The sequence below is a fragment of the Tsuneonella rigui genome (genome assembly GCF_003958625.1).
Classification (GTDB): Bacteria; Pseudomonadota; Alphaproteobacteria; order Sphingomonadales; family Sphingomonadaceae; genus Tsuneonella; species Tsuneonella rigui.
In genome coordinates this window covers 110,580-166,978 of record NZ_RSEL01000013.1, presented here as the reverse complement: position 1 = coordinate 166,978, position 56,399 = coordinate 110,580, and the positions used below count along the sequence as shown (strand labels likewise).

Annotated in this window: 56 protein-coding genes and 1 tRNA gene (2 of these 57 cut by a window edge); 13 read left to right on the top strand and 44 right to left on the bottom strand. The window is 68.1% G+C overall.

The window, feature by feature from the left end; all coding sequences use genetic code 11:
- On the top strand, positions 1–844 hold the 3' portion of the coding sequence (locus ELY12_RS05270; RefSeq protein WP_277600239.1) for a glycosyltransferase family 2 protein. It extends 881 nt beyond the left edge of the window; only the last 844 of its 1,725 coding nucleotides appear in the window; the start codon falls outside the window, past its left edge; its stop codon occupies positions 842–844.
- Between the two features lie 35 nt (positions 845–879).
- Here the strand turns inward: ELY12_RS05270 and ELY12_RS05265 are convergent.
- The 26 genes from ELY12_RS05265 to ELY12_RS05140 all read right to left on the bottom strand — a co-directional run bounded on the left by ELY12_RS05265 (position 880) and on the right by ELY12_RS05140 (position 27,861).
- A tRNA-Ala gene (locus ELY12_RS05265) sits at positions 880–955 on the bottom strand.
- A gap of 91 nt (positions 956–1,046) precedes the next feature.
- Positions 1,047–1,940 (bottom strand): hypothetical protein, encoded by an 894-nt coding sequence (locus tag ELY12_RS05260; protein WP_126175650.1) that lies wholly within the window; start codon positions 1,938–1,940, stop codon positions 1,047–1,049.
- A 150-nt stretch (positions 1,941–2,090) separates the two neighbouring features.
- Positions 2,091–2,867: a Bax inhibitor-1/YccA family protein gene (locus ELY12_RS05255; RefSeq protein ID WP_126175649.1), complete on the bottom strand. Its 777-nt coding sequence runs from the start codon at positions 2,865–2,867 to the stop codon at positions 2,091–2,093.
- 95 nt (positions 2,868–2,962) lie between these two features.
- Positions 2,963–3,772: a pyrroline-5-carboxylate reductase family protein gene (locus ELY12_RS05250; RefSeq protein ID WP_126175648.1), complete on the bottom strand. Its 810-nt coding sequence runs from the start codon at positions 3,770–3,772 to the stop codon at positions 2,963–2,965.
- 34 nt (positions 3,773–3,806) lie between these two features.
- Positions 3,807–4,316, bottom strand: coding sequence for a type III secretion system chaperone family protein (locus ELY12_RS05245; RefSeq protein ID WP_126175647.1), 510 nt, complete (start codon positions 4,314–4,316; stop codon positions 3,807–3,809).
- Positions 4,317–4,444: 128 nt separating this feature from the next.
- Entirely contained in the window at positions 4,445–6,190 is a 1,746-nt protein-coding gene (locus ELY12_RS05240; protein WP_126175646.1) for a tetratricopeptide repeat protein, read from the bottom strand.
- Between the two features lie 73 nt (positions 6,191–6,263).
- On the bottom strand, positions 6,264–7,952 hold the full coding sequence (ftsZ, locus tag ELY12_RS05235; protein ID WP_126175645.1) for a cell division protein FtsZ: 1,689 nt from the start codon (positions 7,950–7,952) through the stop codon (positions 6,264–6,266).
- A 136-nt stretch (positions 7,953–8,088) separates the two neighbouring features.
- Entirely contained in the window at positions 8,089–9,369 is a 1,281-nt protein-coding gene (gene ftsA / locus ELY12_RS05230) for a cell division protein FtsA (RefSeq protein ID WP_126175644.1), read from the bottom strand.
- Entirely contained in the window at positions 9,369–10,289 is a 921-nt protein-coding gene (locus tag ELY12_RS05225; protein WP_126175643.1) for a cell division protein FtsQ/DivIB, read from the bottom strand. Before ELY12_RS05225 ends, ftsA begins: the two co-directional genes overlap by 1 nt.
- Positions 10,282–11,256, bottom strand: a complete 975-nt coding sequence (locus ELY12_RS05220) for a D-alanine--D-alanine ligase (RefSeq protein WP_126175642.1) — start codon at positions 11,254–11,256, stop codon at positions 10,282–10,284. Before ELY12_RS05220 ends, ELY12_RS05225 begins: the two co-directional genes overlap by 8 nt.
- Positions 11,226–12,194, bottom strand: coding sequence for a UDP-N-acetylmuramate dehydrogenase (murB, locus tag ELY12_RS05215; RefSeq protein WP_126175641.1), 969 nt, complete (start codon positions 12,192–12,194; stop codon positions 11,226–11,228). Before murB ends, ELY12_RS05220 begins: the two co-directional genes overlap by 31 nt.
- Positions 12,191–13,606 (bottom strand): UDP-N-acetylmuramate--L-alanine ligase, encoded by a 1,416-nt coding sequence (gene murC / locus ELY12_RS05210; protein WP_126175640.1) that lies wholly within the window; start codon positions 13,604–13,606, stop codon positions 12,191–12,193. Before murC ends, murB begins: the two co-directional genes overlap by 4 nt.
- Positions 13,603–14,766: an undecaprenyldiphospho-muramoylpentapeptide beta-N-acetylglucosaminyltransferase gene (gene murG, locus ELY12_RS05205; protein ID WP_126175639.1), complete on the bottom strand. Its 1,164-nt coding sequence runs from the start codon at positions 14,764–14,766 to the stop codon at positions 13,603–13,605. The genes murC and murG overlap by 4 nt, the downstream gene beginning before the upstream one ends.
- A complete protein-coding gene (locus ELY12_RS05200; protein WP_241229732.1) occupies positions 14,763–15,986 on the bottom strand; it encodes an FtsW/RodA/SpoVE family cell cycle protein in 1,224 nt (407 codons plus the stop codon). Before ELY12_RS05200 ends, murG begins: the two co-directional genes overlap by 4 nt.
- On the bottom strand, positions 15,983–17,374 hold the full coding sequence (murD, locus tag ELY12_RS05195; RefSeq protein ID WP_126175638.1) for a UDP-N-acetylmuramoyl-L-alanine--D-glutamate ligase: 1,392 nt from the start codon (positions 17,372–17,374) through the stop codon (positions 15,983–15,985). Before murD ends, ELY12_RS05200 begins: the two co-directional genes overlap by 4 nt.
- Entirely contained in the window at positions 17,371–18,441 is a 1,071-nt protein-coding gene (mraY, locus tag ELY12_RS05190) for a phospho-N-acetylmuramoyl-pentapeptide-transferase (protein WP_126175637.1), read from the bottom strand. Before mraY ends, murD begins: the two co-directional genes overlap by 4 nt.
- A gap of 7 nt (positions 18,442–18,448) precedes the next feature.
- Positions 18,449–19,906, bottom strand: a complete 1,458-nt coding sequence (locus ELY12_RS05185; RefSeq protein WP_126175636.1) for a UDP-N-acetylmuramoyl-tripeptide--D-alanyl-D-alanine ligase — start codon at positions 19,904–19,906, stop codon at positions 18,449–18,451.
- A complete protein-coding gene (locus ELY12_RS05180) occupies positions 19,903–21,372 on the bottom strand; it encodes a UDP-N-acetylmuramoyl-L-alanyl-D-glutamate--2,6-diaminopimelate ligase (RefSeq protein WP_126175635.1) in 1,470 nt (489 codons plus the stop codon). The genes ELY12_RS05185 and ELY12_RS05180 overlap by 4 nt, the downstream gene beginning before the upstream one ends.
- The gene (locus ELY12_RS05175; RefSeq protein ID WP_126175634.1) at positions 21,369–23,090 is read right to left on the bottom strand and encodes a peptidoglycan D,D-transpeptidase FtsI family protein; all 1,722 of its coding nucleotides are present in this window, start codon (positions 23,088–23,090) and stop codon (positions 21,369–21,371) included. Before ELY12_RS05175 ends, ELY12_RS05180 begins: the two co-directional genes overlap by 4 nt.
- Entirely contained in the window at positions 23,087–23,566 is a 480-nt protein-coding gene (locus ELY12_RS05170) for a hypothetical protein (RefSeq protein ID WP_206435769.1), read from the bottom strand. Before ELY12_RS05170 ends, ELY12_RS05175 begins: the two co-directional genes overlap by 4 nt.
- Positions 23,563–24,498 (bottom strand): 16S rRNA (cytosine(1402)-N(4))-methyltransferase RsmH, encoded by a 936-nt coding sequence (rsmH, locus tag ELY12_RS05165; protein ID WP_126175633.1) that lies wholly within the window; start codon positions 24,496–24,498, stop codon positions 23,563–23,565. Before rsmH ends, ELY12_RS05170 begins: the two co-directional genes overlap by 4 nt.
- Positions 24,495–24,974: a division/cell wall cluster transcriptional repressor MraZ gene (locus tag ELY12_RS05160; RefSeq protein WP_126175632.1), complete on the bottom strand. Its 480-nt coding sequence runs from the start codon at positions 24,972–24,974 to the stop codon at positions 24,495–24,497. Before ELY12_RS05160 ends, rsmH begins: the two co-directional genes overlap by 4 nt.
- A 354-nt stretch (positions 24,975–25,328) precedes the next feature.
- Complete coding sequence (locus ELY12_RS05155) at positions 25,329–26,072, bottom strand: DUF4350 domain-containing protein (protein ID WP_164549411.1); 744 nt, start codon at positions 26,070–26,072, stop codon at positions 25,329–25,331.
- Complete coding sequence (locus ELY12_RS05150; RefSeq protein ID WP_126175630.1) at positions 26,059–26,403, bottom strand: hypothetical protein; 345 nt, start codon at positions 26,401–26,403, stop codon at positions 26,059–26,061. The genes ELY12_RS05155 and ELY12_RS05150 overlap by 14 nt, the downstream gene beginning before the upstream one ends.
- A 59-nt stretch (positions 26,404–26,462) precedes the next feature.
- Positions 26,463–27,485, bottom strand: a complete 1,023-nt coding sequence (locus tag ELY12_RS05145) for a cysteine synthase A (RefSeq protein WP_126175629.1) — start codon at positions 27,483–27,485, stop codon at positions 26,463–26,465.
- A gap of 58 nt (positions 27,486–27,543) precedes the next feature.
- A complete protein-coding gene (locus ELY12_RS05140; protein WP_126175628.1) occupies positions 27,544–27,861 on the bottom strand; it encodes a 2Fe-2S iron-sulfur cluster-binding protein in 318 nt (105 codons plus the stop codon).
- Positions 27,862–27,955: 94 nt separating this feature from the next.
- On the opposite strand from ELY12_RS05140, the gene ELY12_RS05135 reads away from it, so the two are divergent.
- Positions 27,956–28,573 carry a DNA-3-methyladenine glycosylase family protein gene (locus tag ELY12_RS05135; protein ID WP_126175627.1) on the top strand — a complete coding sequence of 206 codons (618 nt, stop codon included), beginning with the start codon at positions 27,956–27,958 and terminating at the stop codon, positions 28,571–28,573.
- A gap of 6 nt (positions 28,574–28,579) precedes the next feature.
- Here the strand turns inward: ELY12_RS05135 and ELY12_RS05130 are convergent, their stop codons facing one another.
- Positions 28,580–28,804, bottom strand: coding sequence for a hypothetical protein (locus ELY12_RS05130; protein WP_241229731.1), 225 nt, complete (start codon positions 28,802–28,804; stop codon positions 28,580–28,582).
- A 203-nt stretch (positions 28,805–29,007) separates the two neighbouring features.
- Between ELY12_RS05130 and ELY12_RS05125 the strand changes: the two genes are divergently transcribed.
- Positions 29,008–29,814, top strand: a complete 807-nt coding sequence (locus ELY12_RS05125) for an SDR family oxidoreductase (RefSeq protein WP_126175625.1) — start codon at positions 29,008–29,010, stop codon at positions 29,812–29,814.
- On the opposite strand, the gene ELY12_RS05120 is transcribed toward ELY12_RS05125, so the two are convergent.
- Entirely contained in the window at positions 29,803–30,096 is a 294-nt protein-coding gene (locus ELY12_RS05120) for a 4a-hydroxytetrahydrobiopterin dehydratase (RefSeq protein WP_126175624.1), read from the bottom strand. The genes ELY12_RS05125 and ELY12_RS05120 overlap by 12 nt on opposite strands.
- Positions 30,078–31,424: an APC family permease gene (locus ELY12_RS05115; RefSeq protein ID WP_126175623.1), complete on the bottom strand. Its 1,347-nt coding sequence runs from the start codon at positions 31,422–31,424 to the stop codon at positions 30,078–30,080. Before ELY12_RS05115 ends, ELY12_RS05120 begins: the two co-directional genes overlap by 19 nt.
- Before the next feature lie 103 nt (positions 31,425–31,527).
- On the opposite strand from ELY12_RS05115, the gene ccmA reads away from it, so the two are divergent.
- The gene (gene ccmA / locus ELY12_RS05110) at positions 31,528–32,097 is read left to right on the top strand and encodes a heme ABC exporter ATP-binding protein CcmA (RefSeq protein ID WP_126175622.1); all 570 of its coding nucleotides are present in this window, start codon (positions 31,528–31,530) and stop codon (positions 32,095–32,097) included.
- Positions 32,094–32,747 carry a heme exporter protein CcmB gene (locus ELY12_RS05105; protein ID WP_126175621.1) on the top strand — a complete coding sequence of 218 codons (654 nt, stop codon included), beginning with the start codon at positions 32,094–32,096 and terminating at the stop codon, positions 32,745–32,747. Before ccmA ends, ELY12_RS05105 begins: the two co-directional genes overlap by 4 nt.
- On the opposite strand, the gene map is transcribed toward ELY12_RS05105, so the two are convergent.
- The gene (map, locus tag ELY12_RS05100) at positions 32,744–33,571 is read right to left on the bottom strand and encodes a type I methionyl aminopeptidase (protein ID WP_126175620.1); all 828 of its coding nucleotides are present in this window, start codon (positions 33,569–33,571) and stop codon (positions 32,744–32,746) included. The genes ELY12_RS05105 and map overlap by 4 nt on opposite strands.
- Positions 33,572–33,602: 31 nt before the next feature.
- Positions 33,603–34,430: a DUF4163 domain-containing protein gene (locus ELY12_RS05095; RefSeq protein ID WP_164549410.1), complete on the bottom strand. Its 828-nt coding sequence runs from the start codon at positions 34,428–34,430 to the stop codon at positions 33,603–33,605.
- A 34-nt stretch (positions 34,431–34,464) separates the two neighbouring features.
- Here ELY12_RS05095 and ELY12_RS05090 point away from each other — a divergent pair, with 34 nt between their 5' ends.
- From ELY12_RS05090 to glnA, 5 genes are all read left to right on the top strand, one after another.
- Positions 34,465–35,847, top strand: coding sequence for a leucyl aminopeptidase family protein (locus ELY12_RS05090; RefSeq protein ID WP_126175618.1), 1,383 nt, complete (start codon positions 34,465–34,467; stop codon positions 35,845–35,847).
- Positions 35,848–35,925: 78 nt separating this feature from the next.
- Positions 35,926–36,273, top strand: a complete 348-nt coding sequence (locus ELY12_RS05085; RefSeq protein ID WP_126175617.1) for a hypothetical protein — start codon at positions 35,926–35,928, stop codon at positions 36,271–36,273.
- 4 nt (positions 36,274–36,277) lie between these two features.
- Entirely contained in the window at positions 36,278–37,204 is a 927-nt protein-coding gene (gene argC / locus ELY12_RS05080; RefSeq protein ID WP_126175616.1) for an N-acetyl-gamma-glutamyl-phosphate reductase, read from the top strand.
- Between the two features lie 191 nt (positions 37,205–37,395).
- The gene (locus ELY12_RS05075) at positions 37,396–37,734 is read left to right on the top strand and encodes a P-II family nitrogen regulator (RefSeq protein WP_126175615.1); all 339 of its coding nucleotides are present in this window, start codon (positions 37,396–37,398) and stop codon (positions 37,732–37,734) included.
- A gap of 45 nt (positions 37,735–37,779) precedes the next feature.
- Positions 37,780–39,189 carry a type I glutamate--ammonia ligase gene (gene glnA, locus ELY12_RS05070; RefSeq protein WP_126175614.1) on the top strand — a complete coding sequence of 470 codons (1,410 nt, stop codon included), beginning with the start codon at positions 37,780–37,782 and terminating at the stop codon, positions 39,187–39,189.
- Between the two features lie 63 nt (positions 39,190–39,252).
- On the opposite strand, the gene ELY12_RS05065 is transcribed toward glnA, so the two are convergent.
- Positions 39,253–39,906, bottom strand: coding sequence for a hypothetical protein (locus ELY12_RS05065; RefSeq protein WP_126175613.1), 654 nt, complete (start codon positions 39,904–39,906; stop codon positions 39,253–39,255).
- A gap of 1 nt (position 39,907) precedes the next feature.
- Positions 39,908–40,117 (bottom strand): helix-turn-helix transcriptional regulator, encoded by a 210-nt coding sequence (locus tag ELY12_RS05060; RefSeq protein ID WP_126175612.1) that lies wholly within the window; start codon positions 40,115–40,117, stop codon positions 39,908–39,910.
- A gap of 152 nt (positions 40,118–40,269) precedes the next feature.
- On the opposite strand from ELY12_RS05060, the gene ELY12_RS05055 reads away from it, so the two are divergent.
- From ELY12_RS05055 to ELY12_RS05045, 3 genes are all read left to right on the top strand, one after another.
- Complete coding sequence (locus ELY12_RS05055; protein ID WP_126175611.1) at positions 40,270–40,842, top strand: lysozyme; 573 nt, start codon at positions 40,270–40,272, stop codon at positions 40,840–40,842.
- A 104-nt stretch (positions 40,843–40,946) separates the two neighbouring features.
- Positions 40,947–41,993 (top strand): hypothetical protein, encoded by a 1,047-nt coding sequence (locus tag ELY12_RS05050; protein ID WP_164549401.1) that lies wholly within the window; start codon positions 40,947–40,949, stop codon positions 41,991–41,993.
- Positions 41,994–42,003: 10 nt separating this feature from the next.
- Positions 42,004–42,582 (top strand): fasciclin domain-containing protein, encoded by a 579-nt coding sequence (locus tag ELY12_RS05045; protein WP_164549409.1) that lies wholly within the window; start codon positions 42,004–42,006, stop codon positions 42,580–42,582.
- A 158-nt stretch (positions 42,583–42,740) separates the two neighbouring features.
- Here the strand turns inward: ELY12_RS05045 and ELY12_RS05040 are convergent, their stop codons facing one another.
- From ELY12_RS05040 to ELY12_RS04990, 11 genes are all read right to left on the bottom strand, one after another.
- The gene (locus tag ELY12_RS05040) at positions 42,741–46,922 is read right to left on the bottom strand and encodes a translocation/assembly module TamB domain-containing protein (protein WP_126175608.1); all 4,182 of its coding nucleotides are present in this window, start codon (positions 46,920–46,922) and stop codon (positions 42,741–42,743) included.
- Positions 46,922–49,054: an autotransporter assembly complex protein TamA gene (locus ELY12_RS05035; protein WP_241229730.1), complete on the bottom strand. Its 2,133-nt coding sequence runs from the start codon at positions 49,052–49,054 to the stop codon at positions 46,922–46,924. The genes ELY12_RS05040 and ELY12_RS05035 overlap by 1 nt, the downstream gene beginning before the upstream one ends.
- Before the next feature lie 61 nt (positions 49,055–49,115).
- Entirely contained in the window at positions 49,116–49,958 is an 843-nt protein-coding gene (locus ELY12_RS05030; protein ID WP_126175607.1) for an arginyltransferase, read from the bottom strand.
- A gap of 515 nt (positions 49,959–50,473) precedes the next feature.
- The gene (locus ELY12_RS05025) at positions 50,474–51,382 is read right to left on the bottom strand and encodes a glycoside hydrolase family protein (protein ID WP_126175606.1); all 909 of its coding nucleotides are present in this window, start codon (positions 51,380–51,382) and stop codon (positions 50,474–50,476) included.
- Positions 51,383–51,386: 4 nt separating this feature from the next.
- Entirely contained in the window at positions 51,387–52,160 is a 774-nt protein-coding gene (locus ELY12_RS05020) for an SDR family NAD(P)-dependent oxidoreductase (protein WP_126175605.1), read from the bottom strand.
- A gap of 40 nt (positions 52,161–52,200) precedes the next feature.
- Positions 52,201–53,457 carry a threonine ammonia-lyase gene (locus ELY12_RS05015; protein WP_126175604.1) on the bottom strand — a complete coding sequence of 419 codons (1,257 nt, stop codon included), beginning with the start codon at positions 53,455–53,457 and terminating at the stop codon, positions 52,201–52,203.
- Positions 53,458–53,515: 58 nt separating this feature from the next.
- Positions 53,516–54,142, bottom strand: a complete 627-nt coding sequence (locus tag ELY12_RS05010; protein WP_126175603.1) for a glutathione S-transferase family protein — start codon at positions 54,140–54,142, stop codon at positions 53,516–53,518.
- A gap of 1 nt (position 54,143) precedes the next feature.
- Positions 54,144–54,623 carry a GFA family protein gene (locus tag ELY12_RS05005; protein WP_126175602.1) on the bottom strand — a complete coding sequence of 160 codons (480 nt, stop codon included), beginning with the start codon at positions 54,621–54,623 and terminating at the stop codon, positions 54,144–54,146.
- A 56-nt stretch (positions 54,624–54,679) separates the two neighbouring features.
- Positions 54,680–55,333: a glutathione S-transferase family protein gene (locus ELY12_RS05000; RefSeq protein ID WP_338142048.1), complete on the bottom strand. Its 654-nt coding sequence runs from the start codon at positions 55,331–55,333 to the stop codon at positions 54,680–54,682.
- On the bottom strand, positions 55,333–56,010 hold the full coding sequence (locus ELY12_RS04995; protein WP_126175600.1) for a dihydrofolate reductase family protein: 678 nt from the start codon (positions 56,008–56,010) through the stop codon (positions 55,333–55,335). The genes ELY12_RS05000 and ELY12_RS04995 overlap by 1 nt, the downstream gene beginning before the upstream one ends.
- 2 nt (positions 56,011–56,012) lie before the next feature.
- Positions 56,013–56,399 carry the 3' portion of a VOC family protein gene (locus tag ELY12_RS04990; protein ID WP_126175599.1) on the bottom strand. It continues 93 nt past the right edge of the window, so only the last 387 of its 480 coding nucleotides appear in the window; its start codon lies off the right edge, out of view — the gene reads right to left on this strand; the stop codon is at positions 56,013–56,015.

The following is a 56,399-nucleotide window of genomic DNA, read 5'->3' as shown; positions in this document are numbered from 1 at the left end:
AGCGAGAGACGACCGCGTGACGCTCCTCTTCAACGACGCCAACTCGGGCAGTCCATTCCACCAGTGGCAGAAGGGCGCACGCTGGGCGCAGGGAAAATACCTTTGGATCGCCGAGAGCGACGATGTCGCCGAGCTCGACATGCTGGCGACACACGTGGCGGCCCTCGAGAGCAACGAGCGCGCGGTCCTCGCCTATAGCCAGAGCGAGATTATCGACGAAGAGGGCCAGCCGGTTTCCAGCTGGAACGAGCAATATCGCGTGATCTTCGGCAGCACCGTGCATTGGGAATCGCGCTTCACCGCGCAAGGCAAGGATGAAGTCGCGAACCGCATCGTGTTTTCGAACACAATCCCCAATGCCAGCGGTGTCCTGTTTCGCAAATCCGCCTTCGACGAGGCGGGGGTTCCAGAGACGACGTGGAAGCTCAACGGGGACTGGCTGTTCTACGCTCGCTTGTTGCAGCTGGGCGAGGTCGAATTCTTCCCCGAAGCGCGTAACAAGTTCCGCCTCCATCGGCAAACGCAGCGCATGCGCTCCACCAAGGCGATGGCCACCTTCTTCGAGGTGCTCGCGCTCCTGAAGATTTTCGAGACCGAGCAGTGGGCCGACAGTAAGATGGTACAGGCCGCCCGCAGAGAGGTGTCGGGCTGGTGGGCACGCTCGATGTTCCATGCGCCGCCGACCACGGGAAACCTCAAGGCGAACGCGAAACTCTACCGGGAATTCGCGCGGTACAATCCGCGCATCAATCGGATGATCCTGAGAGTTCTGCTGAGCAAGGCCTGGCGCTTCGCCAAGCGAAGCGTCGGCATTCCGTCAGCTCCCTTCTCTGCGGGAAGCTGACGCCGACCTTGCCGCGGCAGATATCGGGAACTGGATGGTGGAGCCGAGGGGGATCGAACCCCTGACCTCGTCATTGCGAACGACGCGCTCTCCCAGCTGAGCTACGGCCCCGTTCCAGTTCCAACTCGCCGGTCGCCCGGCGAAGAGCGCGGCCCTTAGCGAACCGATACCGGCAAGAAAAGCCCTTTGTGCGGGCCTTTCACTATGGCTTGCGCGGAGTCTGCGGCACCGGCTGCACGACCGGTACGCCCTGTTCCTGCGGCGGCAGCGTGATCACCGGAATCGAAGCGCCGGTTTCCGGATCGGTCACCGCTCCCGCGACCGTCACCGGCTGGGTGGTGGTCGTTGCCGGATCGCTGACGCCCGCTTGGGGAACTGCCGCCAGCCGCGCCTGCTGCACCGCGACGTAGCCCGGCTGCGACGCGCCGTAGCGGGCACCGTATTGCGCGTCCCACGCCGCGGAATCGCGCTGGTACTGCTCGTACTGGTTGAAGAAGTTCTCGAACGGCATTTCGAACTGGACGAAGTTCGCCGCCGCCAGCGCTGCCGCGTCCGGCTTCGCCATCGCTGACTGCGCCAGCGCAACGTTGCGCGCCGCTGCGCAGAACTCTGCCCGGGCGGGGGGCAATGCGAAGTAGTTGTAGACGATCGTCATCAGCCGCTCGCGCGCGGCGATGCCTTCGTTACGGCTCGAATACCCCTTCTGGTACGTCTTCTCGATCCGCTGGTTGGTGGCCGCCAGGGTCTTGGCGTTCCCGGTCAAGAACGCCTTGTATCCGTCCAGGATGGGCTGGTCTTCCGGCCCGATGCAATTGAGCGCCGCCACGTTCCACGCTGAGCGGAAATACCACAGCCGCTGGTCGTCGGTCAGGCCCTTGAGCACGGTCTGGCGCTGCCCGGCAGCGTCGCGGCCCGGGATGTTCATGATGTAGGTCGCGCCCGACGGCGGCAGCGGGCGGTAGGGAATGACTTCAACCGGGGGCGGCGGAGGCGGCGGAGGAGGCGGTGGCGGCGGCGTGGTCTTGCACGCGCCCAGCGCGGCCAATCCCACCGCGAGAGTGATCAATCGAATGGGTGCGGAATTGATCGGATGCATGCGGCGCGGCCCTCCTAGCCCGCATAGGTGATGACAGCCCGCGCCTTTCGCGCGGCTGAAGGATACGGGCCCTAACGGCTTAATCGGGCAAAGAAAATGCCCGGGGTGCGGTGGGCACCCCGGGCACGATGAAGCGATTCTCAGTTGCGATCAGTTGCGGTTGCCCATGAAGCTCAACAGGAACTGGAACATGTTGATGAAGTCCAGGTACAGGCTGAGCGCGCCGAGGATCACCACCTTGCCGACCGGGAAGGCAGCCGCGGCCTGCGGATTGGCCGCGGTCATCTGCTGAATGGCGACATACTCGTTTTTGAGCCGCTGCGTGTCGTAGGCCGTCAGACCCGCGAAAAGCAGAACGCCGATGAAGCTGATCGCGAGGCTCAAACCCGGCATCGGGAAGAACATGTTGATCAGCGTCGCGACAACCAGGCCCACCACGCCCATGATCAGGAACGTGCCGAAGCCCGACAGGTCCTTATTGGTCGTGTAGCCGAACAGGCTAAGCCCGGCGAACGCGGCGGCGGTGGCGAAGAACGCGGTTGCGACCGAGCTGCCGGTATAGACCAGCAGGACCGTCGACAGCGACAGGCCCATCAGGACCGCGAAACCCCAGAACATCGCCTGCAGCGCGCCGGTCGAGAATTTGCGCTGGCCGAAGCTCATCGCCATCACGATCGCGAGCGGCGACAGGATGATGATCCAGGCGAGGATGCCGCCGTTGACGAACACCTGAGCAGCCGGGGATTCGGCCCCGCCGCGCGAAAACAGCAGCGCGACGATGCCGGTAAGCAGCACGCCGCTGGTCATGTAGTTGTAGATCGACAGCATGTGCTTGCGCAGCCCTGCGTCGAATACGACCTGCCCGCCGGTACGCGGAACCGAGCCGAAGCCGGTCGCCGTCGGGCGGGGATCGTTGTAATCAGCCATCACAATCTCCATTCCGGCGCCGAGCGACGACAAGCCGGTATGAGCAATATCGGGGGTTTACGCCGGTTGTTCAAGGAAAACCGGTCCCGGCGCGATTAACCCTGATCGCGCGCCGCCTGGGCCATTTCGCGGCCCCGATCGCGCGCCGCGCGCAAGGTTTCGGTGACGAGGCGGACCAGCGCCTGATCCTCGTCGAGCACGTCTAGGCCCTTCTGGGTCATTCCGCCGGGGCTGGCGACCTGCCGCGCCAGCTCCGCCGGCGAATGCGGCGAGGCGGAGGCAAGCGCGGCGGCACCCTCCACCACCTGCACCGCGAGGCGTTGCGCCTGCGCTGCTTCGAGCCCGAGACGGGTCGCGCCCACAGTCAGTGCGTCGATGAAGCGGAAGAGGAACCCCGGCCCCGAACCGGCGAGCGCGGCGATCAGCTCGAACTGGCTCTCGTCGGCGAGCCATTCGGCGCTGCCCAGCATGGCCGCCAAGGCGGTGATCCTTTGCCTCTGCTCGTCGTCTAGATCCTGGGCGACCAGCGCTACCGGCGACTTGCCGAGCGCGGCGGCGAGGTTGGGCATCAGCCGCACCACCGCGGAGGCGCGCGGGAAGTGCCGGGTGAGACTCTCGACCTCGATCCCAGCTAGGACCGACACGAGGACCGTGCCGGGGCCGACCACCGGTTCGATGCCCGGCGCGGCTTCGGCGAGCTTCTGCGGCTTCATCCCCAACAACACGAGCTCGAACTCGCCCACCGGCACACCCGTGACGAAGCGCATCCCATCGGGCACCGCCTTGGGATTGGGCCCGCACGCGGTCATCGCCGACGGCGGCACGCCCGCACGCAGCCAGCCTTCGACCATCGCGCCGGTCATCGCGCCGTAGCCGGCGATGAGAATGCGGTTAGCTCGCTCCATCCGCGCCAGCCTTACGGCCCGCGCCGCGCGTGCGCTAGGCCTCGCCCGCGGCGTCGACCATCGCGCTGGCGAGCGCGTCCTTGGGACTCTTGTCGCCCCACAGCACGAACTGGAACGCGGGATAGAAGCGGTCGCACTCGTCGACCGCGGTTTCCACCAGTCCCTGCGCTTGGCTCAGGCTAAGCAGGCCCTCGTCGCCGAGCAGCAGGCCGTGGCGATAGACCAGCACCCCACCCTGCGACCAGACGTCGAAGTGGCCGAGCCAGAGTTGTTCGTTGACCAGCGCCAGCAGTTCGTGCGCCGCGCGCCGCTTGCCGTCGGTCACGCGGATATCGGGCAGGCACAGCAATTGAAGGACATTGTCCTCGGTCCGCCAGATCGCGCGCAGCTGATAGTTCGCCCACGCGCCCTGCACCTCGCCCGAAATCTCCTCGGCGGAGACGATCTCGTGGGTCCAGCCGCGCGCTTCGAACAGCGCCGCGAGCATGTCGACCGGGGCGGCATCTTCGGCCGCACGGGCATAATCTTCGTGCTCGGTTCTCATCGCTGCGGTCCCGTCATTCTCATTGACCGGGTGATTGGAGGGTGGGCGAAAGCGGCGCAATCGAAGCGTGGTTAACGGTTGGGGACAACGCGATAACCCTGTTCACAGCCTGTGCAAAAGCGGTGGACCTACTTGAGCGGGGCGACCTCTTCGCCCGCGTCGCTCGTGAAGGTGAACGCGTCGATCCCGGCCTTCTTGAGGTCGGCAACGAACTTGTTCGCCTCCTTCGCCGAATCGAACGGGCCGGTCACCAGCCGCCGCGTTTCGCCCCACTTGGCGGTGTAGGCATCGCGCTTGCCGAGCAGCGCGGGTGCCTTCTTGCCGTACTTGCGCCAGTCGAAGGCGAGCGCCTTCACGTCCTTGCCGGTCGCGACCTGCACCCACATGCGGCTCGGCACCTTGGGCTTGGGGGGCGGTGGCGGCGGAGCCTTTGGTTTGGCGACCGGAGGCGGAGGCGGCTCGGCCACTTCGCGCTTGGGCTTGATCGCGGTGATGTCGACCGCGCCCGCCGCCGGCGCGCGCGCGCCGCTGGCGTTGGTGAGATCGGCGAAGGCATCGGCCACGCTCACGTCCGCGTCCGGAGTCGGCGTGGGGACGATCACGACCGGTGGCGCAGCCTGGACCTCAGGGAGCGAGATCGAAGGCGCGGCGATCGACGGCGGCAATTGCGCGACCACCACCGGCTGCTGCTGCATAGGTAGCTGGGTCGCCGGCGCACTCGGCGGCGACGGGGGTGGTGGCGGCGGAGGAGGTGGCGGCGCGGGCAGCGTCACTTGCTGCACGACTGCCGGTGGTGGCGATGGCGGCGGCGCAGCGGGCCGCACAGCCTGCGTCGGCGGCAGTTCTGCGCGCGCAATCGTTACCGGCGGTTTCTTCGCGGCGGCGAGCGCGGCCTTGCGCTGCTGTTCGGCCACTGCGGCGAGGCGCTTCTCCTCCTCACGCTGGCGCTTGCGGTCGGCAGCCGTCGGCTTGCGCGGCGTAGCCGCTTGCGCCTTGGGTCCGAGCGGCTGGCCTGCGGGTGCGAGGCGGTCCGCGCTGCCGAGCGGCACGGCGCTGCCGGCACCGGCGTACTGCGCGAAGCGCGGATCATCGCGCCCGATCTGCGCCGCGCGCGGAAACGCGCCGAGGTTCCCCGCCGCTGCTTGTTGTGCGCGGGTGAGCTTGGGCATGTAGCTGAGGTAAGGCGTGATCCGGCTGGCGAGATCGCGCGGCATGACGGCTTCGACGATCGACACCGCCTCGTCCTGCTGGCCGAGTATCGCCAGACCGAAGGCGCGCGCGCGGTAGGCGGCGAAATCGCGCCGCTGGAGCAGCGGCAGCAGCGTCGCCTCGAACCCCTTCTTGTCGCCCGAGATCGCCTGGCTTAGACCGAGCCGCCGGCTGATCTCCGCGTCCGGCCCCTGGGTCAGCGCGAGCCGGTATTGCGCCTGTGCGGAGGCGTTGTCGCCGACCAGGTCGAACGCGAGGCCGCGGTCGGCGGCCAGCGTAACCGGCGCCGCGCCTGCGGCCTGCGCCTGGTCGAACAGCTGCAGCGCCTCGATCGGCCGGTCGGACTTGAGGTTGGCGCTGGCAAGACCCGCCTTGACCCGCGCATCGCCCGGCCGGACCGCGTCGGCGCGACCAAAGAATCCGGTCGCCGCATCGACATCGCCCATCGCCAGCGAGGCACGCCCGGCGGCGATCAGCGCATCGAAATCGGCGGGACTACGCGCGAGCCGCTGCAAGGCTTCGCTGAGATCAGCGGAGGCCGGCGGCGGCAGCGGCTGCACCACCGCATAACTTTGTGCTGAGGCCGCTCCACCCAGCACCCACGGCAATGCCACCAGCAGCGGCGCGGCGGCGCGGGACAGGGCGGAGATCTTGCGGACGGCCATATCTCTTAACGCACTACCGGCACGCGGCTGAACCCCTGCGGAACGGCAGGCGAGCCTGCCGTCGCATTAGCGGTTACTGGTTGTTCTGGCGCCCGAGGAAGCGCGGGATCGACAGCGAGGCCGAGCCGGAATCGCCGTCGTCGTCGCCTTCGTCCTCTTCGTCGTCGGACGCCTTGCTGCCGCCGCGCGAGAGGTTGGCCATGCGCTCGAACAGCGTGCTGCCCGCACCGCCGCCGCCACCTGCGCCGCCCGCACCGCCGCCGTCGCCGGTTACGAGGCCACGGCGACGACCGCCGCCGAGCATCGGCCGGACCGGCTCATCTTGCGCGGCCAGCCTGTCGGCATCGAGCAGCAGCTCATCCTGCCCGCCCGACGCGCCTGCGCCCTGCGGTTCCTCTTCTGCGCCGCCATCGCTGAGCCACAGATCCTCATCCGAGGGTTCCTCCTCGGCCGGCTCGGCGCCGTAACCCTGTGGCGCCGGTTGGTATTCCTCGGGCTCTTCGTTGCGCAGGCCGGCGAGCGGATCGACGATGCCGTCGACATCGTCGTCGTATTCCTCGCCGCCCTCTTCTTCGTCGTCGCCATAGGCGCTCGGCATCGCGCCGAGATCGAGCGTGTCTTCCGCTTCGCCGGCCGCACCGCCGAAGCCGTCGGCGGCCTGCGGCTCATCGGCGACTTCTGCCTCGGCCGGCAGTTCGAATTCGTCCTCGGCCGGAAGCTCGAGCACCGGACGCTTGGGCGCGCGGCTGCCGCCGAGCGCATACGAAGACCGCGGCGCGGCCTGCTGCACTTCGCCGGTCCCGTCGATGCCGGTGGCGACCACCGAGACGCGGATCTTGCCCTGGAGGTCGGGGTTGAATGCCGAGCCCCAGATGATGTTCGCGTCCTCGTCGACCAACTCGCGGATATGGTTCGCGGCCTCGTCGACTTCGAGCAGCTTCATGTCCTCGCCGCCTATGATCGAGATGATCACGCCCTTGGCGCCGGCCATGCTGACACCGTCGAGCAGCGGGTTGGCGATCGCGCGTTCGGCCGCTTCGAGCGCGCGGTTCTCGCCCTCGCCCTCGCCGGTGCCCATCATCGCCTTGCCCATCTCCTGCATCACCGAACGCACGTCGGCGAAGTCGAGGTTGATGAGGCCCGGCATGACCATCAGGTCGGTGATCGAGCGGACGCCCTGCTGGAGCACTTCGTCGGCCAGCCCGAACGCTTCCTTGAAGGTGGTTTCCGCCTTGGCGACCAGGAACAGGTTCTGGTTGGGAATGACGATCAGCGTATCGACGTGCCGCTGAAGCTCGTCGATACCGGCCTCGGCCGCGCGCATGCGGCGGGTGCCTTCGAACAGGAACGGCTTGGTCACCACGCCCACCGTCAGCACGCCCTTGCGGCGCGCGGCTTCGGCGATGACCGGCGCGGCGCCGGTGCCGGTGCCGCCGCCCATGCCCGCGGCGATGAAGCACATGTTGACGCCCTCGAGCGCGTCCTCGAGCTCAGCCACGGTCTCTTCCGCCGCGGCCTTGCCCACTTCAGGCCGCGCGCCCGCGCCCAGGCCGCCGGTGATGTCGGGCCCGAGCTGGATGCGCTTGCTCGCCGCCGAATTGCCGAGCGCCTGCGCGTCGGTGTTGGCGACGATAAAGTCTACGCCCTCGATCTGCGCGTTGATCATATTGGCGATCGCGTTGCCGCCGGCCCCGCCGACGCCGATCACCATGATCTTGGGGCGCAGGTCGTCCGAAGCGGCGGGACCGATATTGATGCTCATGTGACTTCCCTCGGAAGAACGAGTTGAGTGTGACAATTTCGCGACGCAGCTTGGCACAAGTCGCTGCTGGCGGGGATGGTTTTCCCGTCCTTATCCACAACGGTTAACACGCGATAGCGCAAGGGAGAATCCCTTCTCAAAAGTATTCCCGCATCGCGCGCCACACCCGGCTCGCCAGGCCGATGCCCGAAATGCTGGTAGTCGGGGTGTGCGCCTTACCGATCGCGCGGATATCTACCGGGTCGTCGGCGGCATAAAGGCACAGGCCGGTCAGGGTCACGAAGCTGGGGCTGGCATTCGCCTCGCCTAACCCGCGCAGCGCCGGCGGCTTGCCGATCCGCACAGGGCGGCCGAGCGCACTCTGAAGGAAATCGGCGATCCCGGCGAGTTCCGCCCCCCCGCCGGTTACGACCACCTGCCCGCCTTTAGCGCCGGAAAAGCCCATGCCTTTCAATGCTCGCCCGATCTCGTCGGTCAGCCGTGAGAGCTGCTCGGTGATGATCGAGATAAGCTCCGCGCGCGCGACGCGGTTCTTGTCGTCGGCACCGCGGGCGGATGGATCGCTGGCCTCTTCGCCGGGTCCGTTGACCGGGACCATGTCCTTGTAATCGCTCGGACTGGCGACCGCTGAGCCGTAGCGGCTCTTGAGCCGCTGGGCCTGGAAGCGGCGGATGCCGAATGCGCTCGCCACCGCGTCAGTGATGTCGGACGATCCGAACGGGATCGCCGTGAGGCCGAGCAGCATGCCCCCGGCATAGAGCGAGACGTTGGTCACCTCGCCGCCGATCTCGACCAATGCGGTGCCGAGCTCGCGTTCCTCCGGGCTGAGGCAGGCGTGGCCTGCGGCGATCGGCGCGGCGACCACTGCCTCGACGTCGAGGTGAGCGTTTTGGACCGCTTCGATCAGGTTGCGGATTGGTGCCCCGTCGGCGAGCATGACGTGGATATCGACGCCGAGCCGCTCGGCATGAAGCCCGCGCGGGTTGGCGACGCCATGCGCGCCGTCGAGCGTGTAGTGCGCCGGCTGCGCGTGCAGCACCATCCGCCCGTCGGGCTGGATGGAATCGCGCGCTGCGACCAGCAGGTGCTCGATGTCATCTTCCTCGATCCGGCGGCCACCGATGTCGATCTCGACCTTCGCCACCCGGCTCGCGAGCCCGGCGCCCGAGCATCCCACCCACACGCTCGAGATCGAGGTGCCGGCGTTCTTTTCCGCCCGCTCGACCGCGTCGCGGATGGCGTAGGTCGCGGCCGCCATGTCGGTGACATAGCCGCGCTTGATCCCCTGGCTCTGCCGGTTGCCCGACCCGAGCACGATCATCTCGCCCGTCTCCGACAGGCCCATGATCATCGCCGAGATGCGGAAGCTCCCGACGTTGACGGCGCCGAAGACCTTGGCGATGCGCGGCAGACCCATCACTCGGTCTCCGCCGGCTTGCTGGCGTCGAGGGCCTTTTGCCCCGAGAAGCCGGGTATCCGCATGTAGATGCGGTCGGGGGCGCGCATGTCGAAGGCGGCGACCTTGCCGCCGAGCAGGCGGTTAACCCCGTCGAGCTTTGCGAACTGGATCAGCGCGCTTGCCGGCGCATCGTCGCCGTGCGGCAGCGCGAGCACCTGACCGGTCTTGAAGGTCAGGTTCCAACGCCGGTTACCGACCCATTCGGCCTCGGTCACCTGCGGCTTCAAGGCGGGTGCGGAGTCGAGCAGGGTATCGAGCGCGGCGATCTGCCGCGCCGCGCCGGGTCCCGTGACCGTGAGCATGCCCTTGGCGTTCGCCGGTGAGATCGGTTCGAGCTCGTGCCCGGTGCCGTCGATCAGGACCATGCGGTTGGGCTTCTTCAGCACTGCGCGCGGGGTGCGCTCGACCACGTCGACCACCAGCGTATCGGGAAGCTGGCGGCTGACTCGCGCATCCTCCACCCACGACAGCGCGAGCAGGTCATTGCGGACGGTGTCGAGATCGACCAGCGGCATCGGCCGGTCGCGTTCGGCGAGCACGCGCTCATAGACCTTGAGCTCGTTCATCCGCTCGACGCCGGTGACTTGGACCCGGCGCACCTCGAACCCGGCGTCTGATGCGAGCGAAGCGATCTGGGCCTGCGCCAGCGCGGGCACCCCGGCAAGGCTGGCGACGAACCACGCCAGCGCCACCGCGCCGCCCAGGATGATCGCCAGGAACACCTTGTGGAGCTGCTCTTCGGTGAACGGCAACAGCGCCATCACCCCGCCGACCGCGCCGGTGGTCTTGGCCTTGGCCTTGCGCGCGGTATCCGCACGGCTGCGCGCGGCGGCGGCGCGGCGCACGCCCTTGCCCTTGCGGTTGATCGTTTCAGCCATACTTCGCCCCCCGGCTGAGCGCCTCGGCCACCAGCGCCTCGACCAGATCCTCGTAGCTCATCCCGCAGTATTTCGCCTGCTCAGGCACCAGCGAAAGCGGAGTCATCCCCGGTTGCGTGTTGGTTTCGAGCACGAACAGGCCCGCCTCGCCCTGTTCGTCGTCCCAGCGGAAGTCGGTGCGGCTGCAGCCGCGGCAGCCGAGCAACTTGTGCGCCTGGACCGCGTAGCCCTTGCATAGATCCTCGATCCGCTCGGGCAGCTCAGCGGGACAGACGTGCTCGGTCATGCCTTCGGTGTACTTGGCGTCGAAATCGTAGAAGCCGGACTTCGGCACCAGTTCGGTCACCGCCAGCGCACGGGGGCCGGTGGCCTCATCGAGCACCGCACAGGTCAATTCGCGCCCGCGGATGTAGGGCTCGGCGAGGAGCTGCGCGAACTCCTGCCACGGGCCGGTCACGTCGCGCCGGATCGGGTTGCCGTAGTTGCTCTCGTCCGTGACGATCGCCACCCCGACCGAGCTGCCCTCGTTGACCGGCTTCAGGACATAGGGCCGCGCCAGCGGATCCTTCTCGTAGAGCCCTTCGCTGTCGACGATCCGCCCGCCCGGCATCGGCACCCCGTGCGGCACCAGCGCGTTCTTGGTCAGCTCCTTGTCGATCGCGATCACCGAGGTCGCGAGGCCGGAGTGCGTGTAAGGCACGCCCATCAGGTCGAGCATGCCCTGCACCGTCCCGTCCTCGCCCGGCACGCCGTGGAGGGCGTTGAACACGACGTCGGGCGCGGCTTCGGCGATGCGCGCCGCGACTGCGCGGTCCATATCGATCCGCGTCACCCGGTGCCCACGCGCCTCGAGCGCCTTGGCGACACCCTCGCCGCTCATGAGGCTGACCGGCCGTTCGTTAGCCCAGCCGCCCATCAGGACTGCAACGTGGTAGCTCACGGCCTGCCCACCCGCTGGATTTCCCATTCGAGGGTCACGCCGCTGTTCTCGTACACGCGCCGCCGCACTTCTTCGCCCAGTCCTTCGATGTCGGCGCTCGTCGCGTCGCCGGTGTTGATCAGGAAGTTGGTGTGTTTTTCGCTCACCTGAGCGCCGCCCATGGTCAGGCCGCGACAGCCTGCCTCGTCGACGAGCAGCCACGCATTGTGGCCGGGCGGGTTCTTGAATGTCGAGCCGCCGGTCTTGGTGCGCAGCGGCTGGCTCGCCTCGCGCGCGGCGGCGATCTTGTCCATCTCCTCGCCGATCTCGGCTGGAATGCCTTCGCGCCCCTGGAAGCGCGCGGCGACGACCACCGCGCCCTCGGGCAGGTTCGAGTGGCGATAGGAGTATTCGAGGTCGCGCGCCGGCAGCGTGACGAATTCCCCGGTCGGCAGGATCACGTCGCAATCGATCAGCACGTCGCTGACCTCGCGGCCATAGGCACCGCCGTTCATGCGCACGAACCCGCCGACGGTGCCCGGGATGCCGCGCAGGAACTCGACCCCCGCGATGCCCGCGTCGCGCGCTTTGGACGAGACCAGGATGCCGCTCGCCCCGCCGCCGCATTCGAGCACCTTGTCGCGCCGCGCCTCCACGGTCGCGAACGCCTTGCCGAGGCGGATGACCACGCCGGGCACCCCGCCGTCACGGACGATCATGTTGGAGCCAAGGCCGAGCGCGATTACCGGCACTTCGCCATCGAGCCGGGCGAGGAATTCCTGCAGGTCTTCGAGGTCCGCCGGCTCGAACAGCCAGTCGGCGTTGCCGCCGGTCTTGAACCAGACGTAGGGCGCGAGGGGCGCATCTTTGGTCAGCTTGCCGCGCACGTTTCTGCCCGCGAGCGAGGGCGCGAACGCCTCCTCGATCGCCGAGAACGGCGCCACCGGCAGCCGCCAGCGCGGCACGTCGCCCACCTGCCGGCTCATGTGGCCTGCTTCCGGATCGCGTCGGCGAGGCCGGAGGCCCACTTGGTAATGTCGCCCGCGCCGAGGCAGACCACAAGGTCGCCCGCGCCGATCTCCGGCGCCAATTCGTGCGCCAGCGCGGCCTGATCGGCGATCGGCGCGGCGAACCGGTGGCCGCGCGACTTGAGCCCGGCGACCAGCGCCTGCGCGTCGATGCCGGCGATGGCGTCCTCGCCCGCGGTGTAGACCGGCGCGACGTAGACCCGGTCGGCGTCGTTGAAGGCGTTCTGGAAGTCATCCATCAGGTCGCGCAACCGGGTGAAGCGGTGCGGCTGGACTACCGCGATCACGCGGCCACCGGTCGCCCCCACCGCTTCCCGCGCCGCGGCGAGCACCGCGCGGATTTCGACCGGGTGGTGCGCGTAATCATCGATCACGGTCGCACCGCCCACCTCGCCAACCTTGGTGAAGCGCCGTCGCACTCCGCCGAAGTGTGCGAAGCCGGTGCGGATGGTCTCGTCCGGGCATTCCATCTCGATGGCCACCGCGATGGCGGCGAGCGCGTTCTGGACATTGTGCCGCCCTGGCATCGGCAGGCGTACGTCGGCGATGCGCCGGTCCTCCTCGCCGCGCCGGCGGACGACGACGTCGAACACATTGCCACCCGCATCGGGCCGCACATTGTCCGCGCCGACATCAGCCTGCGGACTGAAGCCGTATGTGATCACCCGCCGGTCGCGCACCTGGCCGATCAGCGCCTGCACTTCCGGGTGGTCGATGCACAGCACCGCCGCGCCGTAGAACGGCACGTTGTGGATGAACTCGACGAACGCGCGGCGCACGGTGTCGAAGTCGCCGTAGTGGTCGAGGTGCTCGGGATCGATGTTGGTGACCACCGCGATGGTGCCGTCGAGGCGCAGGAAGCTGCCGTCGCTTTCGTCCGCCTCGACCACCATCCAGTCGCTGTCGCCCAGCCGAGCGTTGGAGCCATACTGCTCGATAACCCCGCCGTTGATGACGGTCGGATCGACCCCGCCCGCGTCGAGCAGCGCGGCGACCATGCTGGTGGTCGTGGTCTTACCGTGCGTGCCGGCCACCGCGACGGTGTTCTTGAGCCGCATCAGCTCGGCGAGCATTTCCGCGCGGCGGACCACCGGGATGCGATGCTCGAGCGCCGCGGCGACCTCCGGGTTGGTGCGCTTCACAGCGGTCGAGGTTACCACCACGCCCGCGCCCGCGACGTTCTCCGCCGCGTGGCCAATCATCACCTTGATCCCGCGCTCGCGCAGCCGCTCGACGCTGGCGCCTTCGCTGAGGTCGGAGCCCTGCACGGTGTAGCCGAGGTTGTTCATCACCTCGGCGATGCCGGACATGCCGATTCCGCCGATGCCGACGAAATGCACCGTGCCGATGTCGGTGGGGACGCCCTTCACGCCAGCGCCTCGCTGCCGGTCTTGGCGGGCGTCTCGCCCATGCGGATCACGTCCATCAGTTCCGCGCCGCCGAAGCTTTCGACAAGGTCCGCGAGGTCCTGCACCGCCTTCGGCCGCCCGCAGTTCCACGCGGCGTGCGCGGCGGTGGCGAGCGTCTCGGGCCGCTGGGCGAGCGCCTGGATCTGCTTGGCGAGCTCCTTGGCGGTGAACTTGTCCTGCCGGATCATCCGCGCGCCGCCGGCCTTGACGATCTCGCGGGTGTTGGCGGCCTGGTGGTCGTCGGTGGCGATCGGCAGCGGGACGAGGATCGCCGGCCGGCCCACCGCGGTCAGCTCGGCAATCGTGCTTGCGCCGGCGCGGCCGATGAACAGGTGCGCGTCGGCGAGCCGCTCGGCCATGTTCTCGAAATAGGTGCCGAGCTCAGCCGGGATGTCGTGACTGCGATAGCGCGCGCGGACCGCCTCGACATCCTCGGCGCGAGCCTGCTGGGTGACCTGCAGCCGCTGGCGCAGCGCGGGCGGCAGCATGGCCAGCCCGTCGGGCACCACCTCGGACAGCACCCGCGCGCCCTGGCTGCCGCCGGTGACCAGCACACGCAGCAGACCCTCGGCGGTGAAGGCAGGGAACGGCTCGTCGCGCAGGGAGAGGACCTCGGCGCGCACCGGATTGCCGACGAGGTGCACCTTGCCCGCGTGCTTGGCGGAAAGGCGCGCGATCTCGGGGTAGGCGGTGGCGATCGCATCCACCTTGCCGGCGAAGAAGCGGTTCACCCGGCCGAGTACCGCGTTCTGTTCGTGGATCACGCTCGGCACTTCGCATGCCAGCGCGGCGAGCAGCGCGGGGAACACCGGGTAGCCGCCGAAGCCCACCACCGCGCTCGGCTGGAAGCTCTCGAACAGCCGCATCGCCATGCGCCGCCCTTCGAGGATCGCCTTCACGCCCTTGGGCCAATGCAGCGGGTTCTTGCCGAGCTTGCTTGCCGGAATGACGTGCGCGGGCAGGAAATCGGGCTTGCCGGGGAGCTTCGCGCCGCGTTCGTCGGTCACCAGCGCGACGTGGTGCCCGCGCTGATGCAGCTCGGCGGCGAGCGCGAATGCGGGGATCAGGTGCCCACCGGTGCCGCCCGCGGCGAGGACGTAATGCCGGGTCGCGCCGCTCACGCCTCCAGCTCCTTGGCGATCAGCGCCTTGAGGCCGGGCGTCTGCCGATAGAGGAACGGGTTTCGCCGCGTCAGCGCCAGCAGCAACCCGACCGCAAGGCACACCGCGATGGTCGACGATCCGCCGTAGCTCACCAACGGCAGCGTCATGCCCTTCGAAGGGAACAGTTGCAGGTTGACGAGGATGTTGATGAACGCCTGACCGCCGATCTGCGCGCACAGTCCCGCTGCGGCGAGCAGCGTGAACAGGTCCTCCTCGTCGACCAGCCGGGTCAGCACGCGGACGATGATCGCGAGATAGAGCAGCACGATGATCGCGCAGACGATCAGCCCGAACTCCTCGCCGATGACGGAGAAGATGTAGTCGGTGTGCGCCTCGGGCAGGTTCATCTTGCGCACGCCGAGCCACAGCCCGGCGCCGGTCCATCCACCCGCGAGCAGCGTGCGGCTGGCAAGATCGACCTGGTCGAACGCGGTGCCGCCGCCTAGGAACGCGTCGATGCGATGACGGGCGTTGTCGTAGAGGAAGTAGGTCGCGGTCAGCAGCGCCACGCCCGCGCCGGCGAGGATGCCGACGCGCTTGAGCGGTATCCCTGCGAGCAGGACGATGGTGAACCACACGCCCGCGAACAGGATCGTGCCGCCGAAATCGGGCTGCATCATCATCAGCGCGGCGACGATCGCCATGACGCCCGTCACCGTCGCGACCACCGGCAACTGCGGGTCGCGCAGCCGCCAGCTGACGATCCACGCGAGCAGGATTGCGAAGCCGGGCTTCAAGAATTCGGACGGCTGGAAGCCGGCGAAGCCGAGGCTGATCCAGCGCTTGGCGCCGTTGACCTCGCTACCGACCACCGGGATCAGCATGAGGAAGAACAGCATCGCCGCGGCGAGCACGATGCCGACGCGGCGGGCGTTCTCGCGGGAGAGCGCGGAGGCGCCGAACAGGAATACGAGGCCAACCGCCTGCCACTTGAGGTGGGTCCAGTAGAAATACAGCTCGGGCAGGTGGACGTTGCGGGTCGACAAGCGATGCGCACTGGCCGGGCTGGCGGCGGCGACCGCGGCAGTGCCGATCGCCATCAGCAGCAGGATAAGGCCGAGGAGGACGCGATCGACCTCGCGCCACCAGATCTTGAGCTCGGCGCGCTTGGACGTCGGGTAGCGCGCCTGCGCCGGGGCGGCGTGGCCGCTGCGGGGGATGTAGGGTCGCTCGTTCACGCCTCGGCCCCCACGGCGCTTTCTTCGCTGCACGGATCGCTGTCGGGATCCTCGGTCAGCGCGGCGACGAACTGGCGGAAGCGCTCGCCGCGCTGCTCGTAGTCCTTGAACTGGTCGAAGCTGGCGCAGGCCGGCGACAGCAGAACGACATCGCCCGGCACCGCGTTGGCGATCGCGCGGCGGGTCGCCTCGCACAGCATCTCGGCGCGGGTGACCGGCACCCGGCCCTCGAGCAGCTCGGCAAAGCGCGGGCCGGCTTCGCCGATGGTGTAGGCGGCCTTGACGTTGGCGAGATGCTGCTCCGTCGCGCCGAGCCCGTCTTCCTTGGGCAGCCCGCCGACGATCCAGTGGATGCGCGGGCCGTTCCCCTCGGGCGGATAGGCCGCGAGCGCCGGGGCCGAGCTGTCGGTGTTGGTCGCCTTGCTGTCGTTGACGAAGGTCACGCCGTTGTGGCTGGCGACCCGCTCCATCCGATGCGGGAGGCCAGTGAAGGTCTCGAGACCCGCCCGAATTTGATCGGCAGCGAGGCCGAGCACGAAGCACGTGGCGATCCCAGCCTCTGCATTTTCCAGATTATGCGGACCCTGCAGCGAAGGCCAACGCGATTGCTCTTGGATCGAAAGAGCATTCGGCACTTCTTGCCATTGGTGGAATACGTCGTCGTAAACTTCGAGGTGGCGTGCACCTGCACGCGCGCCGGCCTTTTGCTCAAACCACCAATCGCGAGTTTGAGCAACGGCACAACTTTCTTCCGACTGCATCTCGAACAGCCGCGCCTTGCTCGCCGCATAAGCTTCAAAGCTAGCATACCGGTCGAGGTGATCCGGCGTTACATTCAGCAACACCGCCACGTCGCAATCGAGCGAGCAGGTCAGGTCGATCTGGTAGCTCGACAGCTCCAGCACATAGACCCCGCCCTCGGGCAACGGGTCCTGCGCCAGGATCGGCAGGCCGATGTTGCCGCCCATCGTGGTTGGCACGCCGGCGGTCTGGAGGATGTGGTGCACCAACGCGGTGGTGGTGCTCTTACCGTTAGTGCCGGTGATGCCGACCACCTTGTGCGACGGCAGGCTGGCGCGGGCCTGGGCGAACAGCTCGATGTCGCCGATCACCGGCACGCCGAACTGCGCGGCGCGGCCGGCAATCGGGTGGGTGTTGAGCGGCACGCCGGGCGAGACGACCACGCCGTCGTAGCCGGTGAGGTCGATCTCTAGCGGATCGGCGAGCAGCACGTTGGCCGGATCGACTTTCGCCCGCGCGACATCCTGCCGGTCCCACGCGGTCACGTGCGCGCCGCTAGCGACCAGCGCCTCGACCGTCGCCAGCCCACTGCGGGCGAGGCCAAGGACCGCGTACTTCTTCCCAGCAAAGGCGGGCGAGGTGATCACCGCAGCTTCAGCGTCGACAGGCCGATCAGCGCGAGCACGATGGCAACGATCCAGAAGCGGATCACGACCTTGCTCTCGCTCCAGCCGAGTTGTTCGAAGTGGTGGTGCACCGGCGCCATGCGGAAAACCCTCCGGCCGGTCCGTTTGAACCACACCACCTGAATGATCACCGACAGCGCTTCGAACACGAACAGCCCGCCGACCACCGCCAGCACGACTTCGTGGTGCGTCGCAACCGCGATTGCGCCGAGCGCTCCGCCCAATGCCAGGCTGCCGGTATCGCCCATGAACACAGCTGCCGGGGGCGCGTTGAACCACAAAAACGCCAGCCCCGCGCCCATGATCGCAGTGCAGAACAGCGCCAGCTCGCCTGCGCCCGGCACATGCGGGATGCCAAGATAGGCCGAATAGTCAGCGCGGCCCGCGAGGTAGGCGATGATCGCGAACGCCCCCGCAGCGATGATCACCGGCATGATCGCGAGCCCATCTAGCCCGTCGGTCAGGTTCACCGCGTTGCCCGCACCGACCATCACCAGCGCGGCGAACACGAAGTAGAACGGCCCCAGCGGAATGCCCTTGCCGACCAGGAACGGCACGTAGAGGAAGGTGCTGATCTGGCTCACTACGATGTAGCTCGCGACGCCCGCGACAATGAATTCGAGGAGCAGCCGCACCTTGCCCGATACGCCGGCATGGCTCGCCTTGCGCACCTTGTCGTAGTCGTCGAGGAAGCCGATAATCCCGAACCCGAGGGTTACCGCGAGGCACGCCCACACGAACGGGTTTTTGAGGTCCATCCACAAGAGCAGCGACAGCATCAGGCTGGTGAGTATCATCAGCCCGCCCATCGTCGGCGTGCCGCGCTTGGCGAGGTGGGTCTGCGGACCGTCATCACGGATCGGCTGGCCCTTGCCTTGCCGCACCCGCAGAAGGTCGATGAACCGCGGCCCGATGACGAGACCGATGAGCAGCGCGGTCATCAGCGCGGCGCCAGCGCGGAAGGTCTGGTAGCGGACGAGGTTGAACAGTCCCTCGAAACCCATCCACTCGGCGAGCAAGTATAGCATTTACGTTCTATCGCCCACGGTCGACGAAGTGCGCCACCAATCTGCCGAGCCCGACCGAATTCGATCCCTTCACCAGGACCGCGTCGCCGCCCGTGAGACCGAACTCCTCGAGCGCCGCGATCGCCTCGCCAGGGGACCCGCAATGCGTGAAGGTGAGCGGTGCGGCAAGCTGGGCCGCGCCCGCTTTCCCCAGTTCACGGGATAACGAGAGCATCTCGTCGCCCACGAGCACCACATGGTCGACATGCGCCTCGGCCAGAGGTTCAATCAGTTGTGCGTGCATGGCCGGCGCGAAATCGCCCAGTTCCTTCATGCTGCCGAGCACCGCGATGCGGCGGGTGGCAGGCGTCTGGCCGAGCTGCTTGAGCGTCGCGCGCATGCTCGCAGGGTTGGCGTTGTAGCTTTCGTCGATCAGCAGCGCATGCCCGCCCGGCACCGCGACCCGGTGGCGCGCCCCGCGTCCCTTCAGTCCACCCATCTCGGCCAGCGCGAGGCCCGCCGCGGCAAGGTCGCCGCCTGCCGCCTGCACCGCCGCCATGACGGCGAGCGAATTCATGATCCAGTGATCGCCCGGCTCTGCGACCGAATAGCATAGACGCGTGCCGGCGATGTCGGCGGTGACCAGCGAGCCGCCGTTGGCGCTCGGGATCGCATCGAGCAGCCGCGCCTGCGCATGGGCGGCGCGGCCGAACGACACGACCTTGGCGCCGGCCTCGCGCGCGTGGACCAGCAAGCGGTCGTAATGCACGCTGTCGGCGGGGATGACCGCGGTGCCGCCGTCGGCGAGGCCGCCGAAGATCTCCGCCTTGGCGTCGGCGATCGCTTCCTCGCTGCCGAGGTTCTCGATGTGTGCTGGCGCGATGGTGGTGATGACCGCGACGTTGGGGCGGACGTGCTGGGTGAGGCCGGCAATCTCGCCCGCGTGGTTCATGCCCATCTCGAACACGCCGAAGCGGCTGCGCGACGGCATCCGCGCGAGGCTCAATGGCACGCCGACGTGGTTGTTGTAGCTGCGCACGCTGCGATGCGCGGCGCCCCGGCTCGATCGGTCGAGTGCGGCGAAGATCGCCTCCTTGACCCCGGTCTTGCCCACCGAGCCGGTTACCCCGACGCGCACTGCCTGCGCGCGGACGCGCGAAGCGGCGGCGAGCTTGGCAAGCGCCTCGGTGGTGTCGGCGACCAGCACGTGCGGCGCGTCGATCGGCTCGCTGACCAGCGCCGCGGCCGCGCCGTTGGCGAAGGCCTTGGCGAGGAAGCGATGGCCGTCGGTCGCCTCGCCCTTCAGCGCGACGAACAGGTCGCCCGAGCGCACGTCGCGACTGTCGATCTCGACCCCGGCGCACTGGAATGCGCCGCTGGCCACGCCGCCGGTCGCCTCGGCGATCCCGGCGCTGGTCCATAGCGCCAGGCCAAGGGCATCGCGCTTGTCGCGCGGCCACGCGCGCAGGGCGGGATGAAAACTCATGCTGCCGCCGCCTCGCGCGCCACGGTCACGTCGTCGAAGGGCAGCACCCGCATGTTCTCTCCCGAGCCGATGATCTGGCCCTGTTCGTGTCCCTTGCCGGCGACGAGGACGATGTCCCCCGCCTGCGCCAGCGCCACTGCGGCAGCGATGGCCGCGCGCCGGTCGCCGATCTCGCGCGCGCCCAATGCCCCTTCGAGCACCTGCGCGCGGATCGCCGCGGCATCCTCGCCGCGCGGATTGTCGTCGGTTACGATCACCACATCGGCGCGCTCGGCGGCGACGCGCCCCATCTCGGCGCGCTTGCCGCTGTCGCGGTCGCCGCCCGCGCCGAACACCACGATCAGCCGCCCGCGCGGACTGTCCGAGACATGCGGCCGCAGCGCGGCAATCGCGGCTTCCAGCGCATCGGGCGTGTGCGCGTAATCGACATAAACCGGCGCGCCCGCACGGTTGAGCGCCGCGCGCTCGAGCCGCCCGCGTACCGGCTGCAACCGGGTGAGACCGTCGAACGTCGCCGCGGCATCCCCGCCGGTCGCGATGACCAGCCCGGCCGCTACCAGCGCGTTGGCCGCCTGGTAGGCGCCGATCAGCGCCAGCTTGATAGTGCGGGTGGCACCGCCATGCTCAATTGCGAGTTCTTGCCCAAGCGTGCCCGGCATGCGGGCGACGAGGCGAATGTCTTCGCCGCCGTCGCCCACCGTGAGCACGCGCAGACCCCTTTTCGTCGCGTGCTCCACCGCACGGTCGGCCCATCCATCACTGCCGCCGTGCCAGATCACCGCAGCTCCGTCGGGAGCCACAACCTCATCGAACAGCCGCATCTTGGCGGCGAAGTAGTCGTCCATGTCCGCGTGGTAATCGAGGTGATCGCGGGAGAGATTGGTGAACGCGCCCGCCGCGACCCGCAGGCCCTCGTTGCGGAACTGGCTCAGCCCGTGGCTCGACGCTTCGTAGGCAACATGACTCACCCCTTCGCGCGCGAGACCGGTCATGTTGGACAGGAACGTGACGATGTCGGGCGTGGTCAATCCAGTCGAGACGCTCTCGTCCGGCGTCGTCACCCCCAGCGTGCCGATCGAGGCCGCGCTGATCCCCGCCATGCGCCAGAGCTGGCGCGTCATCTCGACGGTCGAAGTTTTGCCGTTAGTTCCGGTTACCGCGACGACTGTCTCCGGCACCGGCGTGAAGAACTGCGCGGCAAGGCGCGCGAAGGCGCGGCGTGGCTCTTCATCTACGATGTGCACCGCGCCCGCCACCGACGCTTCAGGCCGCGCGACCACAGCGATCGCGCCGCCTGCAATCGCGGCGGGAATGAAGTCTTCGCCGTTGACCTGTGCGCCCTGGAACGCGCCGAACACGGTACCGGGCGCGACCTTGCGATGATCGATCGCGAAGCCCGTCACCGTCTGATCCGCCGCCGTGCCGGCGTCGTATCCGGCCTCGGCGGCGATCGGGCCGAGCTTCATTCGCCGCCCCCCTTGGGCACGAGCGGCGCGAGATCGGTCAGGTCCACGTCGCGGGTCGAGTCGGGCACTACGCCAAGCACCGGGCCGATCCGCGGAACTAAGCGGCCCACAACGGGGGCGGCGTTCCAGGCCGCAGTGCGCTGAAAGCTCGACGCAACCGTGCCCTTGGGGTCGTCCAGCATGGCGATGACCACATAACGAGGCCGATCCATCGGAAACGCCGCCGCGAAGGTCGCCACCACCGAACTATGGTTATACCCGCCACCGCTCGGCTTGTCGGCAGAGCCGGTCTTGCCGCCGACACGAAACCCGGGCGCGTTCGCTTTGCGGCCCGTGCCATATACCGCGATCATGCGCAGCAATTGGTTCATCCGCGCCGAGGTGCTGGCCTTGAACACGCGCCGGCCCGCAGGAACGTCGCCAGGTGCAAGCTTGCGCAGTGTCGCGGGGCGGTAGATGCCGCCGTTCACCATCGCAGCGTAGGCGTTCGCAAGGTGAAGGGGCGTGACCGCGATGCCATGTCCGTAACCCACGGTCATCGCGCGCAATATCGGCCACTCACCTGAATGCCAGATAGGAAAGCCCTTGGCCGGCAGTTCGATTTCCGGGCGGTCGTTCATGTGCAGGTCGGCCAACGTCTTCTTCAGTCGGGCTGGGCCCAGATCAGACACGACATGCGCGGTCACGACGTTCGATGAGTGGATCAACATCTCGGGCACGTTGAGCGACGCGCCGAGATCGTGACTGTCCTTGAGCGTGAACCCGCTCTGGCGGAACGGCAGAGCGGAGTAGCGACGGCTTAGGTCGGTCACCGTCCCCGCATCTATGGCGGACGCAACGGTCAGCGGCTTGAAGGTCGACCCGAGTTCATAGACCTGGTTGGTCACCCGGTTGAACATGTTCCTTGCGCCGGCCTCGTCGATCCGGTTGGGATCGAATTCGGGCAACGAAGCCAGGGCCAGGACCTCGCCAGTGTCGACGTCGAGCACGATGCCGGCGGACCCCTGCGCATTGGTTGCGCGCATGCCGCGGGTCAGTTCGTCCTCCAGCGCGCCCTGCACGCGCACATCGATCGACAGCGGCACCGAATGCATACGAGTAGCCGGATCGCGCAGTTGCTTGTCGAGCACGGCTTCCATGCCCACGCGGCCGTGGCCATCAGCCCCGACATAACCGAGGACGTGGGCGCCCATCGAGCCTTGCGGATAGTAGCGGTCGGTCTCCTGCGGGAGTTCCAGCGCAAGCTCGCCGATCGCCTGCACGCGGTTGGCATCTTCGGGCAGGACCCGGCGGCGCAGGTAGCCCGCCTTGCCCTTCGCCAACCGCTCGGTGAGCTCGAACTCGTCGATGTCGGGGAAGATCGCTTTAAGCTCGAGCGCGACTTCCTTGGGCGACTTGACCAGCGCGGTGCCGCCGCCGAGCGCGTCGGGATTGTACCACAGGGCAAACGCCGGGAAGGCACGCGCCAGCGGCTGGCCGTTGCGATCGGTGATCTCGCCGCGCGGTGGCAGCAGCGCTTCCTCGAACGAGGTCGCGCTGTGCGCCGCGTCGGTCAGCCCGAGATAGCCGATGCGCAGGACCGCCATCGTCGCCAGCAAGGCGAATGATGCGGCGACCAGCAGCACGCGCAGCCGAGCTACCGTCAGCGACCGCTGGCGGATTGTCACCAGCTGGACGCGCCCGGAATAGATTGCCGTGCTGAACGTGAGCGCGTTCACTGGGCCGCCTCGGTCAGGAAGTCGCCGCCATTGGCGAGCTTGTCGGCCAGCCCTTGCTCCTCGGTCTGCTGCTTGACCGGCTTGCCGGTGAGCGGCGAGACCATCGCCGGCAGCTTCATCTCGCGCTGGTCATCGGCAGCGCGCGCCACCCGGATCGGCGACGGAGCGTTCACCCCGCGCGGCTCACCCAGCGCGGCCAGTTGGCGCTCGCCTTCGAGGTATTGATTGGCGCCGGGCGCCTGATAGCCGAAGTCGACCGCGTTCCACTGGGCGAGTTGCTGCTGACTGGCGCGGGTTTCGAACTCGGTTTCGAGCAGCACCTTCTCGCGTTGCAGGGAAACGATCCGCCGCTCGGCCAGGCGCACTTCGCTGCGCACCGAGTTCACCTTGAAGGTGAGCGCGACGAACGCCGCCGCGCAGATCGCGAGCGTGACCACCCAGCCGAGCTGCCGAAGGCGGGATCCGGCGGCGATCATGCCGCCCTCGCCGGGACAGCGGTACGAATTGCGTAACGCAGCGTTGCCGAGCGGGCGCGCGGGTTGCGAGCCAGCTCCGCCTCGCTCGGACGGATGCCCTTGGACACGCGGGTGAAGGTTGCCGGTGTTCCGCCCGCCTGCGGCAGATGGCGCGAGCCGGCGGCGGCACCTTCTGCATCGCGTAGGAAGCGCTTGACGATACGATCCTCAAGGCTGTGGAAGCTGACCACCGCCAGCCGCCCGCCCTCGCCCAGCAGCGTCTCGGCGCCGTAAAGGCCCTCTTCGAGCTCGCTCAGCTCAGCGTTCACGTGGATGCGGACCGCCTGGAAGCTGCGGGTTGCCGGGTCCTTGGGCGCGCCGGGACGATAGCCAAGCGCCTTGCGCACCACGCGGGCGAGATCGCCGGTGGTCGCGAGCGGCCGCGCGGCGACGATGGCGCGGGCGACGCGGCGGCTCTGGCGCTCCTCACCGTACGTGTAGAGCACGTCGGCGATTTCGCCTTCGTCGGCGGCGTTGAGGAAGTCGGCCGCGCTCGGCCCCGACTGGCTCATGCGCATGTCGAGCGGCCCCTCGGTCGAAAACGCGAATCCGCGCTCCGCCTGATCGAGCTGCATCGATGACACGCCGATATCCATTACGATCCCGTCGACTCGCGCGAGCCCCGACTCGGCGAGCGCGTTAACCATTTCGGAGAAGCGGCGCGGGTGGAGAACCAGCCGAGGCGGGTTTTCCTCAGTTTCGGGCCAGTTTTTCGCATTGGCGATCGCATCGGGATCGCGGTCGAACGCGTGGACGGTCGCCCCGGCATCGAGCAGCGCGCGCGAATAGCCCCCGGCACCGAAGGTCGCGTCGACGATCACGTCACCCGGCTGCGGCGCCAGCGCGGCTATAACCTCGTCGAGGAGGACGGGGATGTGCGGCGCCGCGGTCACTTGGACTTCGCCTCGGACTGGAACTGTGCGCAGGCGGCCTTTGCGGCAGCCCACGCGTCGTCCATCCGCATCAGTTCGGCAGGGTTCCAGATCGTGAAGCTGCGGCCGCCACCCTGGAAGAACATGGCGCCGTCGATGTTGCCGAGCATGCGCAGGTGATCGGGCAGGACGAAGCGGCCCGAATCGTCGAACGGCACGCGGGCAAAGCCGAACAACTGCGCCGCGCGAGTATCGCGGTCGAAGTCGGGACCGGCGCGATCCTCTTCGCGATCGAGCTGCGTTTCGAGTTCACCCATCCGCGACAGGCCGAAGCCGACGAGGCAGGAAAAGCGCGGGTGCTTATCGAGACAGAGGACGCGGCCGTCGCTCGAGTCCTTGACGGCGCTGCGGAACAGCGGGGGCAGGACGAAACGACCCTTGTCGCCGGCGGGCGAAAAGGCCTGTCCCGAAAAGCCGCCAAAACCCGCAGCAGACACTGGTGCCCTATCCCCCGTCGCATCACCCCGGGCAGCCCCTCGAAGGCCGCCCCTGCTGGACACACCATCCCACCGCGGCGGCGCGCGAGCGCTACCGGCTCGCATCGACAACTGATCGATGCGCGGCGTGAACGGGATGTCCGATGGAGGATGGTATTAACTTTCTTCCCAGCACGATGGAAGGGAAAAAAGCGGGAAATTACGGGATTGCGCGGTTAATCGTTGTATTTCTGTGGATAGCTGGCGCCCGTGAGTGTTAACCATCCGTTCGCGAGAAACAGATAGCCGCCTGATTCCAGAGGGTTAGGCGGGGAGGACAAGAAAGGAGATGGCTCCACCCGCATTTTCCCGCGCTTAATCGCTGAAGGCCAGCGCCGCGACCGCCGACAGCGCGGGTTTCGCGCTTGCTGGAGAATGATCCGCGTCCAACAATGCCGCATCCGCGACCGCCACCACGTGGCCATCACCGACGCGGCAATCGGCGATCAGAGCTTGCGCAAGCAGCGCGCAGCGGGCGGGCGCTCCGGGTGTCGCGAGGCGAAAGCGGCCGGACATATGTTCGGGAATACTTGCCGAACCCAGCGCCACAATCTGTTCGGGATCCGGCTGATCCGGATCGAACGTCAGGTCGAGTCCCCACCGCTGGAGAATCGGTGACAGCAGGACCACATCCTGCGGCCGTCGCTTGTCGCCAATGGGAAATCGCGACTCTTCGGTCAGGAACGGGTCGGCGAACAGCAGCAGCCGTCCACCCTTGCGCACCCACTGGTCGAGTGCGACGTTTTCCGCCGGGGACAGGGGGCGTGGCTGGGCCATCACGAGCCGGTCCAACCGCCCCGCTTCGGTGCCATCGAGAGTGTCGAGGGGGATGAGTACGTAGTCGTCCTCCAGCGCACTGCGCACCCAATGATGCTCCTCGGTGCCATTGAGCACCTCACCGATCGATCCGCTCTCGGCCCAGTAGATCGGCAACGAAGTGAACAGCCCCAGGCGGGGCCGCTCGGACGCACTGCCATGCCAGGCCCAAGCGGCCACCGCACCGGCAATCAAAAGGATAAGCGCTACGAGGGCGGCGAGCCGCCGTCTATTGGCCGGCATCTGTTCTCGCAGGCTGGGTACCGGCGGGAGCGGAGGCTGTCGCACTCGGCTGAGCCGGCAAGTCCGGCACCACGCCAGCATCAGCCAGCGGATCGTTCGCGGGCGCCGCGTTGACCGTGGGCGCGACGGTCGAGGCCGCCTCAGGCACTACCGCCTTGTCCGACTGCTTCGCGCGCTCCTCGATCACGTTGGCAAGCCCGACGATCAGCACGATGCCGAGCAGCAGCGATGCGCCGACCTGCAGCCGCTGCATCGCCTCGGCCCGCGTGCCACCGAGCGGCGCGGACGCGGTTTCGGCATTGGTGTCAGGCGCGGAAGGGCGGATTGCCATCGTCTCAAGCTAGTCGCTTGAACCGTTCAGTCAATCTAGGCGGGCCGATGCCGACGCGCTCAGCCCTGCTGCCGACCGTCCAGCCAGTCGAACACCGGCAAGCTTTTCGACCGCAGCCACTCGCCGTTGTACAGCGTCGAAAGGTAGCGAAAGCCAGTGTCGCACAGGACCGTCACCACCCGCGCGTCCTTGTCGCGCTCGCGCGCCAGTTGCTTGCCGAGCAGCACTGCGCCCGCGACGTTGATGCCCGACGAGAGCCCGAGGCACAGGCCTTCCTCGCGGAGCAGCCGCGCGACCCATTCGAGTCCTTCCTCGTCGGAAACCCGGAACTGGGTATCGATCGGCGCGCCCTCTAGGTTGCCGGTAATCCGGCCCTGCCCGATCCCTTCGGCGACCGAGTTGCCCTCGGCCTTGAGCTCGCCGGTCGCGTAGTGACTGTAGAGCGCGGCACCGTGTGGATCGGTCAACGCGATCACCACGTCCTCGTTATGGCTCTTAAGCCCCATGCCGACGCCCGCAAGCGTGCCGCCGGTGCCGACCGAACAGGTGAACCCGTCGATCCGCCCGTCCATCTGCTGCCAGATCTCTTCCGCCGTGGTCTCGATGTGGCCCTTGCGGTTGGCGGTGTTGTCGAACTGGTTCGCCCAGATCGCACCCGGCGTTTCCTCGGCCAGGCGGCGGCTGGTGTGCACGAAGTGATTACAGTCCGAATACTTGGTCGGTGGGACCAGCACCAGCTCGGCGCCCAGCGCGCGGAGGGTGTCCATCTTCTCCGGACTCTGGTTGTCCGGCATCACGATGATCGTGCGATAGCCGAGCGCATTGCCGACCAGCGCCAGCCCGATACCGGTGTTGCCGGCGGTCCCTTCGACGATCGTGCCGCCGGGTTTCAACTCGCCGCTGGCTTCCGCATCACGGACGATCGCGAGCGCGGCGCGGTCCTTCACGCTGCCGCCTGGATTGAGGAATTCGCACTTGCCCCAGATTTCGCAGCCGGCTTCGGCGCTGGGGCCTTCAAGCAGGACGAGCGGGGTGTTGCCGATCAGGTCGAGCGAGCGCTCACGCACGGGAATGGCATTCATGTCGGAAAAGCTAGGGAGCGCGGCCGGGAGCGGCAACGCAGTTCCGTTTGGGCCCGTGCTAGTCTTCCTGCGCGATCGTCACCTTGAGCCCGTCGAGGTCCGCGGTGAACGACACCTGGCAACCGAGGCGCGAGTCCGCGTTCCGGTGATCGCTCGATTCGAGCAGATCGTCCTCGTCCTCGCTCATCGGTGGCAGGCGGTCCTTGAATGCCGGATCGACATGCACGTGGCAGGTCGCGCAGCTGCAGCAGCCGCCGCACAGAGCCAGCAGCTCGTCGAAGCCGTTGTCGCGGATCGCTTCCATCACGGTCAGGCCGTCCTGCACATTGATGGTCGATTCCTCGCCGGCACGATTGACGACGGTCAGCTGAGGCATGGTCTTGGGTCCCGAACTATCTCGCCCCCTGTCGGGCGTTCGGCGGGGCTGCTACGGTTTGGCCTGCGCTTTGGCAAGACGGAGGAAATGCAGGGTGGGTTTGTCGGCGAAGCAGATCAAGAGCAGCCTCGATGCAGTCGCGGCGCAGGAGCCGGCGATCGCGCGCGCACTGCAGGCAGCGGGCTACCCCGAACCCCGTATCCGCGATCGCGGCTATGTCACCCTGCTCCGGGCGATCGTCGGCCAGCAGGTGTCGGTCGCCGCGGCGGCGAGCATGTGGCGCAAGCTGGAGGACGAACTCGGCCCCGACATCCCCACCGCCGACCTCCTCGCGCGCGATTTCGACACCCTGCGCGCCTGCGGCCTCTCGCGCCAGAAGCAGGGATATGCGCGCAGCCTGTGCGAGTTGGTCGAGGCGGGTGCGATCGATTTCGACAATCTGCCGGCAGACGACGAGGAAGCGATCGCGCTGCTCACTCAGATCAAGGGCATCGGCCGGTGGACGGCGGAAATCTACCTGCTGTTCGCCGAAGGACGGCCCGACATCTGGCCCGCCGGCGATCTCGCGGTGCAGGCCGGCCTGGGCAAGATCCTGGGCTTGGAGCAGCGTCCGACCGAGAAGGAAACGCGGGCGCTAGCCGAGGACTGGCGACCCCATCGCGGCGCGACGGCGATCTTCACCTGGCATTGCTACAACAATCCGGCGCTCTAGGCGGGACTAGTGCTTGTCGCGGCCGCGCGTCGCGTCGGTCACCTGCTGATCGTGCCCGCTCTTGTCGCTGAAGAAGGCGAGTGCGAACAGGCCGGTGCCGACCAGCACCGAGAAGAACACGCCGAGAATGGTCGCGATGACCATGTGGACGCGCAGCTCGCCCTGCGAATGCAACCAGAACAGCGCCGCCACGACCATCAGCACCGCGATGACAATGATTGCGATCATCATCTGACGAAATTCGCGCTTCGCTTTTTCGCGCTGTGAAACCATCAATTGGATCCTTGTGGGGCTGAGCGGCGCCTGTCTGTGGGATGGTAATAGGTCGGGAGCCCATCGTTGGCATTGGACAAAATGTCTCACAGCGGCGCTCCGTTCCAGTAGCAATCCGCCACTGACCACGCTAACCCCGCGCCACAGCGGGAGGACGGACCATGGCGACACGCAAAGCGATCTTCATCACCGGCGGCGGGTCGGGCATCGGTCAGGCGATCGCCGAATACTTCGCGGGCCGCGGATGGTTCGTCGGGCTCGGCGACATCGACGCCGCGGGGATGAACATCACGCAGGAGCGGATAGGCACCGGCACCTCCTACGCGCACAAGTTCGATGTGCGCGACCGCGCCGCGTGGAACGAGGCGCTGGGCGCGTTCGCCAAGGCGTCGGGCGGCCGGATCGACGTGGTCGCCAACAACGCGGGCATTCCGCTCGGCGGCAGCCTCGACACCAACACGACCCAAGAGATCGAGCGCTGCCTCGACATCAACTTGAAGGGCGTGCTGTTCGGCGCGCAGGCGTCCCTGCCCTATCTCAAGCAAACTGCGCCCGGCTCCTGCCTGCTCAACACCGCCAGTGCGGCGGGCATCTACGGCACTGGCGGCGCGAGCGTCTATTCGGCGACCAAGTTCGGCGTGCGCGGGATCACCGAGGCGCTCGATGCCGAATGGGCCGAGTTCGGGATCAAGGTGCGCGACCTGATGCCCGGTTTCATCGACACCCCGTTGCTCGACCACTCGCCGAACCAGGGCTCGAATGAAGCGATCCGCGGACGCGTGCAGGAAGCCGGCCTCGAGATCACTCCACCGCTCGCGGTAGCACAGGCGGCATGGGACGCGGTGCACGGCGAGAAGCTGCACACCCTCGTCGGAAAAACCGCCAAGCGGCTCGCGTTCGGGGCGCGCTGGATGCCCGGCAAGGTGCGCCAGCAGGCGCGCAGCCTGACGCGGCCCTTAGGCCAGTAGCGCGTCGATCGTCTTGGCCATCGCGACATCGCGCTGGCTGAGGCCGCCCGCGTCATGGGTGGTGAGGGTAATCTCCACCCGATTGTAGACGTTGAACCACTCGGGGTGATGATCGTGCTGCTCGGCGAGCAGGGCGACGCGCGTCATGAAGGCGAACGCTTCGCTGAAGTCGCCGAATGCCACCTTGCGCTCGATCGCCTTGCCTTCGCGCGAAAGAGACCAGCCGGTCAGCTCCCCCAGCGCCGCCGCGCGTTCGGTTTCTGTCAGCTCGGCGATGGCCACTCGATAGTCTCCTCTGGCGCGACATTCCGCAGGCGCGCGAGCAGCAGATAGCCTGCCGAAAGCGCCGCGACCAGCACCACGCCGAGCAGCGAATAATATGGGTCCTGCACCACGAACACCGCCAGCAGGACAAGATCGAACCCCAGCACCAGCCAGATCGAGAGCGGATAGAGCGGCATGCGGTAGGGGCGCAACATGTCGGGCTCCTTGCGCCGCAGCGCCATGGCGGTGAGCGCGACCAGCACGAACATGCACTGCGACAGCGTGTTCGAAGTCGCCGACAGCGCCAGATAGGCATCGGACCACAAGAAAGCCGCCGAGCCGAGCGTCGACAGCGCCAGCGCGCGCATCGGCGTGCCCCGATCGGTCACGCGCGCAAACCAGCGCGGCAGGATGCCGGCGCGCGCGGTAGCGAATACCACGCGGCTGGTGGACATCAGGCCCAGGCTGGTGATCGCACCGACCGACAGCACGCCGAAGGTGGTGAAGATCATGTCTCCGCGGTCGCCGAACACCCCGCGCGCGGCGTCGGCGGCGGCGAAATCCGAGCGGGCCATCTCCGCAGGCGTCAGCGAGTGCAGGAGCGCAAGGTTGACCGCAAGGTAGAGCGCAGCAACGCCGAGGATGCCGCCGAACAGCGCGCGCGGAATCGCGTGGCCGGGGTTCTCGATCTCCTCGCCGTACACCGCAAGATCGCCCCAACCGTTATAGGCGCCAATGATCACCAGCATCGCCGCGCCGAAGCCGAACCAGCCGGCTGCGACTGCCGGGCCCGGCACCGGGTCGGGTGCCGCACCGGGTTGCGAGAAGAGCACTACCACCAGCCCGATCAGGACCGCGCCCTTGAGACCCGAGAAGCCGATCTGCATGGCTCCGCTGATCCGCGTGCCCATCGCGTTGACGAGGAAAAACAGCACGAGCAGCCCGGTCGCGAGTTCGCCCGGCCCATAGCGCCCGCCGCCGATGCCGAGGCGTACCAGGAACTCGCCGGTTACAAATGCCAGCATCGCCTGCGATGACACCATCAGCAGCACCAGCGTGAACGCGGTCACCACCCGGGCACGCGGGCCAAACGCGCGCTCGGCATAGGCAATCGCTCCGCCCGCGCGCGGGATCGCGGCGCCAAGCTCTGCAAAGGGCAGTGCGGCGAGCAGGGAAAGCGCCGCGCCCAATGCCCACAGTCCGATCAGCACCGCCGGCGAACCGCTCGCCTGCGCGACGATGCCGGGCGAGCGCAGAATGCCCTGCCCCACCACGCTGCCGACGACCGCAGCGAGCCCGAACACCAGCCCGAGCACGCGCAACAAGTGATTGTGCTGTGTCTGCATGCCTCTTCCCCCAGAGGCGACCGGGCGAAGGTGTGCGCCCGCGTTGGCGGGTTGGCAAGCGCTCGCTTGGCACGCCTGCGCGCACCCCGTATGCGGACGCGCGATGGACCCGCGCCTGACTGTGCAAGACCTCGCCTGCCGCAGGGGAGACCGGCTATTGTTTCGCGGGCTGTCGTTCGCGCTCGGTGCCAGTCAGGCGCTGCAGGTCGTGGGGGCGAACGGGACGGGCAAATCGAGCTTGCTGCGGATCGTCGCGGGGCTGCTGCGTCCGTTCGCGGGGTCGGTTGAGCGGGCCGGTTATGTGGCGCTTCTCGACGGCAACCTGCCGCTCGACGAGCATTTGTCGCTGGGCGAGACGCTCGCGTTTTGGGGGCGCATCGACGGTGTCAATGAAGCGCTCGATCCGGGCCTGAACACCCTGTTCGACGTGCCTGTTCGGTTCCTGTCGACCGGACAGCGCAAGCGGGCCGCGATCGCCCAGAGCCGTCCGCGAGTGGGCGGCATCTGGCTGCTCGACGAGCCGCTCAACGGCCTCGACGTGCGCGCCGCCGAACAGTTGCAGCATCAAGTCGCCGAGCATCGCGCGCGCGGCGGGATCGTGGTGATCGCCTCGCACCAGCCGTTCGCGCTGCCGGACGGCAAGCAGATCGACCTCGCCAAGTTCGCCGCGTGAGGACAGCACTAGCCCTGCTCCGCCGCGATCTCGGGCTCGCGTTCGGCGGCCGCGGAGGGCCGTGGTTGCCGGTGCTGTTCTTCGTCGCGGTCGCGGTGCTGTTCCCGTTCGCGGTCGGCCCCGACGCGCCGCTGCTCGCGCGGACCGGCGGCGGCGTCTTGTGGATCGCCGCTCTGCTCGCCGCGATCCTGCCGATCGACCGTCTGGTCGCGCCCGACATCGACAACGGCGTGTTCGACCAGCTGACCCTGCGCGGCGTGTCGGAGGAGCTGGTGCTGGTGGTCCGCCTGCTCGCCCATTGGCTGAGCTTCGGTCCGCTGCTGCTGATTGCCGCCCTCCCCGCCGCCGCGCTGTTCGACCTCCCCGCCGAGACCCTGCGCACGCTGCTCCTCGGCCTCGCCCTCGGCACCCCCGGTCTCGCCGCGATCGGCCTCGTCATCGCCGCGCTCACCGCGACCGTCAGAGGCGGCGCGGCGCTTGGCGGATTGCTGCTCATCCCGCTCGCGGTGCCGGTGCTGATCTTCGGCGCCGGCGCCCTCGCCCGCCCTGACAGCGCGGGACTGGCACTATGCGGCGCGATCAGCCTGGCGCTATGCGCAGTGGCGCCGTTTGCCGGAGCGGGGGCGGTCAGGGCCGCGCGCGAGAGCTAGGCGTAAGGCGGCTTGTCGCGCCCCGTCGGGCTCAGCGTGAAGATCTCGCAGCCGTCCTCGGTGATCCCGATCGAATGCTCGAACTGCGCGCTCAGGCTCTTGTCGCGGGTCACCGCGGTCCAGCCGTCGGAGAGCATCTTCACCCACGGGCGGCCGAGATTGATCATCGGTTCGATGGTCATGAACATGCCCGGCCGCAGCTCGGGTCCGGTGCCGGCCTTGGCGGCGTGAACCACCTCGGGCGCGTCGTGGAACAGGCGGCCGACGCCGTGGCCGCAGAACTCGCGGACCACGCCGTAGCGGTGCTTCTCGGCATGCGCCTGGATAGCCGCGCCGATGTCGCCGAGGCGGTTGCCGGGACGCGCCTGCTCGATGCCGATCATCAGGCATTCGTGGGTCACATCGACCAGCCGCTTGGCCTTCAGCGGCACATCGCCGACGAGGTACATGCGGCTGGTGTCGCCGTGCCAGCCATCGAGCAGCGGGGTCACGTCGATGTTGACGATGTCGCCGTCCTTGAGCTGCTTGTCGCCCGGGATGCCGTGGCACACCACGTGATTGATCGAGATGCAGCACGAGTGGGTGTAGCCACGATAGCCGAGCGTTGCCGGCACCGCGCCGCCATCGAGCGTCATCTGCCGCACCACATCGTCGAGCTCCCCGGTGGTCACGCCGGGCTGCACCATCGGCGCGAGCGCATCGAGGATTTCGGCGGCGAGGCGACCAGCCTTGCGCATGCCTTCGAAGCCGGCAGGTCCGTGGAGCTTGATGGTCCCGTCGCGCAGGAGGGTCTCGTTGCCGGTGACGGTCTGGTACTGGGTCATGGCGTGCACATAGGCGCTGGCCCGCAAAAAGTCACCGCTTCGCCGAGAACGCCGCCTTGTACGCCGGCTTCACCGCACCCAGCATCGCCGCCGTCATGGGGAAGTCGAGCTCGTAGGCGCCCTCCGCGTACGATCCGGCTACATAGGGCCCGTACCACACGGTGATCCGGTCGAACGTCTTGCCATTGGACGATCCCACCAGGATCGTCGCCTCATCAAGGTCCGGGCAAGAGGGCCAGATCTGGTCCTCTCCGTCGGTCGTCACCGGGTCCATGCCCTTCTTGACCCGCTCCTTGTTGAGCGCGTCGCACAGCGGCTTGCCGATCGCATCGCCCAGCGCTTGCGGCGAGACGAAGAACTCCGCCGACTTGAACCCGCGCTTGTTCGCCTTGTCCCACACGAAGCCTTCAAGCCCGTACATCCCGTGCGCGCCGCCGGTGTAGGTGGAGAAGTCGTTCGACAGGCTGAGGTATTGCGGCAGGTCAGCGACCACCTTCCACTCCGCGCCGTAGCTGTAGGGGTTGAAGGGGAAATCGTTCTTCTTCCGGTCGGCCTGGTCCTGCTTCGCATCGGCGATCATCTCGGCCTTGGCCTTGGCCGCGTCGGAGGAAAGCCGCGCGGCGAGCTCGGGATAGGCGCCCACTTCGGCCGGGTAGGAGAATTCGTAGCTGTAGAGGTCGTTGTCCTCCTTCTCCTTGCGCGCACTGCCCTTGCCCGAAGACGAGGCGACCGACGTGGCGTGGGCCGAAGCACTCTTCGCCTGCGCGGTCACCCCGGTCTTCTCGCGCACCTCGTCGGGCGACGAGCACGCGCCGGCGAGCACGACGGTGGTGAGAATAAGCAGGGGGCGAAGCGGCATTGGCTTTCTCCGGGCAGGCGCTAGGACGCCTCCTATGAGCAAATCGCCCGAGCTTATCCAGCCCGACCGCGGCCAGGCGGCCACCCTCATCAACCTCGTCAACAAGGATGGCTACGCCGCCTGGGCCAAGCGCCTGACCACGGGACAGCGCGCGGCGCTCGAAGGGCAGAAATTCGACGGCGGCCCTTATCAGGTGGGCGTGGTGCCCGATGGCGACGGCTGGTTCGCGGTCGGCGGGGTGGCCGATCCGGCTTCCCTCTCGAGCTGGTGCCTCGCCAAGCTGGCCGAGGCGCTGCCCGCCGGCATCTATCGACTCGCCGACGGGGATCCTGGTCCGGCGTTGTTCGGCTGGCAAACCGCGCAGTATCGCTTCACCCGCTACCGCGAAGACAAGGATGCGACCGGCGCCCGCGTGCTGCTGACCGGCGATGCCAAGGCGATCGAGCCGGCACTGGCCGAGGCGCGCGCGGCGATGAAGGTGATGGACCTCGTCAACACCTCGCCCGAGGACATGGGACCAGCGGCGCTCGAGGCCGAGGCCGAGGCGCTGGCGAAGGCACACAAGGCAAAGCTCAGCGTGACCAAGGGCGAGGCGCTTGAGCGCGAATACCCGATGGTTCACGCGGTCGGCCGCGCGGCGGCGCGCGAACATGCGCCGCGGATGATCCACCTCACCTGGGGCAAGGAGAGCGACCCGGTGCTGGCGATCGTCGGCAAGGGCGTGTGCTTCGACAGCGGCGGGCTCGACATCAAGCCGGCCGCCGGCATGCTGCTGATGAAGAAGGACATGGGCGGCGCGGCGCACGCGCTGGCGCTCGCCGGGCTGGTGATGGGCGCCGGGCTGAAGGTGCGGCTGCACCTGCTGGTTCCGGCGGTCGAGAACGCCATCGCCGGCAATGCCTTTCGCCCCGGCGACGTGCTGCGCAGCCGCCAGGGACTCACCGTCGAGATCACCAACACCGATGCCGAGGGCCGCCTGATCCTGGGCGACGCGCTGACCCGCGCGAGCGAGGAGAAACCCGACCTGGTCGTCGACTTCGCGACCCTCACCGGCGCGGCGCGGGTGGCGCTGGGCCCCGATCTCCCCGCTATGATGACGCGGCGGAATGAGACGGCTGAGGCGCTCGCCGCCGCGGGCAAGGCGCACGACGACGAGGTGTGGCGCCTGCCGTTGCCCGACAGCTACCGCGAGTGGCTGAAGTCCGACATCGCCGATCTCAACAATTCGCCCGCCAACGGCTTCGCCGGCGCGAGCGTCGCCGGTCTGTTCCTCGACCGCTTCGTCGGCGAGGGAATCGATTGGGCGCACTTCGATACGTTCGCCTGGCGCCCCGCCGCCAAGCCGGGCCGGCCCAAGGGCGGCGCGGCGCTCGGCCTGCGCGCCGCGTGGCACATGCTGCAGGCGCGGTACGGCTGAGGGCTCTGGCCCTGACTTGCCGTTAACGCCGCCGCGCTATAAGCGCGCCGCACACCTCACTAGGGGCCGACCCGCACCGTGACCGAATCCACCGCCTATCCGCTTCCGCAGGGCCAGCTCTCGCTGTCCGGCCCGGTCGCGCGTCCGGCGGTCGGGACCGTGGCGATCCGCGGCGACCTGGCGCACATCGCGCTCGCCGAGCGATACCTGTGTGCGCACTACGTGGTGCCCCAGGTGCGGACGATCGGGCCAGAGGGCGCGGTGCTGCTGTGCCAGCCGCGCGAGGGGTCGGACGAGGTCACGCGGCTCGCTGCGGGCACGACCTTCGAGGCGCTCGACTATGCGGGTCCGTGGTGCTGGGGCTGCCTCGCGCCCGAGGGGCCCTCGGGCTACCTGCACCTGACCGAGCTGGCCGCCGAGGACTGATCCGGTGGCGGCGACGGTATTCATCGATGGCGCGGTCGGCACGACCGGCCTCGAGATCGCCGACCGGCTGGCGGGGCGGAGCGAGTTCATCCTCGTCACGCTCGACGAGGCGCGGCGCAAAGACACTGCGGCCCGGCGCGAGGCGCTCAATGCCGCCGACTTCGCGATCCTCTGCCTGCCCGACGACGCCGCGCGCGAGGCGGTGGCTCTGATCGATCCGGCGAGCAAGGTGCGGGTGATCGACGCCTCGAGTGCGCACCGCGTGGCCGAGGCCTGGACCTTCGGCTTTCCCGAGCTGGTCGGGCGCGAGACCGTCGCACTGGCCGCGCGGGTGTCCAATCCCGGCTGCTATTCGACCGGCTTCATCGCCCTGGTCGCACCGCTGGTGCGCGCCGGCTTGCTCCCCGCCGACTGGCCCTACACCTGCAACGCGGTCTCCGGCTATTCGGGCGGCGGCAAGAGCCTGATCGCGCGGTTCGAGGACGATACCGATATCGCCTGGCGCGGCTACGCGCTCGGCATGGGCCACAAGCACGTGCCCGAGATGCGCGAGCGGAGCGGCCTGACGCGCGATCCGCTGTTCTCGCCGGCGGTCATCCCCGCGTATCGCGGGATGGTGGTTGAAGTGCCGCTGCCACTGAGTGCGATGGCAGCAGGGACGCCCGACGCTTTGCGCCAGTCCCTCGCGGATTTCTTCGCCGACAGCCCGGTGGTTCGCATGGGCGCCGAGCCCGACGGCGAATTGCTCCTGCGCCAGTCGCGGGCGCCGTCGGACGCGATGGACCTGCACGTGTTCGCTTCGGCGGACGGCAGCCAGGTCAGGCTGGTCGCGGTGCTCGACAATCTCGGCAAGGGCGCCAGCGGGGCGGCGGTCCAGTCGCTCAACCTGATGGCCGGGCTCGACGAGACCGCCGGGCTGCGGCTGCCTTAAAATCGGGCACCCCTGCCCGCCTCTCGGGCAGCCTAAAATCGCTGGCGCAGGATAGTGTCGCCAAGGGCGGCAACCGGCGGCGTTTTCTTGCCCCCACGCCCTTCAATTCGCCTGTTCGATAGCCTAGTCCCAAACGCGAACCTTGGCACGATTCTTGAAACATCGGCCGCAGCGATGGGATTGGGATTCACGTGAAGAAGATCGAAGCGATCATCAAGCCGTTCAAGCTCGATGAGGTGAAGGAAGCGCTGCACGAAGTCGGCGTGTCCGGCATCACCGTGACCGAGGCCAAGGGCTTCGGCCGCCAGAAGGGGCATACCGAGCTCTACCGCGGCGCCGAATACGTGGTCGACTTCCTTCCCAAGGTGAAGCTTGAGGTGGTCGTGTCCGACGACCAGGCCGACCGGGTGGTTGAGGCGATCGCCTCCGCCGCGCAGACCGGCCGCATCGGCGATGGCAAGATCTTCGTCTCGACCATCGACAGCGCCCTGCGCATCCGCACCGGCGAACGCGACGACGCCGCTCTCTAACATTCATCCGCTCCCGCCCGGGCAGCGACCACAAGAGGAACAGACATGGCTACCGCACAAGACGTGCTCAAGCAGATCAAGGACGAGGAGATCGAGTGGGTCGATCTCCGCTTCACCGATCCCAAGGGCAAGTGGCAGCACCTGACGATGGTTGCGTCGGTGCTCGGCGAGGATGAGCTCGAGGACGGGCTGATGTTCGACGGTTCGTCGATCGGCGGCTGGAAGGCGATCAACGAAAGCGACATGATCCTGAAGCCCGACTTGAGCGCGGTCTACGTCGATCCGTTCAGCGCGACGCCGATGATGATCGTGTTCTGCGACATCGTCGAACCCTCGACCGGCGAATGGTACGCGCGCGATCCGCGCTCGACCGCCAAGCGCGCCGAAAACTTCCTCAAGTCGACCGGCCTCGGCGACACCGTCTACGTCGGCCCCGAAGCCGAATTCTTCATGTTCGACGACGTGCGGTTCGAGGACGGCTACGCCGGCAGCAGCTTCAAGCTCGATGATATCGAACTGCCCACCAATACGGGCCGCGAATACGACGGCGGAAACATGGCGCACCGTCCGCGCGCCAAGGGCGGCTATTTCCCGGTCGCCCCGGTCGACAGCGCGGTCGATATCCGGGCCGAGATGGTCTCGACCATGATCGAGATGGGCCTGCCGTGCGACAAGCACCACCACGAGGTCGCCGCCGCACAGCACGAGCTTGGCCTGACCTTCGGCACCTTGGTAGAAACCGCCGACCGGATGCAGATCTACAAGTACGTCGTGCACCAGGTCGCGCACGCCTACGGCAAGACCGCGACCTTCATGCCCAAGCCGATCAAGGACGATAACGGCAGCGGCATGCACACCCACATGTCGATCTGGAACGAGGGCAAGCCGCTGTTCGCGGGCAACGGCTACGCCGGCCTCAGCGACATGTGCCTGTACTTCATCGGCGGGGTGATCAAGCACGCCAAGGCGCTGAATGCGTTCACCAATCCGACGACCAACAGCTACAAGCGGCTGGTCCCGGGGTTCGAGGCGCCGGTGCTGCTGGCCTATTCGGCGCGCAATCGTTCGGCGAGCTGCCGCATTCCTTACGGCACCGGCGAGAAGGCCAAGCGGGTCGAGTTCCGCTTCCCCGACGCGATGGCCAATCCGTACCTGTGCTACGCGGCGATGCTGATGGCCGGGCTCGACGGGATCCAGAACAAGATCCACCCAGGCGAGGCGATGGACAAGAACCTCTACGACCTGCCGCCGGCAGAGCTCGCCGAAGTGCCGACTGTGTGCGGTTCGCTACGCGAGGCGCTCGAGAGCCTCGAGGCCGACCACGCGTTCCTCTTGAAGGGCGACGTGTTCACCAAGGACCAGATCGACGCCTACGTCGAACTGCTATGGGGTGACGTGACCCGCTGGGAAACCACCCCCAGCCCGGTCGAATACGACATGTACTACAGCGCCTGATCTCAGCGCACAAAAGGTTCAACTTGGGGCGCCCGAGCGATCGGGCGCCCCATTTCGTTGGTTTCAACGCGGCGTCATCAACCCGCGCTGCATGCAGGCCGCCAGCGTGGCGATCAGCAGGAAGCCGGCGAACATGCTGAGCCAGTCGAGCGGCGCCGGGGCGATCACGTAGCCGAGGTGAGCGAGCAGCGCCCACCCGCCGCCGATCAGCGCGAGCAGGTAGAATGCCGCGGCACTGGCATCGCGCGAGAGCTGGCGCATGAACTCGTCGCTGGCCCGCTGCTGGCGCGCACCGAGGTACCAGGCGAGGCCGAACAGCCCAAGGAACAGCGTCAGCGCGACCGGTTCGGCCACCGGGCCCAGCGGCGCCGCCAGCGCGACGGCTACCAGCGCGAAGCCGAAGGCGGCGGTGGCGACCGCGCTACCCATCAGCCGGCTCTTCTGCTCGCGCAGTTCCTCGGCGTCCTCAACGTTGAGGAACTGCGCGCCGAGCTTCGGGCTGAGCGCGCCGAACGCCACCGACACCGCCATCACGAGATAGACCACCGCGACCATGATCGCGATCTCGCGCGACGTGCCGAGCTCGCCCAGCTGGCCGCTGTCGATCAGCGCCAGCGCGGCGAACGAGGCGAGCCCGCCGGCGAGCCCGCCGACTAGCAGGCTGACGATCGTCTTGCGCTGCACCGAGCGCGGCTTTGCATTGATTTCGGACATCATTTTATTCGCCCTCCGGCATCCAGTGATCGATGAACAGGTCCGGCACGGCGGCCTCGAACAGCCTGGCCATGCGCAGCGCCAGCGGCAGCGACGGATCGTACTTGTCGGTCTCGACCGCGTTGATCGTCTGCCGCGACACCCCGAGGCGGCGGGCGAGCTCGCCCTGGCTCCACCCCTTCGCCTCGCGGTACATCCGCAACCGATTTTCCACCGTCCGCTCCGTCTCTGCCTGACAAGAGCGCTTTACAGTCAAGAACTCTTGTCAGTCAAGAGCTCTTTACACGTCACGCGAGAAATCATTTTCCTACACGCGGTTTTCCCGCCAGATGCCTCTGCCTCCCCATCCGGCAATGAGGCGGCCCCATGCAGCGCAAGGTGATTTTCGACGCGATTCGGCGGATGCTCGGGCGCGGATTTGCGCGGCGCGAGGTGGCGGCGCTCGACGCGGCGATCGATGCGGCGCTGGGCGGCGATTCGCCGCGCACGGTGAGCCCGGCGGGTCTTTCGCTGATCAAGCAATTCGAAGGGTGCGCGAGAGTGCGGCCCGATCGCCTGGTCGAGGCTTACCCCGACCCCGGCACGGGCGCGGCTCCTTGGACGATCGGCTGGGGCGCCACCGGGCCCGACATCGGCCCCAACACCGTGTGGACGCGCGCCCAATGCGATGCGCGGCTCGAGGCCGACGTGGCGCGTCACGCGAGCGAGGTGGCCGCCGCGATCGGCGATGCACCCACTACGCAGGCGCAGTTCGATGCGCTGGTCAGCTTTCACTATAACACCGGCGCGATTGGCCGCGCGACGCTGACCAAGCGCCACCTCGCGGGCGATTACGGCGCGGCGGCGGCCGAGTTCGCCCGCTGGAACCGCGCGGGCGGGCGGGTGCTCAAGGGGCTGACCCGCCGCCGCGCCGCCGAAGCTGCGCTCTACGCGGGCTGACTGTGGGGCGAATCGGCCACAGTGCGGCAGCAGGGCCGATTGTTATCTCATGTTAATGGAACGCCAGCCGCGAGCGCCCGTTGGTCACGCGAAGGAGATACCAGATGCGCATGCTAATGCTTGGCGCGGCGAGCCTGGCTCTCGCCGCGAGCGCGACTTACGCGGACCCCGGCAAGGGTAACGGCGGCGGCAATGGTGGCGGCCACGGCGGCGGCCATGCGGCGGCCGGTCCCGCGTTGAAGGGCGGCGGCAACGGGAATGGCGGTGGCAAAGGCCAGGGCCAGGACCGCTCCGGTCCGCAGATGAACGCCAAAGCGGACAAGGGGCAGGCGCGCACCGCGCAGGCGCAAGCGCGCGGCCCTGAGCGCAAGGCCGAGCGGGTCGTCGCTCAGGGGAACGATCGCGGCAACGGGAACGGCAACGGCAACGGCAAGGGACGGCAGGATGTCGTGCGCTCGGTCGACCGCGATAACGTCCGTGTCGTGCGCGAAGTGCGCGAAGTGCGCGGCAACGGCGGGCGCGACGACGTCCGCGTGGTGCGCACCGTCGGCTTCGACGACCGCGGCCTGCGCGGCCTGATCGACGGGTGCCCTCCGGGCCTCGCGAAGAAGAACAACGGCTGCCAGCCTCCGGGTCTGGCTAAGCAGAACGGCACCTATCGCGGCGGGTATTACAGCCCGTCGTGGTTCGGTTACTCGTCGCTGGGCGACGGCCGCTACTACTACGACGACGGCTATCTCTATCGCACCAACAACACCGGTTCGGTGCTGGGCTACCTCCCGCTGCTGGGCGGCGCGCTGTCGGTCGGCAATCCTTGGCCGAGCTATTACGACCCCTATCCGGTGCCCGACTACTACGTCGATTACTACAACCTCGGCGCGCCGAACTCGTACCGCTATGCCGACGACGTGCTCTACCGCGTCGATCCGCAGAGCAATGCGATCACCTCGATCGCCGCGTTGCTGACGGGCGACCAGTTCGCGGTCGGCCAGCGGATGCCGCTCGGATACGACGTGTACAACGTCCCCTACGCCTATCGCGACCAGTACCTCGACGGGCCGGACGCCTATTATCGCTACGCCGACGGCTATGTGTACGAGGTCGATCCGACCACGCAACTGATCCAGGCCGCGATCCAGCTGCTGACCTGAGGAGATGCCGATGACTGCATTTCGTTCGTTCGCCGCGGCCGCCACGCTGGCCGCGGCGGTCTCGCTTGGCGCCTGCTCTCAGGGTGACGATAGCGGCGCGACTGCCACCGCCACCGGCAACGCCGATGCCGGCCACCGCACGCTCGCCGCGACCATCGGCAGCGCGCCGGGGCTGACCACGGTTTCGACCGCGCTGTCCGAAGCGGGCCTTGCCGACGTGTTCGACGGACCCGGCAGCTACACGCTCCTCGCGCCTGATGACGATGCCTTTGCCAAGATCGACAACAAGGCGCTGACCGATCCGGCCAACCGGGCCGAACTGGTTGCCGTGCTGCGCGGGCATATCCTTCCCGGTCACTTGACCCCCGACGCGATCAAGAAGGCGATCGCCGACAAGAAGGGGCCGGTGCAGATGCGCACCCTCGCCGATAGCATGGTCACCTTCAGCGCCGACGGTGACGTCCTCACCGCCACCGGTGCCGACGGTGCCAAGGCGAAGATCGACGGGGCGGCGCTGGTCGCCAGCAACGGCGTGGTGCTGCCGCTCGATGGCCTGGTGAAGTCGGCCACGCCCGCGAAGGCGAGCTGAAGCGCACTCCTTCGAAAATCGTCACCCCCGCGCAAGCGGGGGCCCATCTCCTTCGCTTGCGGCCCAATCCGGCCGGTAGCTCGGCGGGCTACCCCTCGTGATGGGTCCCCGCTTTCGCGGGGATGACGGGGTGAGGATGGGCAACCCGTGCTGCTCGTTCAGTAGTCCTTGCTCGCCTTGGCCACGATCGATTCGCGGCCGATGGTCGAGATCGAGCCCAGGATCGACAGCCACGAGGTGATGCGGAACTCCGCCTGCGTGGCGCTGTAGCCACGCCCGTCGGTGATGATCTCGACGTAGAACCGCCGGCCGATGTTCTTGCCCAGCGCGATCGCGGTGCCGCGGCCGAGCGCCTGGTCGGCGCTGACGATGCGCAGCCGGTCGAGCCCGATGGCGGTCCTGAGCTTGTTGATCGGGTCCATTCCCCCGCCGCCGCGCAGCGAGGCCAGCGCGGAGCCCAACTGCAGCACGTCGGTCGCCGATAGCTCGGTAATCGAGCCGCCGAACAGCAGGCGGGCGAGGATTTCCTCTTCCGGCAGGCCGGGGGTCGACTGGAAGCTGATCTCGGGCTCGGTCGCGCTGCCCTGCACCTTCACCGTGACGCTGAGGTCGTCCTTCTCGGTCTCGGCGATGATATCGAGGCGCGGGTCGATCGGCACGTTCTCGTCGAAATTGATGATCCCGCGGGTGAGGTTGAAGCGCGTGCCGGCGAACGAGTAATCGCCGCGGATCACCCGCGCCTCGCCGCCCAGCCGCGGGTTGTCGGTCGTGCCGCGCACGCGCACGGTCGCCTGCCATTCGCTGTCGAGGCCCATGCCGTCGACATCGACTCGGCTCGGCGCGCGGGCATCGATCAGGTAGCGCCACGGCTGGCTCGCCGCGCGCGCGGGAGCGACGTCGAACGGCAGGTTGATCTCGCGGGTCTTGATCTGCGGCAGGCGCTGGTCCGCCGCGGCGGTACCGAGACGCCAGCTTGCGCGGTCGATCAGCAGGCGGCCGGCGATCGTGCCGCCGACGCCGTTGGAGACGATCCGCATCGGCCCGGTGACCGTCGCCGCCAGCCCGTTGGCATTGAGCAGCGCGGCGTCGCGCGCGGCGATCTTGATGTCGAGCTCCGGCCCCTTGATGCCGAGGTCCTCCAGCACAACCGTCCCGCTGCCGACAACGCTGCCATCGTTGGCGGTCACGCCGCGGAAGCTGGTGATGGTCAGGCGCGAGCCGGAAAACGTGCCGCGCGCGCTGACGTTGCGGATGTCGGTGCCCGACAGGCTCGACTGCAGCCGCATATTCTCGCCCGCCAGCGAGCCGCGCACTTGCGGGGTCGCCAGCGTGCCGGTCACGTCCGCCGCGACCGACAGCGGGCCGGTGAGGTCGAACGTGTCGATCGCCAGCAGGCGCCACAGCGCGTCGGCCGGTCCGTTGTAGCGGAGCTGCGCGAACAGGTCGCCCGCGCGCAGGCGGTCGAACAGCGCGCCGCCGCGCGGCAGTCCGGCGATGCGGCCCTGCAGGCGCCCGCGCCGCTGGCCGCCCTCGTCGATCACCGCGCGGGTTTCCAGCCGGTCCGGCGTCAGGCGCAGGACGAGCGAGAGGTCGATCGGGCGCGAGGTCAGCACGAGGCCCGAGCGGCTGAGCCCGGCGACCTTCACCCGCGCCTCGCCCGTCGGGACGCCGCCGGTCGTGCTGGTGAAATCGACCAGGCCCGAAATCTTGCCGCCGATGCCGAGATCGGCCCAGATGTCCGCCACCGACAGCGGCATGTCGGCGAGTTGCAGGTGGACCGCGGTGCGCCCGCCGCCGAACTCGCCGTTGGCGATGATCGCCCCGCCCGCGAAGTTGACCTGCGTCGGCTGGAGCTGCCAGCCGCCGTCGCTTTGCCGGATCAGCACAGCACGGCGCGGCATCGCGATCGGCCGCCCGGCGAACTCCCCGCGCGCCGCAATCGCGACCTGGTTGGGCGCGACGTTGGCGTTCAATTGCAGCGCGAAGCGGCTGCCGCGGCGGCCGGCGATCGAGGCGGTGACGGTGCCGCTGCCGTTCTCGAGCTGCGCCTGCGCCGCGAGGCGGCCGATGAACAGGCTGCCGTAGCTGATCCCCTGCGCATAGACGTTGCCGCTGATCGTGCTGCGGCCCTGCACCAGCAGGCCGTGCGCTTCGATCTTGGCTTGCCCGATCGACAGCGGGGTCGCGCCGCCGAAGGTCGCCTGGTTGGCGTTGAGGCTGACGTCGAACGCCTGTCCGCCCGCCTGCGGCGACAGCGCAATGGTGCCGTCGAGGCCCCCTCCCGCCAGCGCCAGCGTACCGGCGACCGCGCCGTTACCCAGCGTCAGCTCGCCGGTGACCGAGGTCTTCCACACGTCGAGCTTGCGGATCGCCAGCCGGGTGGGGCCGTTGGCGGGCGCGTAAAGGTCGATCGTCCCTTCGAAGGGGCCGAGCAGCGACTGGCCGCGGGTCTCGATCCCAAAGCCGTCCTTGATCGGCGCGATCGCCACGTGCACGTCCTTGAGGCCCGCGGTCGGATAGGGGCTGGCGAAGACCAGCACCGCCTCCGGCCCGCGCGCGGTGTAGGCGCCCTCGACCGTGAACGCGCCGTAATCGACATGCCGCCCGCGCCCGGCGACGCTGGTGCGGCCCGGGCGGATCATGCCGTCGAGCGTCATGTCGAGCTTCGCGGCGTTGATGCGCACCCCGCGGAAGTCGAGCGGACGCGCGCCGCCGGTGGTGATGCCCCCGCTGAAGGCGATCGCCGGCCCCGCGAGATTGGCGAGCGTCGCGTTGGTCACCTTGGCCACGCGCCCGCGCACGTCGGCCGACAGCGTCCACGGCGCGTTCCCGAAGGTCGCGACGATCCGCGCCCCGCCGTTGACCGTGCCCACGTTGGGGATGGCGAGCCCGTTCGCGGTCACCGGCCCGGCGAGGCGGTAGCTCCCCTGCGCGGTGTCGCCCACCAGCGTGAGCTGCGCGTTTGCGCCCGGGAAGTTCAGCGCGAGCGCGTCGCTGGTGAGCTTGGTGCCCTGGTAGCGCACCGTGCCCCTGAGCGTGCCGTTGACCAGCCGCGGATCGATTTGCGCGGTGCCGGTGACGACCCGCGCGACCTTGGTATCGAGCGGCACCGTCCAGCGCGCGCCGTCATACGTCGCGGTGCCCTGCTGGACCAGGCCGACCACCTGCGTGGTGCCGGTGACATAGCGCGCGACCTGGAGCCGGTGCTCGATGGTAAGATCGCGGAACGCGCCCTCGATCGTCGCCGCCACCCGCGCCCCTTCGAGCCGCGAGCCGGGGCCGAGCAGGCCGGGGTCCTTGATCCGCGCATTGATCTGCAGGCCCCTGGCGATGTTCTGACCGAGGTCGAGCATGCCCCGCGCGCTGCCGCCGAGCGCGGGGGTCGCCAGCAGCACCGAGCCGTCGAGCACGCTGTTCTTGAGCGTGCCGGTCGCCTTGTACGACACCGTCTGCCCCAGCAACTGGCGCGGCAAGCCCGCTGCCATCGCCGCCTGCGGGTGCGCCTGCCCGACGATGGTGTACGTACCGCCCTGGTTGAGCATCCGGAACGCGGCGAAATTCGCGCCCTCGCGGCTGACGTAGCCCCAGCCGTCCCACTTCTGCCACGTGCCGCGCCCGGCGATCTTGCCCGCGTAGCCCGCCTTGGCGCCGGTCATCGCCGCGAGGACTCCGTCCTTGGGCGCCACCACGTCGAGCCCGATGTCGAACCTGTTGCCGTCCGGCTCCGCGTCGATCAGCGCGTGGAGCTCGTCGGCCCGGCCGAGCCGCGCGTCGGCCTTCACCTTCACCCGCCCCTGACGGATGTCGGCGTTGGCGACGAGGTTGGCCTTCTGCGCGTTCGGCCCGGCAAGGCCCTTGGCGATGGTCAGGTCCTGGATAGCCAGCCGGTCGATGCGGATATCGAAGTTAGGCAGGATCGGCGCGTCGGGATCGCCCGGCTTGAGCTTCGGCAGGCGGTAGAGCGTGCCGCGGTGCGTCACCAGCTCGCGCACGTCGAGCCCGCGCGAGAACCAGCTTGTCGGCCGCCAGTCGAGATCGACCAGCGGTACGGTCAGGAACGCGCCCTGCGGGTCGGACAGCGTCACATCGTGCAGCCGCGCATTGCCGTAGAGGTTCCCGTCGATCCGCCCGATCGAAATCTTGAGCCCCGAAGCGGGCGCGACCTTGGCGATCTGGTCGACCACCCACCGATGGCCGATCGAGCTGTTGAGCAGCGCGACCGCCGCCACCACCAGCAGCAGGACGGCAGCGATAACGCCGACCGCCCACCTGGCCGCGCGGCGCCCACGATGGCGGCGCACCGGCTCGGCGACCTCGACCACCTCTACCTCGTCCGCCATCAGAACGCCTGGCCCAGCGAGACGTAGACCGCGATCCGGCTATCGCCCGGCGCGGGGTTGATCGGGGTGGCGATATCGAACCGGAGCGGGCCGAAGCCGGTGTTGTAGCGCACGCCGACGCCCGCACCGAAGCGGACCGTCGAAAGATCCAGCGTCACGCTCTGGCTGACAGAGCCCGCATCGAGGAACGGCACCACCGACAGCGCGCCATCGAAGAAGCCGGTCTGGATCCGCGCCTCGACCGCGCCTTCCACCAGACTGCGGCCGCCGGTCGGGTTGCCGTTGATGTCGCGCGGGCCGATCCGCTGGTAGCCGTACCCGCGCACCGATCCGCCGCCGCCTGAATAGAGCCGGCGCGAAGGCGCGATGTTGTCGAGATCGGTGCCGACGATCGTTCCCAGGCGCAGACGGCCCGCGACCACCACCTTGTCGGTCACGCGCTGATAGGTCGAGCCATCGAACTGCGCGCGCAAATAGAAGCTCTCCATCCGCTGGTTGCGCGACACTTCCGGCGACAGGCGGAGACCCGCGCGGAAGCCCTTCTTCGGATCGAGCAGGCTGTCCGAGGTATCGAGCTGCGCGAACAGCGGTATCGCGCCGATGAAGTAGGTCTGGCGCGGCTGGACCACCCCGCCGAGCGGCTGCGGGCGCTCGCTGGTTGCCACCGCTTCGAGCCCGACGCTCCAGGCCAGCGGCTTCTGGAACAGCAGCGTCGAGAGCCGCTCGTAGGTGCCGATCAGCGAGACGGTGCGCGCGTCGTAGGCGTCGCTGTCGACCGTCGAGGCGAAGGCATCGACGGTCAGCACCTTGTCGCGCCCGCCGAGGTTGTTCTTGCGGAAGGTGACGCCGAACAGCTGTTCCTGCGTGCCGGCGATCCCGCGCACGCGCAGCATCCCTTCGGGCGGGAACAGGTTGCGATGCTCCCAGCTCCCCTCGACGCGGATGCCCTCGCCCGTGCCGTAGCCGATCGCGCCCGCCCAGGTGCGCAGCTTCGCCTTCGACATCTCGACATCGAGCGCGACGGTGCCCGGCTGGTCGCCCGACGGCGGCGTCACCTCGCGCGGCGTGACCGTGACCGAGGAGACCAGCCCGGTGGAGACAATCGCGCGCCTGAGGTCGAGCTCCAGGCTGCGCTGGTACACGTCGCCCGGATCGAACCGCGCGATCGTCGCGAGGTGCTTGCCCGAGAGGAAACGCGGCAGGTTCGAGACGACTTCGCCGAACACGTACTTGCCCTTCGGGTGCACCGGCATCGTCAGGTCGCCCTCAGTGCGCGCGTGATCGACCAGCAGTTCGGGCGCGTCGATCGTCGCGAAGGGATAGCCGAATTCGCCGAGCGCGGTGTCGAGGTTGAGTTGCTCCTCGACGATCTTGTCGCTCGACATGAAGTCGCCCGGCTGGATCTCGAACGCGCGGCGAAGCGCCACCGCATCGACCGCGGTGTCGAGCTCGCCCAGATCGATCGCACCAAACCGGTAGCGCGCGCCCGGGATGATATCGAACCGGACCGCGGCGCGTTCGGCGGCGGTCTCCTGCCCGGCCTGGATGCCGGCCACCGAGCGGATCACTTGCGCATCGTAGTAGCCGTACACGCGCAGCATCGTCTCGAGCAGCGTCTGGTCCGCCTTCGCCCGCGCGGCGAGTTGGGCGACGCTGTCCTTGTCGGTGTCGAGCTCGGCAATGGTCGACAGCTCGCCGTAGCGGGCGGCGAAGGCTTCCTTCTCGGGGAACGCGGTATCGTCCGGCGGGAAGGCGAGCGCGAGTTCGTCGGTCACCTGCACCACATCGGCATCGACCAGCGCCGGCCGCGGATTGGCCGCATCCTCCATATCGGCGAATTGGATACTGTCGTCGGGCTCCAGCGGTGCGAGCTGCGGGAGGACGAGATCGTCGGGCCACGGCACGTCGATGGCCGGCACTTCGGCGAGGGGCGAGTTGGGATCGACCTCAAGCGCCGGTTCGGCCGCGGCGTCGGCGGGAGCGCCCTGCACCGCCCAGGCCTCGGGGTTTTCGACCGCGCTGTCGGGGATCAGGTCTTCGAGCGACGGCTCGCTCGCGGGCGGCGGGGTCGCGGGGAGCGGGGCGGCCAGCACCGGCGCCTTGGGCGGGATCGGCCCTTCCTGCGTCGGCAAGTCCTGCGCGGCGACGGGTGCGGCGATCAGCGCCGCGCACCCGGCCGCGATCAGCGCGAGCCTACTCGGAAAAATCGAATTGCGGGAGCGAGGCGTCCTTGGCGGGACTGGCGCCGTCGCGCGCCCGGCGGGGAGCGCTGGCAGCGGCAGCGATGAGCGCGTCGTGCTTTTCGGACGAGAGCCGACGCCAGCCGTCGCGGCCGAGCAACTCGATCGGGCGGTAGCGGATCTTGTATTGCATCCGGTCGGACCCATCGACCCAGTAGCCGAGGTAGACGTGTCCCAGGCCATCTTCCCGGGCGCGCCGGATGTGGTCGAGGATGATATAGTTGCCAAGCCCGGACCGTGCCTCATGTTCCGGGTCGTAGAACGAATAGATCATCGACAACCCGTCGCCCTGCCGGTCGGTGAGGCAGGCGCCGACAAGGCGTCCCGGCATCAATCCGTCGGAGGGCTCCCTATATTCAACGACGTAGCTGGTTACGGGCGTATGTTCCACCATATCGGCGTAATCAATTTCGTCCATCGCGGCCATGCCGCCGCCGGGGTGGCGGGTGCCGAGATACTTGCGCAGCAGATCGAACTGCTCGCCGGTCGCCCACGGGCGGCACTCGGTCGCGATCAGGTCCGAATTGCGCTTGAGATTGCGCTTCTGGGTGGTCGACGGCGTGAAGTCGCGCACCGGCACCCGGACCGAGACGCACGCCTGGCAATCGACGCAGCTGGGCCGGTAGGCGACGGTCTGGCTGCGGCGGAACCCGATCCGCCCGAGCGCCTCGATCAGCTGATCGGCGTGCGGGCCCTTGAGCTCGGTGAACACTTTCCGCTCGCTCTTGCCCGGCAGGTACGGGCACGGCGCGGGGCTCGTCACGAAGAACCGGGGAAAGCGAACGGGGGCCGTCACGGGAGCTGCCAGGGTCCTCTCGCGGGTGAAACAATCGCGTCCGAAGCGCAGCACCTTTATGGCGGTCCGCGCCCGGCGGTAAAAGACCCTTAACCATCTATCTCGGTTAACGGAAACTTAGTTTGCACAGTTGCGAGAAAGTTTCGCGGGCGCTTGGCGCATGCCGCCAGGGGCCGATCAGATCCACCTTCCCTTGGTCGTCGCCCCGGACTTGATCCAGGGCTGGTGCTTTTCCTCGACGTCGCAAAGGCAGCACCACCCCGGATTTAGTCCGGGGTGACGGACCTCTGTGAGCTGATGTCTTGTGCTCGTCAGCAGTTGTGAAGAAGTTTCGCGGGGTGCGGAGTCGTCGCTGACAGCGGAGCTGTGTCGCCCACGCCTGATGCAGAGCGGATGCTTTACCTCCCCTCCCTCGTCGCCCCGGACTTGATCCGGGGCTGGTGCTTTTCCTCGCCGTCGCAAAGGCAGCATCACCCCGGATCTAGTCCGGGGTGATGGACCGGTTTGCATTGACGTCACGCGCTCGCCAGCAGTCGCACCGTGGCCCGCCGCAGCAGGCGATCCTCGGCGCTGAAATAGAGCTGGACCGCTTCATCCTCCACCAGGCAGGACGCGGCGAAGGCGATGTCGGTCGCGTTGCGGTGCTCGGGCGGCGGGGGCACGATCAACGGCTCCAGACCGCGCGCGGTCACCTTCTCGAAGTTGGCGTCGAAGGTGATCCACCCGATCCTCCAGCGCGCATCGACGGTCGCGCCATTGTAGAACATCACGGGATCGCGCCCCGGCAGGGCGACGATCGGCCCGGTCGAGAGGTGCCAGTTGTCCCACGAATCCTCGCGGATGATGAAGGGATCGTCGGCGATCTCCCACGGGCCGTCGGGCGTCGGCCCGACCGCCAGCCCGATGCGCGAGGCGTGGTCCTTGGCGTATTCGTAGAACAGCCGCCAACGCCCGTCAGACCCTTGCGCAACCGTGGCTTCCTTGATGTTGCCCTCGCCCGGCGGCGCCTTCAGCGCGACGCGCTCCTTCTTCAGCGAACGCAGGTCTTCGCCGCGCGCGACCATCAGGCAGCCCTGCATCGGGTCGCCGTGCACCCCGGTGTAGTACACCAGCAGGTGGTGGTTCTCGGCGATGACGACGGTCGGGTCCTCGACCCCGGCGGCGTCATCGTCTTCCGGTCCCGGTTCGATCGCGGGCTTCTGGTCCATCACGAAGCGCAGGTGATCCTTCGAGGTGCCTTGGTAGATCACGCCGGTCGGGTCGCCGGGCTTGAGGGGATTGGGCAGCACGCGGACCAGCAGGTGACAGCCCTTGTCGTCGGTCCAGACGTAGGGGCTCATGAGGTCATAGCCGGCGAGGAGGCCGTCGGGCTCGGAGATGTCGAGGGTGACATCGTCGAGCGCTTCCACGACGTAGGACTGCATCGGCTCAGGCTCCCTGCGCCACGGTCAGCGAGAGCGCGCCGTCGATCGTGACGGTGGTGCCGGTGATGTAGTCGGCCTGCGGTGACAGGAGGAAGGCGACGAGCTCCGCCACCTCCTCCGGCGTGCCCGCGCGGCCCCAGGGGATCGCCGCTTCCTTGCACTTGAGCTCGTCCGGATGGTCGATCGCCGACTGGTTCATCGGGGTGAGGATCATGCCCGGCGCCACGCCATTCACCGCGATGCCCTTGGGCGCGAGCTCGAGCGCGAGCGTCGCGGTGAGCTGCGCCAGCCCGCCCTTGGCCGCATCGTAGTCGACCCCACCCGGCCTCGGCGCGCGTTCGTGTATCGAGGAGATGTTGACGATCCGGCCGCCCTGCCCGGCACTCTCCAGCGCGCGGACGAAGCGGCGGCAGGTGAGGAACGGGCCGACGAGATCAGCCGCAATCGTGTGCTCGAACAGCGCGAGGTCCATCTGCGCGAGAGGAATGCCGCTCATGTTGACGCCCGCCGAATTGACCAGCAGGCGCACCGGGCCGAACGCCTGCTCGGCGGCGGCGAACAACGCTTGAACCTGCCCTTCGTCGGCGACGTCGCAGCGGACGGCCAGCGCCGATCCGCCTGCCTGTTTGATCGCGGCGACAGTTCCGTAACCCGCATCTGCGTCCGCGAAGTACGTCAGCGCAACCCGCGCACCGCGCTGCGCCAGCGCGATCGCGCATGCGCGCCCGATGCCCGACTCGCCGCCGGTGACGACCGCGGTCTGTCCTGCCAGATCCATCACCGCACCAACGCGCCGCCGGGCACGCGGTGCCCGCGGATCAGCCGAGTTCGACCAGCTGGACGGTGTAGCCGCCGTCCTTCAGTGCGGCGACCAGCGCATCGATCTGGTCCTTGTCGCGCGCCTCGCACTCGATGTCGGTGATCAGGCCCTTCGCCGGCAGCGAGGTGAAGATGCGCTGGTGGTAGATCTCGATGATGTTGACGTTGTGCGCGTTGAACTCCTTCATCACCTTGTAGAGCGCGCCGGGGCGGTCCTGCAGGGTGATACGCAGTCTTGCCAAGCGACCCGAGCGGGCGAGATCGCGCAGCAGCACGTTGGCGAGCAGGCGCGGGTCAATATTGCCGCCGCACAGCACGAGGCCGACCTTCTTGCCCTTGAACCGGTTCGGGTGTGCCAGCATCGCCGCGAGACCGGCAGAACCGGCGCCTTCGACGACAGTCTTCTCGATCTGCAGCAGCAGGCTGACCGCGCGTTCCAGCTCGGCTTCCTCGACCAGCAGAATGTCGTCGACCCTTTCGGCGATCACGCGGCTGGTGAACTCGCCCGGCTCCTTGACCGCGATGCCTTCGGCCAGCGTATCGCCGCCGCATGGCATCGGGGTGCCGTTGATCCGCGAATACATCGACGGGTAGAGCGCCGCTTCGACCCCGATCACCTCGATCGGCCGATCCTGCGCCTTGGCGACGGTGGACACGCCGCTGATGAGCCCGCCGCCGCCGATCGGCACCACCAGGCAATCGATCTCCGGGGCATCCTCAAGCATCTCGAGCGCCACCGTCCCCGCGCCCGCGGCGACGTGCGGATCGTCGAACGGGTGGACGAAGGTGAGGTTGCGCTCCTTTTCGAGCTGGCGCGCGTGGGCGTAGGCGTCGTCGAAGGTCTCGCCCTCGAGCACGACGTTGCCGCCGACGCTCTCGGTCTGCATGATCTTCACGCTCGGCGTGGTGCGCGGCATGACGATCGTCACCGGCACGCCGAGGCGGGTGCCGTGGTAGCTGAGCCCCTGCGAGTGATTGCCGGCCGAGGCCGCGATCACGCCGCGGTCGCGCTGTTCCTGGGTGAGCTGGAGCAGCGCGTTGAGCGCGCCGCGCTCCTTGTAGGCGGCGGTGAACTGCAGGTTCTCGAACTTGAGCCAGATCTCGGTGCCGACGATGTTCGACAGCGTCTGCGAATGCATCGTCGGGGTGCGCACCACCGCGCCCGCGATCCGCTGGGCGGCGGCGCGGACATCGTCGATCGTGAGCGGCAGAGCGGCGTCTGCGGCCTGAGGGCGGGCGGTGGCGGTCTGAGTCATCGCGGGCGCCCTAGGCCAGATGCGACGCTAGGGAAACCGGCGAAAATCTTGGGAGCGGTCAGGCCTTGGCTTGCATCTCGGCAATGAGCTGCCCGTCGATCGCTTTGCCTGCCTGGTATGCTTCGCGGTTGCGGAAGCGATTGGCGTAGGCCTCGAAGTTGGCGCGCGTCGGGATCGAGCCGAACTGAAGACCCCAGTCGACCGCGCTGCCGACATAGACGTCCGCCATCGTGAACCGCCCGCCGCAGACGTAGTCGTGAGCGGACAGCCAGCCGTCGAGCGCATCGACCGTGCGGTCGTAGTTGCCGAACCCCGCCATCCCCTCACGCTCGGGCTTAACTTCCCAGCCCATCGACTTCGCGACCACCGCCTGTTCGAGCGGCCCCGCGGCGAAGAACAGCCAGCGGAAGTAGTCCGCCTTCTCGTGATCGCGCGGGAGCAGGTCGGGCGCGCTCATCTCGGCGAGGTAGTGGCAGATCGCCGCCGCTTCAGTAACCACATGGTCGTGCCCGCCGTGGTGGTGGACGATGGTCGGCACTTTGCCCATCGGGTTGACCTTGAGAAGATCGCCCTTGGCTGCCCAATCGACCAGCACCTGCTCGTAGTCCGCGCCCGCCTCGTGCAGCGCCCAGCGCACGATCTGCCCGCGGCTCATCGGGTTGGTGTAGAAAGTGTATTCGGCCATCTCAGCTCTCCTTCAGGGCGCGCCAGCGCGCCGCACCGTCCTCGCCGTAAATCCGCACCACGTCCTTGCCCGAGTAGAAGATCGGGAACTGCTCGGCGCCCTCGGGCAGCACGACCCACGGCTGCTTGCTCTCGGTGAAGATGTGCACGTCGGGCGGAAATGCATCGGGATCATCGAGCGTGCCGACGCGGATGAAGTCCGCCTTGTCGTCCGCGCCCGCGTAGTGGCTCCACAGCGCGACCTTGCAGGTCCGGCAGCGGAACACCGGCTGGCCCTTGCCGATGGCCGACGGGGTATCGATTCGCTCGGGCTGGCCTGAGACCAGCTCGACCCGCTCCGCCTCGATCACCGCATTCAGGGCGAACGCCGTGCCGCTTTCCCGCTGGCACCAGCGGCAGTGGCAGCAGTGAACCACGATCGGCTCGCTCCCCAACCGGTAGCGGACTTCGCCGCATGCGCAGCCGCCTTCGTGCGTGGCCATTCGACTCACTCCCCGGCGCGACCCGGAGTAGAACATTAGCGGAACATCACCGTCCGTCAATCGCGGTCGGGAGCGCCCGGCGGGAAGTAGTGGCGGAACGGCCGCGCCTCCTCAACGCAGCGCGATACCGACGGCAGCGCGAGCAGCTCAGCGCGCAGGGCTTTGAGCCGCGGATGATCGTCCGGGATCGGCTCGATCCAGTCGGCATAGAACAGCGCCGGGGCGGCGGCGCAAGTCACTAGGCTGACGTGCGGTGGCAGCGTGTTCGCGCCGAGCCAGTCCTCCAGCCAGTGATAACTGCGGCGCAAGCCCGCCTTGGCGTCCTCCACCTCCGTGGGATCGGGCGTTCCGTTACCGACGATGTAGGCGAGAACCACCCGCGTCGCGGTGTTCATCACGTAGTTGTCGAATACTCGGTCGATCATCCGCGCGGTCGCCGCCTGCGCCGGATCGGGCGGGATCAGCGGCGCCGGGCCGGGGTGGTGGACCGCGAGGTATTCGACGATCGCGGTCGCCTCCACGACCGTTGTGTCGCCGTCGACCAGCACCGGGAACTTGCCCGCGGGGTGCGCCGCGGCGACGAACTCGCCGTTGTCCGCGCCCTCGCCCGGATCGACCGAGCGGAACTCGAACGGCGTGCCGTTGGCGTAGAGCGGAATCAGCGCCTTCCAGGTGTAGGACGAGAACGGGTGGCCGTAGATCTGCAGCATCACCAGGTCCCCGCCGCCATCTTGCGCTGGCGCTCGGCCTCGCGCTCGCTCTTGGCGCCGATCGGGCCTTCGGGCGGATAGGGCGGCAGCGCGCCGCCGGGTTTGTAGGTGGCGATTACGGTGCCCTTGTCGGTCACCCGGTGCTCGATCATCTCAAGCCCCTCGACCGGGGTGCCCTCGCCGAACAGGCGCTTGCCTTTCCCCAGGGTGACCGGGAAGGTCATCAGCACCAGCTCATCGATCAGGCCCGCCGCGAGGAGCGCCGGATAGATCGTGCTCGATCCCTGGATGACGAGGTCGGAGCCCTCACTCGCCTTGATCGTCGCGACATCCTCGATGCCCTTGAGGCGGTGGCTGTTCTGCCACTCGAGCGGCTGGTCACCGCGCGTGAGGACATATTTATTCGCCGCATCGAACGCATCACGCATCGGGCGGTTCTCCGGCTCCTCGGCATAGGGCCAGTAGGCCGCGAAGATGTCGTAGGTCCGGCGTCCGAGCAGCAGGTCGTAATCGCCGGAGAACATCTTGCCGAGCGTCTCCTCGATGCCCGGGTCCCAGATCTTGAACATCCAGCCGCCCTCATCGAAGCCGCCCTGCGTGTCCTCGGTCGGGCCGCCGGGGGCCTGCATCACGCCGTCCAATGACAGGAAGCAGCCACCGGTGATCTTGCGCGCCATCGTCAGTCTCCCCGCCGCGCCGCGTCGATCGCCGCGACGTCGATCTTCTGCATGTCCATCATCACCGCAAAGGCGCGCTTGGCCTCGTCGCCGCCGGCGGCGAGCGCCTCGGTCAGCGTGCGAGGGGTGATCTGCCAGTTGACGCCCCACTTGTCCTTGCACCAACCGCACGCGCTTTCCGCCCCGCCATTGCCGACGATCGCGTTCCAGTAGCGGTCGGTCTCTTCCTGATCCTCGGTCATGATCTGGAAGCTGAAGGCTTCGGTCTGCGGGAACTGGGGGCCGCCGTTGAGGCCGAGGCACGGCACGCCGCAGACGGTGAATTCCACCGTCAGTTCGTCGCCTTCGTGCCCGTCTGGATAGTCGCCCGGCGCGCGGTGAACCGCGGT

Excerpts from the sequence above, each read along its gene's own strand:
- ELY12_RS05015 (WP_126175604.1), bottom strand. The coding sequence starts at position 53,457 with ATGACTCAGACCGCCACCGCCCGCCCTCAGGCCGCAGACGCCGCTCTG.
- ELY12_RS05260 (WP_126175650.1), bottom strand. The coding sequence starts at position 1,940 with ATGCATCCGATCAATTCCGCACCCATTCGATTGATCACTCTCGCGGTG.
- ELY12_RS05010 (WP_126175603.1), bottom strand. The coding sequence starts at position 54,142 with ATGGCCGAATACACTTTCTACACCAACCCGATGAGCCGCGGGCAGATC.
- ELY12_RS05240 (WP_126175646.1), bottom strand. The coding sequence starts at position 6,190 with ATGGCCGTCCGCAAGATCTCCGCCCTGTCCCGCGCCGCCGCGCCGCTG.
- ELY12_RS05115 (WP_126175623.1), bottom strand. The coding sequence starts at position 31,424 with ATGCAGACACAGCACAATCACTTGTTGCGCGTGCTCGGGCTGGTGTTC.
- ELY12_RS05220 (WP_126175642.1), bottom strand. The coding sequence starts at position 11,256 with ATGGGAAATCCAGCGGGTGGGCAGGCCGTGAGCTACCACGTTGCAGTC.
- ftsZ (WP_126175645.1), bottom strand. The coding sequence starts at position 7,952 with ATGAGCATCAATATCGGTCCCGCCGCTTCGGACGACCTGCGCCCCAAG.
- ELY12_RS05225 (WP_126175643.1), bottom strand. The coding sequence starts at position 10,289 with ATGGCTGAAACGATCAACCGCAAGGGCAAGGGCGTGCGCCGCGCCGCC.
- ELY12_RS05045 (WP_164549409.1), top strand. The coding sequence starts at position 42,004 with ATGACTGCATTTCGTTCGTTCGCCGCGGCCGCCACGCTGGCCGCGGCG.
- map (WP_126175620.1), bottom strand. The coding sequence starts at position 33,571 with ATGACCCAGTACCAGACCGTCACCGGCAACGAGACCCTCCTGCGCGAC.
- ELY12_RS05145 (WP_126175629.1), bottom strand. The coding sequence starts at position 27,485 with ATGAATGCCATTCCCGTGCGTGAGCGCTCGCTCGACCTGATCGGCAAC.
- ELY12_RS05245 (WP_126175647.1), bottom strand. The coding sequence starts at position 4,316 with ATGAGAACCGAGCACGAAGATTATGCCCGTGCGGCCGAAGATGCCGCC.
- ELY12_RS05180 (WP_126175635.1), bottom strand. The coding sequence starts at position 21,372 with ATGAAGCTCGGCCCGATCGCCGCCGAGGCCGGATACGACGCCGGCACG.
- ELY12_RS05000 (WP_338142048.1), bottom strand. The coding sequence starts at position 55,333 with ATGCTGCAGATCTACGGCCACCCGTTCTCGTCCTACACCTGGAAGGCG.
- mraY (WP_126175637.1), bottom strand. The coding sequence starts at position 18,441 with ATGCTATACTTGCTCGCCGAGTGGATGGGTTTCGAGGGACTGTTCAAC.
- ELY12_RS04995 (WP_126175600.1), bottom strand. The coding sequence starts at position 56,010 with ATGGCGCGCAAGATCACCGGTGGCTGCTTCCTGTCATTGGACGGCGTG.
- ELY12_RS05040 (WP_126175608.1), bottom strand. The coding sequence starts at position 46,922 with ATGGCGGACGAGGTAGAGGTGGTCGAGGTCGCCGAGCCGGTGCGCCGC.
- ftsA (WP_126175644.1), bottom strand. The coding sequence starts at position 9,369 with ATGGGTCTGCCGCGCATCGCCAAGGTCTTCGGCGCCGTCAACGTCGGG.
- ELY12_RS05255 (WP_126175649.1), bottom strand. The coding sequence starts at position 2,867 with ATGGCTGATTACAACGATCCCCGCCCGACGGCGACCGGCTTCGGCTCG.
- ELY12_RS05150 (WP_126175630.1), bottom strand. The coding sequence starts at position 26,403 with ATGGCAATCCGCCCTTCCGCGCCTGACACCAATGCCGAAACCGCGTCC.
- ELY12_RS05155 (WP_164549411.1), bottom strand. The coding sequence starts at position 26,072 with ATGCCGGCCAATAGACGGCGGCTCGCCGCCCTCGTAGCGCTTATCCTT.
- ELY12_RS05125 (WP_126175625.1), top strand. The coding sequence starts at position 29,008 with ATGGCGACACGCAAAGCGATCTTCATCACCGGCGGCGGGTCGGGCATC.
- ELY12_RS05005 (WP_126175602.1), bottom strand. The coding sequence starts at position 54,623 with ATGGCCACGCACGAAGGCGGCTGCGCATGCGGCGAAGTCCGCTACCGG.
- ELY12_RS05050 (WP_164549401.1), top strand. The coding sequence starts at position 40,947 with ATGCGCATGCTAATGCTTGGCGCGGCGAGCCTGGCTCTCGCCGCGAGC.
- murB (WP_126175641.1), bottom strand. The coding sequence starts at position 12,194 with ATGAGCCGGCAGGTGGGCGACGTGCCGCGCTGGCGGCTGCCGGTGGCG.
- ELY12_RS05065 (WP_126175613.1), bottom strand. The coding sequence starts at position 39,906 with ATGATGTCCGAAATCAATGCAAAGCCGCGCTCGGTGCAGCGCAAGACG.
- ELY12_RS05140 (WP_126175628.1), bottom strand. The coding sequence starts at position 27,861 with ATGCCTCAGCTGACCGTCGTCAATCGTGCCGGCGAGGAATCGACCATC.
- ELY12_RS05250 (WP_126175648.1), bottom strand. The coding sequence starts at position 3,772 with ATGGAGCGAGCTAACCGCATTCTCATCGCCGGCTACGGCGCGATGACC.
- ELY12_RS05130 (WP_241229731.1), bottom strand. The coding sequence starts at position 28,804 with ATGATGATCGCAATCATTGTCATCGCGGTGCTGATGGTCGTGGCGGCG.
- ELY12_RS05170 (WP_206435769.1), bottom strand. The coding sequence starts at position 23,566 with ATGATCGCCGCCGGATCCCGCCTTCGGCAGCTCGGCTGGGTGGTCACG.
- ccmA (WP_126175622.1), top strand. The coding sequence starts at position 31,528 with ATGGACCCGCGCCTGACTGTGCAAGACCTCGCCTGCCGCAGGGGAGAC.
- ELY12_RS05025 (WP_126175606.1), bottom strand. The coding sequence starts at position 51,382 with ATGCAGTCCTACGTCGTGGAAGCGCTCGACGATGTCACCCTCGACATC.
- ELY12_RS05055 (WP_126175611.1), top strand. The coding sequence starts at position 40,270 with ATGCAGCGCAAGGTGATTTTCGACGCGATTCGGCGGATGCTCGGGCGC.
- glnA (WP_126175614.1), top strand. The coding sequence starts at position 37,780 with ATGGCTACCGCACAAGACGTGCTCAAGCAGATCAAGGACGAGGAGATC.
- ELY12_RS05090 (WP_126175618.1), top strand. The coding sequence starts at position 34,465 with ATGAGCAAATCGCCCGAGCTTATCCAGCCCGACCGCGGCCAGGCGGCC.
- ELY12_RS05020 (WP_126175605.1), bottom strand. The coding sequence starts at position 52,160 with ATGGATCTGGCAGGACAGACCGCGGTCGTCACCGGCGGCGAGTCGGGC.
- ELY12_RS05185 (WP_126175636.1), bottom strand. The coding sequence starts at position 19,906 with ATGAGTTTTCATCCCGCCCTGCGCGCGTGGCCGCGCGACAAGCGCGAT.
- ELY12_RS05095 (WP_164549410.1), bottom strand. The coding sequence starts at position 34,430 with ATGCCGCTTCGCCCCCTGCTTATTCTCACCACCGTCGTGCTCGCCGGC.